This is a genomic window from Aureimonas flava (assembly GCF_003583935.1).
Classification (GTDB): domain Bacteria; phylum Pseudomonadota; class Alphaproteobacteria; order Rhizobiales; family Rhizobiaceae; genus Aureimonas; species Aureimonas flava.
In genome coordinates this window covers 275,334-331,827 of sequence record NZ_QYRN01000006.1, presented here as the reverse complement: position 1 = coordinate 331,827, position 56,494 = coordinate 275,334, and the positions used below count along the sequence as shown (strand labels likewise).

Here is a 56,494-nt window from a genome sequence, read left to right as displayed (position 1 = left end):
CCCCGCATCCGGCCAACGCACGCCCGACAGGTTGCCGAGCAGCCAGAACATGATGCCCCGCGCCTGGTCGGCGGTGGCGGACTTGGTGACCACGAACGAGGTCAGGGCGTTGAAGAGTTGGGAGCTGGCGATCCCGGCGAGGATGATCGCAGCAGGCCCCCTGCCCGCCAGGACGGCCAGACCCGACACGAGCGCGAAGGCGAGAAGCGCCCCGGCAAGCGCGCCGAGCGGCAGCGACAGGAGACCGCCGCCGAGCCCGAGGATCGCGACCGCCACCGCCCCCGACGAGGCGCCGGCCGAGATGCCGAGGAGATAGGGGTCGGCCAGCGGGTTGCGCAGGAGGGACTGGAGGACCGCCCCGGAGACGGCCAGCGCCGCGCCGCAGGCGGCCGCCACCACCGCCCGCGACAGGCGGTAGTTCCAGACGATGCCCTCGTCGATCGGGTCGAGGACGTGGCCGCCGTGCCAGAGGCGGTTGGCGATCGTCTTCACGACCGTGTCGAACGGGATGCGCGTCTCCCCCACCGCCGCCCCGAAAATCAGGGCGGCGAGGAGGAGTGCGAAGGCCGCGGAGGCGAATCCGGCGGCGCGCGCCGGGCGGGCGTCGGCACGGCTCACTTGGCGAGGCCGGCCTTCTCGAGGGCGTCGGCCAGCACTTCGATGCTGTAGACCGTGCGGATCGTCGGGTTCATCGCCTGCGCGTCCAACTCCACGACGCGCCCCTCCTTCACTGCGGGCATCAGGCTGGCGACGGGATCGGTGCGGAGGAACTCGAGCTTCACCGCGATGTCGTCGGCCGGGAAGCGGCGGCGGTCCATCTTGCCTGCGACGATCACCGTTGGGTTCGCGCGGGCGATCGTCTCCCAGCCGACCGTCGGCCACTCCTCCTGGCTGTCGATGACGTTCCGCACGCCGAGGAGGGACATGACATAGCCCGGCGCGCCGCTCTGCCCGGCGACGTAGGGATCGATGTCCACCTCGGCGGAGGAGAACCAGAACACGGCCGAAGTGCCCTCTTCGAGCCCGGCGATCTTCGCCTTGGCGGCGGCCTCGCGCGCCTTCAGGTCTCTCACCACCGCCGCGCCCCTGTCCTCGACGTCGAAGATGCGGGCGAGGTCCTCCACCTCCTGATAGACGAGGTCCATGGTGAAGCGGGCCGTGCGCGTGCCGTCGCCGCCGCCCGAGTTGTCCTTGCCCTTGCAGTCGGCGGGCGAGGTGTAGACGGGAATGCCGAGCTCTTCGAACTGCTCGGGTGTCGCGACGACGCCCTGCGGGCCGACCTGCCACTCGAACTGCGTGGTGACGAGGTCCGGCCGCTCGGCCACCACGCTCTCGAAGCTCGGATCGTTGTCGGCGAGGCGCTTCACCTTCGCGTTCGCCTCCTCGTAGCCCGGCAGAACCGGCCCGACCCAGAGCGCGGTCCCGGCGACCTTCTCCGACAGGCCGAGCAGGTAGAGGATCTCGGTGGTGGACTGGCCGATCGAGACCGCGCGCGCCGGCGCCTGCCGGAAGGTCAGCGTGCGGCCGCAGTTCTCGAGCTCCAGCGGGTACTGCGTCGGGGCGGCGAGGGCCGAGCCCGCGGAAAGGACGACGGCCAGGAGACCGAGGGCGGCCGGTCGGCGAAAGGATGTCATGGACGGGTTCCTGAAGGGGGCGGGCGCAGCTTCGCCATGCCGCGGCGTGCGGCTTGGTCGGCCCGATCGTTGGGATCGCGGCAGAGAGGTTGCGTCAGCGACGCGCGGACGCTCGCAGGCGGAAGCAGAAAGGGGGAGCATGGGCGCGAACGCGCCGAGGGTGAGCCGTCATGGGCATCCTTTCCGGGCATCCCCGCCCGAACGTCATGGACCTATCTTCGACGGCAGGTCTCCTGGCTCGCGGAGGAACGCGCCGATCATCTGCCTTCCCGCCTCGGCCCGAAGGCCCTCGCAGTGGCATGGCGCCGGGGCGACCCGGCGGCCCGCCGCACCCGTCCGAGGACCAGCGCGGGGATGATCGGCATCCGCTTACAGTTGCGGGGGCAGCCACGGTTTCGGCCCCGATTGGGTCGTCCTCACCGTGTTCCCTTTTAATTCCCCGGACTCGTCGCCGCGGGGAAACCGTCGCAGCCTGCTTACGCGGCGATCCCCTGCGGCGTCAACGACGGGCGCAGCCGTAGGTGGTCGGCACGGGTCCGCAAGCGCGACGCCGCCGTTGCCGTCACGCCGTCGTGATGGCAATGATGCGTCACGCGAATGGTGCGCGGCCCGGACGGAGGTTGGGAACGCGACGTCGGCGCCGAACCGACACCGCCACCGGGGACCTGCCGTCCACGCGATCGATTCCCTCGGGACGACCCGTCCCCCAAAGGAGCCCACCATGCGCAGAGCGTTTCCCCTTGCCCTTGCGGCCGCCCTCCTTCCGACCGTCGCCTTCGCCCATACCGGGGTCGGCGACACGGCCGGCTTCCTTCACGGGTTCGCGCATCCCATCGGCGGTCTCGACCACATCCTGGCGATGGTCGCGGTCGGCGTCTTCGCCTACGTCCTCGGCGGCCGCGCCCTGTGGCTCGTCCCGGCGGCCTTCGTCGGCATGATGGTGGTCGGCTTCGCGCTCGGCATCGCCGAGGTCGAGGTGCCGTTGGTCGAACTCGGCATCGCGCTCTCCAGCGTCGTGATCGGCGCCGCCGCCGCCCTCGGACGGCCGATGCCCGTCGGCGTCGCCATGGCGCTGGTCGGCGTGTTCGCCGTCTTCCACGGCCACGCGCACGGTGCCGAGATGCCCGAGACGGCCGGCGGCCTGACCTACGCGGCCGGGTTCATCGCGGCGACCGCGCTCCTGCATGCCGCAGGCATCGCGATGGCGTTCGGGGCCGCCTCGCTGATCGGCCGCACCGGTCGGCCCGTCGCCCGTGCCGCGGGCGCCGTGTTCGCGCTGGGCGGCGTCGGCGTGCTCGCGGGCTGGCTCTAGTCCGGGTTCGTTCCGCGGGGAGGCCGACGGGGCTGCGTGCGGAGGGCTCGGCGAGAGGTTCGGTCGTCCGACCGTGGTGCTGTTGCGCCAGCCTCCCGTCGAAAGCGGCATCGCCGGCATCGACGCCTGCAAGCGCCGGGGGGCGCCCGCCCTTCCTCGGCGCTCCTGTCCTGCTCGAACGTCGACCGCCTCATCCGCGGTCACGTTCATCGCTGCGTCACGGCCCGCCTTGCAGGGACGATGCTGGCGACGGCGCCCGGCACGACGACCGCGATCGCGCTCCGTCTCGCCCCGGACGCCGAGCCCGCCTCGTTCGCCGAGCCGCCGATGTTCCTCGTCCACCACTGGCGCCAGCGGACGGGCATGATCACCCATCACGCGCAAGTCGGTGACTGTCCCGGGCCCATGCCGTTTTCTTACGGCGGACCGTCCTAGCGGCCCCGCTGGAGGCTCAGCGCCATACCTGAAGGCGGCCCGCGACGCCGTCTCACGCCCGGACGATCCGGCCCGCCGGCCGTTCCATGATCAGGCGCCCCCTTCTCCAGGAGGCAATCGGTGCAGCGATCTCCCGCACGGCAGCGGCAGGGCTTGCAGCGTCGAGCAGGACGAAGTCGGCCGGGGCGCCGATCCGCAGGTCATGGGTTCGTCCCATCAGCCGTGCCGCATCCGCGGAAACCATCGCGAAGACCGCTTCCATCTCCTCGTCGCTGGCGAGTTGCGCCACGTTGGCATAAAGGTTCGCCATGCGGCTCAGCGAGGCGTCGCCGAACGGCGTGAACGGGTTCAGGACGTTGTTCGTGGCAATCGTCGCGGTGACGCCCATCCGGCGCAGGAGGTGGGCGGGTGCCAGCCCTCGCGGCACGAGGCGTCCGGCGTCGCGGCCGGTGAGGAACAGATCGGTCGCAGGCAGGACGGTCACGGCTATGCCGGCCGCCGCCAGTCGCCGCGCCACCGCTTCCACCGCCGCCGGCTCCATCGCCGAGAGCTTCGTCGCATGGCCGACCGAAACGCGACCGCCGAAGCGGCGCCGCTCCGTTTCCGCGACGATGAGGGGCAGCGCGGACCCTTCGGGATCGAGATCGAAATCGGCGTGGAAGTCGACCGGCGTGCCGAAGCGTTCCGCAAGGTCGAAGATGCGCCGGACATGCCCAGCGGGATCCGGATCGGTATAGGGGCAGCCGCCGACGAGATCGGCGCCGGCGGCGAGCGCCTGCGCCAGCAGTCGCTCCGTCTCCGGCTCCTGCGTCAGCCCTTCCTGCGCGAAGGCGCAGATCTCGATGTCGATCGCGAAGGCGTAGTCGAGCTTGATGCGCCGGATCGCGGCCAGCGAACGAAGGCCGGCGCGCGGGTCGACTTCGACGAACGTGCGCATGAGCATCGTCCCGTGCAGGATCGCCCGCTCCACCAGACGTGCGGCGCGGGCGTACACATCCGCCTCGGTGAAGGCCGCCTTCGCTCGTGCCGTTTCGCGGACGGCCTCCGCCAGCGTGCCCTCGCTGATGGCGCACCGGTCGAGGATGCAGGCTTTGTCGAGGTGGATATGGCAGTCGACGAACCCTGGAAACGCCAGCCGTCCCGCCGCGTCGCGTTCGGGCGCGGCGGCCACGAGGCCTGGGGCCATCGCCGCGATCCGCCCGTTCTCGACGCCGATATCCACGAGGTCGCCGCCCGTCGCGAGGCGGGCGTTGCGCAGCACGAAATCCATGCGGTTTACGTCTCCATGGTCAGACCGAGCGCGCAGCCGTCGCTGCGCGGATCGTGCGCGCCGGTGACGTAGCCCGCGTCGTCCACCGCGATCACCCCGGCTTGCCCTGCCAGCGGACTGAGATCGACCAGCGCGGACACTTCGTGGCCGCGCCGCGCGAGTTCCGCAAAGGTCGTCTCGCCGGCGGACGCCTCCAGCTTGAGAGCGTCGCGCGCGTCGGAGAAGGTGCGCCCGAGCAGGAAGCGCGGCGCAGCCAGCGCGGCTTGCGGATCGAGGCCGCGTTCGATCAGCCGGGCGAGCAGGACGGCAAGCGTCTGCGGCTGGCCGTCCGCGCCCTGCGTGCCGTAGACGAGCGCAGGCGCGCCGGCCCGCAGCGCGATGCCGGGGTTCAGGGTGTAGAACGGCCTTTTGCCGGGTTGCAGGCGGTTGGGGCCGGCGGCGCTGCGATCGAAGGCGGCCCCGCGGTTCTGCCAGAGGATCCCGGTGTCGCCGACGACGACGCCGCTTCCCCAGTCGTAGTAGAGGCTCTGAAGCAGCGCGACCGAGCGGCCCTTGCCGTCCACGACACCGATGAAGGCGGTATCGCCGGTGCGAACGACATGCGGCCAGGGCAGCGCCCGTTCAGCGTCGATGGCGGCCGCCTTCGCGCCGAGGCGTTCGGGGTCGAGCATGCGCTCCAGCGGCACCGCGGCGAAGTCCGGATCGGCGATCGCGCCACGGTCGAGAAAGGCCTGCTTCACCGCCTCGACGAGCACGTGCAGGAAGTCCGCACCGCGGTCGTCGACGGCAGCCAGCGGCGGCAGCCGGTCGAGAATGCCCATGATCGCCAGCGTCGTCGCCCCCTGCGTCGGTGGCGGCGGCGCCAGAAGTTCGACGCCGCGATACGCCATGCGAAGCGGCGTCGTCTCGCGTGTCCGCGTCGCCGCCAAGTCGGCGGCGCGAAGCGGCGAGCCAGCCTCCTCGAGCCCTCGGGCGATGCGCGCACAGAGCTCTCCCTCGTAGAACTCCCGCGCCCCCCTCAGGGCCACGGCGCGAAGGCTTGCGGCGATGCCCGGCTGGCAAAATGGGCGGGCATCCTTCCCGATGGCGAACAGCGCGTCGAAGCGCGGCCAGCCGCTTCGCTCGGAAGCACGGAAATCGAGCCAGAAGCGCTGCGAGCCGGACATCGGGAAACCGCCTTCGGCCAATTCGATCGCGTCCGCCAGCAGAGCGTCGAGCCCTCCAGACCCGCCCCAAACCCGACGGGACCAGTCGAGCGCCGTATCCCACGAATCCACGAGGCCGGCGCTCGTCAGCGCCGACAGGGGACCGCGCGTCGGGATCGGGTCGGCGTCCGGCAATTGCGCCGCGGCCTGCCCGATACCAAGCAGGCATGCCGCGTGACCCGCCCGGTCGGCGAGCATCCACACGCCGTCGCCACCGAGCCCGCAGAAATGCGGATAGGCGACGGCGAGCGCCGCACTGGCCGCAACGGCTGCCTCGATGGCGTTGCCGCCCCTCGCCAGGACGCGCAGGCCCGCTTCGCTCGCCAGTCGATGCGGCGTGGTCACCATCGCCCGGAATGGCGGAGATGCCGGCATGGGGGTTGCGGAAAGGTTCTCGGGCACGCTCACGACCTGCATGTCGACGGATACTCCATGCCACGTCCTTTCCCGTCTTCGAGGCGTGCGGGGCGGCCCAAGTTCGGTCTCCCGCCCGTCCGAACGCCCTGGCCATGCTCGTGATGGCCGCTTGCGGAAGTCCGGCATCGCCAAACGCTGCCGTTCCGCGAGCGCATGGTCGCGCATCGGACGAGGAATGTCTGCATGGGCAACAGTTCCCGTTTGCGGCTGCGCACGCCGCACGTGGTCGCCTCTACGCCTGAAACCCCAGCCAGGACCCGCGGACCGAGGCGGCGTCCGGGGCGTACGAATGCGTCCGAGATCATGCCGATGCGGCGTCGCGGTCGTACTGCGCCTGTTGCCGCTCGATCTCCTCCATATGCTCGAGTGTCCAGGCGTAGAGGGCGCCGAACGGGCCCTGGAGGGATCGGCCGAGCGCGGTGAGGGAATATTCCACGCCGGGCGGAGACGTCGACAGGATGCGGCGGGCGACCATCCCGTTGCGCTCCAGCTTGCGCAGGGTCTGGGTCAGCACCCTCTGCGTGATGCCGTCGAGCCGCCGCTTGATCGCGTTGAACCGGCGAGGCTCGGTCAGGACCTGCATCACCATCATCGACCATTTGTCGGCGATCTGGTCGAGGATCGCGCGGCTCGGGCAGTCGGCCCTGTAGACGGGGTCGTCGTTCATCTCGGTATCCTCGCGCATCCCAGGTATCAAACATATGCGTAATTGACACCTAGTATTCAATGAATACCTATCCCGGCATCCCCAGCCGAGGAGCTTTCCATGCCTGCCGAATCCCAGACGATCCGTGTCCGCAAGGATGGCGGGGTTGCCCGCGTCACGCTCGACAACCCGCCGGTGAACGTCATGTCCGTCTCGCTCATGACGGAGCTCCTCGCGTTCCTGGAGGAGGCACGGGCGGACGAGGGGCTGAAGGTCATCGTCTTCGAGAGCGCGAATCCCGATTTCTTCGTCGCCCATGTCGACATGACGTTGATCGACGCCCCGGATGCCTTCGACGCGTTGGCGGCGGATGCGCCCGAAGGCCTGAACGTCTTCCAAGCCTTTGCCGAGACCCTGCGTCGTCAGCCGCAGGTGACGATCGTCAAGCTCCGCGGGATCGCTCGCGGCGGCGGGGCCGAGTTCGTCGTCGCCGCGGACATGTGCTTCGCCGCGACGGATCGGGGCGCCCTCGGTCAGATCGAGGCGCTGATGGGCATCATCCCGGGCGGCGGGGCGACGCAATACCTCGCGGACCGCATACCCCGCAATCGAGCCCTCGAGATCGTGCTCGGCGCCGATCTGGTCGACGCCGAGACGGCGGCGGCCTGGGGTTGGATCAACCGTGCCCTGCCGGACGAGGCCCTGGACGGGTTCGTGGAGCGGATCGCCCGCAACATCGCGGGTCTGCCCGAGGGCGTCGTCGCGGCGGCCAAGGCGGCATTCCCGCCCACCGACCTGCGGCCCGGACTGGCGGTCGAGAACCGCGAATGGGCGGCTCTCTTCGCGCGGCCGGCGGCGAGCGACCTCATCCGTAGCGGACTGAGGGCCGGGGCGCAGACGCCCGAGGGAGAGAGAAACCTCGAAGCTCTCCTCCGGCAGATCGCGAGCATTTCAGGCTGACGGAGAAAGGGCGTCCCTTCGTGCGCTTCGTCGCCGCCTTGGCCGAGCGCTTTTGCTCGGAAACGGAACAGACCTCCAGCGAAGCGGTCGGAGCGAGCACCGACGACGATCCACGGCCTGCCGCACGACGCGCGCGTCCCCCCGCGGGCCTCCGCACGCGAGGAGGGCCGCGGGGTCAGTCCGGTTGTCCGGACGTCCCCAACATCCGGTCGAAGGCGCGTGCGACGTTCTCGAGCGTGTACGGCTTCTGGATGATCTGGCGGTCCCCGTGCTCCGACGGAAGACGCGCCTGTTCGCCGTATCCGGTCGCGAACAGGAAGGGGATGCCGAGTTCGAGCAGACGATCCGCGATCGGGAGACTGGTGCGGTCGCCGAGGTTGATGTCGAGCATGGCGACCGTCGGCCGATGGGCGTCGATGCTGTCGAGAGCGGCCTCGACGCTCGCCATGGGCGTCACCGAAGCGGCTCCGAGGCGCGACAGGATATCCTCGGCGTCGAGCGCGATGATGAGGCTGTCCTCCACCAGAAGGACATGGTGCCCGGCGAGCATCTTCGGGGGCGGTGCTGCCGGATGCCCCTTTGAGGGGCGCGGAAACTTGATCGCCGGGCCAGCGAACGACCGTGCCTCGGCGACGTGGCGCGCCGGGATGCGAAACGTCGCGACGATGCCCTCCGGCCTGTACTCGATGGTCGACCGCCCTCCGAGATCGTAGGGGACGGACCGGTCGATGATGGTGGACCCGAAACCCCGCCGGGTCGGCTGGCGGACTTCGGGACCGCCGCTCTCGACCCAGCGCAGCAGAAGGTCGCCGCCGATCTCGCGCTCCCAGGTGAAGCGGACCTTGCCGGTGGTCGAGAGGCTGCCGTACTTCGTCGAGTTGGTCACCAGCTCGTGGAGCACCAGCGCCATCGTCGAATAGGCCTGCGGGTTCAGGAGGATGGGCTCGCCCTGCGAGACGACGCGCTCGTGCTCGTCGACGAAGGCGCGCGCCTCCGCGTCCACCAGCGCCTGCAGCGGCGCGGGCCCCCAATGGTCGTCCGTGATCTGGTTGTGGGCGCGCGCGAGCGCATGGACGCGCCCGTCGACCACCCGGATGAACTCGGCCGCCGCCGGATCGTCGGGCTGCGACTGCCGGATCAGGCCACGGATCACGCCGAGGATGTTGCGGACGCGGTGGTTGAGCTCGGCGATCAGCAGTTCCTGCCGGGCGCTGGCCCGCTGGCGCTCGATCGAGGCCTCGTCGGCGAGGCGGAGCACGACCTCGATCAGCGTCGCGCGCAGCGTTTCGGCCACCCGCAGCTCCGGCTCGGTGAACGGCTTCGAACGCCCTTGGACGAGTTCCTTCCACTCCGCGAAACTCTCCCGAGGCGAGAGACGGGGACCGTTGGGACCGTATTCGACCGGCTTGTGGGGATCGCCTCCCCAACGCACGGAACGGACCAGTTCGCTTCGGAACAGAATCACGTAGTCGCGCGGCGCGCGGGAGATCGGGATGGCGAGCATGCCCGCCGCCTCCGACACGAACGTATCGGCGCCCTCCACGATCGCGCCGATGCGGTCGGTCGCGTACACGCGGCCGGACGCGGTGCCGTTGAGGGCGCGCACGATCCGGCGGAAGTCCTCCGGGCCGGGCGTCGTCCCGGAGGAGGCATGCTTGCCGTTGATCCAGACACCGACACCGTCGGCCTTGATCACGCTGGTCAGGATGTCGCCGAGCCAGTCCGGATCCCGCAGGAGCGTTTCGTCGGTCGCGACCGCGCTCAGAAGCTGGTCCGAAACATCGCGTGCCCGACGCTCGTACTCGACGAGCGCGAGACCCTCACGGCTTTCCAGCCGCATGGAGAACATCTGGGCGAAGAGTTCGGCCACGGACCGGCTCGAGACCGCCGGCCATTTGGGCGCGTAGTGATGGCAGGCGAACAGCCCCCAGAGCTTGCCGCCGACGATGATCGAGATCGACAAGGAGGCATCGACGCCCATGTTGCGCAGATACTCGAGGTGGATCGGCGAGACCGAGCGCAGGACCGAAAGCGAGAGGTCGAGCGGCTGGCCCCGCTCGTCGAGGCGCGGAACGATCGGCACAGTGTCGCCGCGCACGTTGGAGATGATGCGCAGGAGGTTCCGCTTGTAGAGGTCGCGTGCCTGGGCCGGGATGTCGGTTGCGGGGTAGCGCAGACCCATGAACTTGCCGATGCCGGCGCGGCAGCTCTCGGCGACCACCTCCCCCGAGCCGTCGCCAGAAAAGCGGTAGACCATGACACGATCGTAGCCGAGGAGCGCCCGGACCTGGCGCGCCCCCTCGCGGAAGAACGCGCTCATGTCCTCGCACTGGTCGAGGCGCGAGATCATCGAGCGCACCGTGCCGCCGATGTCGCCCGTCTCGTTGGCGGAAGGCTCGGCCTCCAGGACCAGTTGCCCGACGCTGACATGCAGCGCGACGTCGAACGGGTCGCCGCCTTCCACGAGCACGCAGCGCGCCATCCGCTCGACGGCGTTCGGCCCGCGCAGCACGGCCATCCGGTTTCTCAAGGCATGGACGGTGTCTCCGGGGACGAAATCCATGAACGGGCGACCGAGCATCGCGTCGGGCGCCAGCCCGAGAAACCGTTCGACATTCGCGGAGACACGCGCCACCATCCAGTCGGACGTCAGGGCCAGAAGGAAGCCCACCGGCTGGATCGAGCCGGGGACATGGATCGGCTCGCGGTCGCAGTTGCTGAGGTCGACGGTATCGGTCAGTTCGGACAAGGCGGGCCGGCTCTCGTTCTCGCTCGCACCGCGGACTGGCCGGGGCGCATGTTACGCAATGGTCGTCATTCCGAGGCGACGTTCCCGGCCATGCCGTCCCGATCTCCCTTGCATGCCGACGGAACTCGCGCGCCGACCCATGGGGACAGTCAGCATCCTTCCACGAGAAGACGACGCCATTCGTTCGTCGACGTTCGCAAGGACGTAGGAACCTGCCGTTCTCGCCTTGTGTTCACGGGTAACATAGCGCGGAGGGAACGTCTGAACACTTGTGCACATTAGAGCCCCGCAGCCGCGGCCGCAAAGGAGAATGGGAGGAGAGGCTTGGTTCCGACCGCCGACGATTTCGCCAGCAACCTTCTGCTGGGTACGCTCAACGACGACGACCGCAGGCGCCTCGCCCCGAACATGAAGGTGCTGGAGCTGAATGCCCATGACATCCTCCAGCAGGCCGGAGAGGACGTCGTCCACACCTGGTTCCCATGCGGCGGTGCCATGGCCGCCTTCTGCATCGGGATGAACGACGGCCATACCACCGTGGAGGTCGCCCTCGTCGGTTCCGAAGGCGCTGTCGGCGGCATCGTCTCAAACGGCCAAGTCCCCGCCTACGCCACGGCGCGCGTGCGCCACGGCGGTCGGTTCCTGCGCATCAAGACGACGGCGCTGGAACAGGCAAAGCTCGATTCCCTCGCCTTGCGCCACTGGTTCTCGCGTTACTCCGACTGCCTGCTTGCCCAGGTGTTCCAGACCTCCGCCTGCAACGCCACGCACACCATCGCCCAGCGAACCGCGAAGTGGCTGCTCGCGGCGATGAGCCGGACGCAGACCCACGAGTTGCGCATGACGCACGAGCAGTTGGCCGACGTGCTGGGCGTCGGACGGACCTTCGTCACAAGGGTCATCAAGCGCCTACGCGACGACGGGACGATCGAGACCCGCCGGGGCCTCTTCATCGTCAGGAACGAGGACGTCCTGCGTCAGACGGCGTGCGGCTGCACCACGGCGATCGAAGAGCATTTCGACACCGTGATGCACGGGGTCTATCCCCTTGACTGATGCCGCGTGCGTCAAAACGGGACGGATCCGACGCGGGCTTCGTGCGTGGCCGGCACGGCGGTTTGGACGTGCCGCGCGTGGAGACCGGCCGAGATGCGGCGATCAACGCCGGGAACCGTGCGCCCGCCTGTCGGGAGCGCGTCTGTCCGGGCAGGCCATGCGGACGACCGGCAACCGCCACGAACGGAAGCCCCTCGCCGCCAGGCGCATTCGCATCCGACGCCCTGCGCGATGGGGCTTTCATGACCCTGGGAAGGGCTGCTCGCATCGGGACGGAGCGACGGCGCGCTCCTTGCTCCCGCACTGTTTCCGGCCCGTCGCGGTGGTGGGGGCAGACGTACTGGCCGCCGCCGAACGGGTCGGCCGGGATGACGAAGCGCCCCCGGCAATTGCGGAACGTCAAACTGCCGAACGTCAGCCGTGCATCGCGCGCGACGATGTCGGACGCGCCGAAACCGACGACATCGACCGAGCCCGCGCGGCCGAACGATTGCGCGCCCATTCCGGGCTGGTCATCGTTTCGGCAGCAGTTCGCCCGACAGCCAGTCCAAATGCTCCTGGATACGACGATCGTCGCGTTGGCAGTAGGACCACTTGAGATGTCGCCGCACGGTGACGAACTTCGCCTGCCTCAGGATGTGGAGATGGCGGCTGGCCGTCGGCTGGGCGACACCCAGCGCCTCGGCGATGAGGGTCATGCACACGCCGACCTCGACCGGATCGGCCGACCGCTGATGCGCGAAATGCGTCTTCGGGTCGGCCAGGACCCGAAGTATCGCAAGCCGCGCCTCGCTCGCCAGCGCCTTGATCTGGGTTTCCCTGTCTTCGCTGCTTGTCATATGCTCATATAGCCAAGTGACAATGTGAACGAGGCAATGCTGGAACTCCCGAACACGTCGATCATCCATGGGAATGCCGTCCGCTGGGGCCGGATCGGCGACGGGCCGCCCTTGGTCGCCATTCACGGCACCCCCTTCTCCTCGCAGGTCTGGCGGCGGATCGCACCGATGCTCGCCGCCCATCGAACCGTCTACTACTTCGATCTGATCGGCTACGGACAATCCGAGATGCGGGAGGGGCAGGACGTCTCGCTGGCGGTGCAGAACAAGGCGTTGGCGGCCCTGCTCCGCGAATGGAACCTCGAACGCCCAGACATCCTCGCGCACGACTTCGGCGGCGCCACGGCCTTGCGGGCCTACTATCTCGACGGCCTGCGATACGCCTCGCTGACGATCTTCGACGCCGTCGCGCTCGCGCCCTGGGGCTCCCCCCTCGTGCAGCATGCGCGCCAACACGAGGCGGCTTTCGCCGGCATGCCGGACTATCTGCACGGAGCGATCCTCAGGGCCTATCTCCAGACGGCAGCACACGAGCCGTTGTCGGAAGAGGCACTGCACATCTACACCACGCCATGGCTGGGGCCGGTCGGCCAACCAGCCTTCTACCGCCAGATCGCGCAGATGGACCAGCGGTTCACCGACGAGGTGGAAGGGCTCTATGGGCGTATGGACTGCCCCGTCACGGTTCTCTGGGGGCAGCGGGACGAATGGATCCCGCCTGCGAAGGGAGAAGCGTTGGCAAACCGGATATCCGGAAAGCCCTGCATTCAGATCCCGAACGCCGGGCACCTCGTCCAGGAGGACCGACCGGAGGCGATCGTGGCCGCCGTGCTGAACCAGATCGCGAACTGCTGACGGAAGCGACGGGGCGACGGGGCGACGACCGATCGCGTCATCTGTCCGGCCCGACGACCGGTCTCCAGCCAAGGTGCCCGATCGGCCATGGGGGAGCGAAGACGCCGATCTCCGCCGAGCAGCCTTCGATCCGGGCCGGTTTCATCAATTCCCGACGACGCACCCAGCGGCTCGCGTCTTGTCTGTCGCGACGATGGTTTCCCGGTTCGTCCCACAGAGGCCGTGACGCCGGCCTGTTCGGGCTGGCGTCGGCCGTCCACCTCGTGCTCGATCGCCGGATCGAGGACGGATGGTGGCCGATCGCCCGGGTCGTCCGGATACCCGGACTCGACACTTGCCGCCGAGCCGCCATTCCGTCCGCGTAGCCCAAACCCGCTCGCCACCCCGCGCTGCGATGACCGCACTCGAGCCGAGCACTTCTTGCAGGGCTGAATGCACACCGTTCATTTGGTTCCAGCGAAGAGCAGGCGGTCGCCGCTTCTGCCGTCCACGAATCCGCAACGTCGATGGGCGGTGCGTCTCGCACGAGGACGCGAGCGGCTTCGTGAGGGCTTCGACATCTAACCATCCCGCGCGATCGCTTCGGCTGGATGCTCGACCTTCGCGTCGTCGAGGCGCACGCGCTCAGCGCGTCAACGATGGCTGCACCCGGGGATCACACGCTAACGCTTGAACATATGTTTTTCTAGTTGACATAAAGTTCAATCGGCGCAATTCATGGTCCGGTGCTCATCGAGCGCGAACCGCCGCGACAGACGGCTGGCCGCACGAAGCTCGTGGCGATGGGGAGGAACCATGGTTGAGATCGTCGATCACGCCGGCCGGCCGGTGAAGCACGGCCGCGCGCGGGTGAACGGCATCCGGATGCACTACGTCACGGCGGGCCAGGGCGAGCCGCTGCTCCTGATGCACGGCACGCCGAAGACCCATTACTACTGGGCCAAGCTCGTGCCGCTCCTCACGGAGCACTTCACGGTGGTGGCCCCCGACCTGCGCGGCTTCGGCTACACCGACAAGCCCCCGGTCGAGGAGGGCTACGACAGCCTGACCAACGCCAACGACATGGCGGAGCTGATGACGCAGCTCGGTCACGAGCGCTTCCACCTGCACGGCGAGGACCGGGGCGCCGAGTTCGCCTACGTGCTCGCCGCCACGCAGCGTGAGCGCGTGAGGACCCTGTCGTTCTGCGAGATGCTCCTGTCGGGCGAGGGGCTCGAGGAGTGGTCGAACTTCACGCCCGACAACATCTCCGCCCAGTATCGCCAGCAGGGTGTGTGGGTCTGGCACATCCCGTTCTTCTGGATCCCCCACCTGCCCGAGATGCTGATCCAGGGACGCGAGCGCGAGTTCTGGGAGTTCTGGATCAAGGCGGAGACCTGGAACCCGACCGCGATCTCGGACGAGGCGATCTCGGAGTGGATCGCCCGCCTGTCGGCGCCCGGCGGGCTGCGCGGCTGCCTCGAGACCTACCGCGCCGGCCTGAAGAACGGGCGCATCAATAAGGAGCTGAAGCAGCAGAAGCTGACGCTCCCGATCATGACGGTCGGCGCGCCCGAGTTCTTCGGGCCTTTGGTGCGCGACCAGATGCTGAAGGTCTCCGAGGGCGTCGAGCGCTCCGAGGTCTTCGAGGAATGCGGCCACAGCCTCGCGTGGGAGGCGGAGGAACGCCTCGCCACCATGCTGCGCGAGTTCATGCTGAACCGAGCCTGAGACGTTCGGCGCGCCGGGGAGGATACCGGCGCGCCCCCGACACCAAAACCTGATCTTCTGGGAGGAAATCCATGCGCATGTTCCAGCGCGCGGCCGTTGGCGCCGCCGTCCTGCTCCTGTCCGGCTCGGCGCTCGCCCCGGCCGCGTTCGCGGCCGACAACATCGCGGCCGACCTCGACCAGCCGCTCTGGTACCAGGCACCCAGCGAGAAGACGCTGGAACTCGCCAAGGTCGACGACCTGTCCTCCACCGTGGTCAGCGACGGCCAGCGCGGCGAGAAGGGCGTGCTCGGCTCCTCGATCCAGCTCACACCGGAGCAGATCGACAAGGTGAAGGCCGGCAACTTCAAGGTCGCCATCTCGCTCGGCTGGCTGGGCGACGACTGGGCGTCGGAGCAGTTGAACGGCCTGAAGGAGACCTTCGCCTCGCTCGGCATCGAGGTCGTGGCCGAGACCAACGCCAACTGGGACGACGCCAAGCAGATTTCCGACCTCGACTCGATCGCGGTCCTGAAGCCCGACCTCCTCGTCTCGATCCCGCTGAACGGCCAGACCACGGCGGCCGCCTACAAGCGCATCGCCGATGCCGGCACCAAGGTCGTCTTCATCGACCAGGCGGTCGACGGCATGGATCCGGGCAAGGACTACGTCTCGATCGTCTCGTCCGACAACCTGGCGCTCGGCATGTACATCGCCGACGAACTCGCCCGTGCCATCGGCGGCAAGGGCGACGTCGCGGCCATGTACTTCGCCAACGACTTCTACGTCACCAACCTGCGCTACGAGGGCTTCGTCGCCCGCCTGATGGCGAAATACCCCGACGTCAAGCTCGTCGCCGCCGCCGGCCACGACGACCCGAACAAGGGCCAGGAGGTGGCGCAGGCGCTGCTGGCCCGCTACCCGACGCTGAACGGCCTCTACGGCTCCTGGAGCATTCCGGCGATGGGCGCGGCGACCGCCGCCCAGATCGCCGGCCTGTCGCCGGAAAACTTCAAGATCGTCTGCGAGAACTTCGACCAGATCGTCGCAGCCAACATGGCGGGGAAGGGATTCATCGCCGGCATCTCCTCGCAGCGCCCCTACGACCAGGGGGCGGCCGAGGCCAAGGTCGGCGCGCTGGCGCTGATCGGCGAGAGCACGCCGCCCTACGTCGTGGTGCCGCCGCTGGCGGTCAACCGCGAGAACCTGCCGGCGTCCTACAAGACGATCTACCGCCACGACCTGCCGGCCGACATGTCGGCCGCCCTGTCCAACTGACGAGGGCGGGCGGAAGCGGTTCGAGCCGCTTCCGCCCCGCCGATCCCGCCGCCGTTCGCTGCGCATCGAGGAGCCAGAGGGCATGCAGGACGCGACCATCCTTGAGATGCGGGACATGGAGAAGTCGTTCAGCGGCGTCCCGGTCCTCAAGAAGGCCCATTTCGAGCTGCGCCGCGGCGAGATCCACGCCCTGATGGGCGGCAACGGCGCCGGCAAGTCGACGCTGATGAAGATCCTGACCGGCGTCTACGCGCGGGACGCCGGGATCCTGACGCTGGACGGGCGCACGCTCGATTTCCAGACGCCGCTGGAGGCGGAGGCGGCGGGCGTCGCCATGATCTTCCAGGAACTCAGCCTGGTGCCGACGCTGACCGTCGCGCAGAACATCTTCCTCCACCGCGAACCGCGCCGCGCCGGGGGCCTGCTCGACGACGGGGCCGCCCGGCGCCGCTCCGCCGAGATCCTGGCCGACCTCGGCGAGGACATCGATCCGCGCACGCCGGTCGAGCTCCTGTCCACCGGCGCGCGGCAGATGGTGGAGATTGCCAAGGCCCTGTCCAAGAACGCGCGCGTCCTGATCATGGACGAGCCGACCTCCTCCCTCTCCGAGACCGAGACGCAGTCGCTCTTCCGCATCGCCCGGCGCCTGAAGGATAGCGGTATTTCGATCGTCTACATCTCGCACCGGATGTCGGAGATCTTCACGATCTGCGACCGGGTGACGGTGATGCGCGACGGACAGACGGTGCTCACCGACGAATGCCGCAACGTCGGCATGGAAGGGCTGATCGAGGCGATGCTGGGCTCGGGCTCGGTGGCATCGCTCGCCTATCGCGAGCGCGCGCGAGACCCCGCCGCCCAACCGGTGCTCGAAGTCGATGGTCTCGACGTCGGCAACCGCGTGCGGGGCGCGAGCTTCTCGGTCGCGGCCGGCGAGATCGTCGGCCTCGCGGGCCTGATGGGCTCGGGGCGCACCGAAATCGCCGAGGCCATCTTCGGCGTGCGCGCGATCACGTCCGGCAGCGTCCGCGTCGACGGCAAGGCGGTGACCTCGACCGCCGAGGCCATGGCCGCCGGTGTCGCGCTGGTGCCCGAGGATCGGCGCCGTCAGGGTCTCGTGCTCGAACACACGGTCCACGACAACTTCATGCTGCCGAGCCTCGCACGCTTCGGGCGCGGCCTCTTCGTGCGCGACCGCGAGGCGGCGGGCGAAGGCGAGGCGGCGGTGCGCGACCTCAAGATCCGCACCGACGGGCTCGGCAAGGTCGTGCGCCTCCTGTCGGGCGGCAACCAGCAGAAGGTGGTGCTGGCGAAATGGCTCGCCCGCAACCCGCGCCTCCTGATCCTCGACGAGCCGACGGTGGGCGTCGACATCGGCGCCAAGGCCGACATCGTGGCGATCGTGCGCGCGATCGCCGACCGGGGCACGGCCGTCCTCGTCATCTCCTCGGAGTTCGAAGAACTTCTCGCCCTCAGCGACCGCCTCGTCGTGCTGCACGACGGCATGGTCGTCCGAACCATGGAACGCCGCGACATCGCATCGGAGGAGGTGCTGCACCATGCAGTCCAAGGCTAACGCATCGGCGGCACCGGCCGCATCCGTCAAGCCGGCGGTCACGCGCCCGCCCGTCCAGTGGAGCGACTTCGTCGTCTACTTCTTCTTCGCGGCCGTGATCCTGTTCTTCGCCGTGATGATCGGCGACAAGGGCTTCTTGACGACCGCCAACCTCTTCAACATCACCCGCACGACATCGATGATCGCGGTCATGGCGATCGCGATGACCTTCGTGATCGCGGCGGGCGAGCTGGACCTGTCGATCGGCTCCACCGCGGCGCTGTCGGCGCTCGTCGCGGCGCTGGTGATGCAGGCCGGTTTCGGCATCGTCGGCGGCGTGGCGGCGGCGATCCTGGCGGGCCTCGCGGTCGGCGCCGTCAACGGCTTCTTCGTCACCGTCGTCAACATCCCATCGTTCCTCGTCACGCTCGGCATGATGCAGTTCGTGCGCGGCCTCGACATGCGCCTCACCTATACCAAGCCCGTGCCGATCGCCGACACCGGCTTCACCGGCATCTTCGGTTCCGGCAACGTCGCGGGCGTTCCCTCGCTCTTCATCTGGTCGCTGGTCGCCGCGATCCTCGGCCACGTGGTCCTGCGCTACACCTCGTTCGGACGCCAGGTGCTGGCGACCGGCGGCAACCGCGTCGCGGCGCAGTATTCCGGCGTGCCCGTCAAGCGCATCAAGCTCTATTGCTTCCTGATCTCGGGCGCGGCCGGCGCGGTGGCGGGCATGCTCTATTCCGGCATGATGCAGACGGCGCGCTACAATTTCGGCACCGGCGCCGAGCTCGCGGCGATCGCGGCCGTGATCCTCGGCGGCACGTCGCTCTTCGGCGGCAAGGCGACGATCATCGGTACCTTCGTCGGCGCTCTCCTGATCGGCACGATCAACAACGGCCTCATCATCATGGGCCTCGACGTCAGCGAGCAGAACATGGTGGCAGGCGCCCTCATCGTCCTGGCCGTCGCATTCGGCCGAAAGCGCGCGTCCGCCTGACGCGGGCCGATCTCCATCGAAACACGCGTGCCCCGATGGCCTGCCGGCCCTTGGGGTCCCGACCGAGGCGGACGGCGCGGACGAGCGCCCGGTCGCGGCCGTTCCAAAGACGGGAGCGCTGCCCGCGCCGGGCCGAACGCCGTTTCCGGCAAATCTCCATCCTCTCGCCTGGCCGAACGCCCGGCAGTCCCTCAAGGCTGCCCGTTCGGCAGCTCCTCCCTCGGCAGCGCGCGGACGACCTCCAGGAAGAAGTCCGCCACCACGCGCACGCGCGCGGCGATGTTCCGGCTCGCGGGGAAGATCAGATAGATCGGATCGGCCTCGATCTCGAACTCGTTCAGGAACGCGACCAGACGCCCGGCCTGGAGATCGGCGTTGAACAGCCACCAGGTCGCCTGCGAAACGCCGAGACCGACCAGGGCGGCCTGACGCAGGACGTCGCCGCTGTCGGTCTGGAGGTTGCCCGAGACCCGGACGGCCAGCTCGTCGCCCTTCCCGTCGCGGAAGCGCCAGGTCGAGCCGAACCGCCCGACGATGCAGTTGTGCTCGCACAGCTCCGCCGGCGTTCGCGGCACGCCGTGTCGTTCGAGATAGGCGGGCGAGGCCACGGTCTTCTGCGGCCCGCGGATCAGGGTGCGGTGGACGAGGCGGGAATCGGCGAGGCGCCCGGAATGGATCGCGAGGTCGAAGCCGCCGTCGATCGGATTGGCGGTCTGATCCTTGAAGCGGACGTCGAGCTTGATCTCGGGGTAGCGCTCGAAGAACTGGGACACGAGGGGCAGCAGCGAACGCCGGCCGAAGGCGGGCGGCAACGCCAGCCGCACGGTACCCGCCGGCCTGCTGTTCGCGTCGCGCACGGCCAGTTGCGCGTTCTCGAAATCGGCCAGCAGCTTGACGCCGTCGGCATAGTAGCGCGCGCCGGCGTCCGTCAGGTGCAAATGCCGTGTCGAGCGATGGAAGAGTTCGACACCCAGTCCCGTCTCGATCCGACGAATCGCCTTGGTCGCGCTGGAGACCGAAACGCCGAGAACCTCGGCCGCAGCCGTGAAACTCTCCAGTTCCGCCACGCGGACGAAGGCTTCGATGTCGTGTAAGCGATCGGCGGGCATGTAGTCGCCTCTGCCTCCATAATACTCCCGACGCCCCACGAGAAGCATCCGTTTCCGCTTCTGCATAGATACTGTGCAGATTACCGCCATCCAATGTCCGGTGCGCGCGGGGGTGCAACAAGCATACCATCCGGGACCGTTCCATGCGCTCGGCCGCGGAAATAGAGATTTTCGTTTGGACACCTTATCACGCCGTTCGTTCTGGCGTCCCCTGACCCCGTTCAACTCCTGCGACCTTGGCCCCAACCGTCATGCGAACCGTCATCTCCAACACTCTCTGCCTTCGAGGCGGGCAGGCCTCCGCGCCGGAGCGGTTGACGATGGTGTTCGAGAAGGGCCAGATCGCAGCCCTTCTGCCGGCGGACGCCGTGGTGCCGGACCAGGCGGACGAGCGCATCGACGGCCGTCGGCTTCTTGCGGTTCCGGGCTTCGTCAACGCCCACACCCACTCGCCCTACAATCTCGTTCGCGGCTCGGCGCCCATGCTGCCCCTCGAGCTCTGGTCGCTTCATGCGTCGGCGGGCAGCGAGCGGCGCACGGCGCGGGAGGTGGAAGTCTCCGCGCTGCTGGGCGCGGTGGAGATGCTGAGGACGGGGACGACCACCGTCCTCGATCACATCCGCATCGCTCCCGACATCGAGGGCGACCTTCTCGACGCGACGGCCGAGGCCTATCGGCATGCCGGCATGCGCGCGGTGATCGCGCCGGTCGTGGCCGACAAGCCGCTCCTGGAGACCCTGCCGCTCGATTCCGCCGACTTCGGCGGCGAGGAGGTCGCCGGCTACGCCGCGCGCCCGACGCTTCCGGCCAGACGTCAGGTGGAGATCGTGGAGGCCTTCGCCGCGCGCTGGCGCGACGACCCTCTCGTCTCCGTCGGCATCGGACCGTCGGGCCCCCAGCGCTGCACGCCCGAGCTGCTGGTCATGGCGGAGGACTTCGCCCGGCGCCACGAGACGATCGCCCACATGCATGTGCTGGAGACCCGAGCCCAGGCCGAGATGGGGCGTCGGCTGCATCCCGGCGGCATGCTGGCCTATCTCGACGACCTGGGCGTCCTGAGTTCGCGCAGCAACCTCGTCCATGCGAACTGGCTGGCGAAGGGCGACGTGGAACGCATCGCGCAGAGAGACGCGGCCGTGATCCACAATCCGGTCTCCAACGTGCGCCTCGCAAGCGGCCGATGCCCCCTGCCCCGGCTCCTGCGGTCGGGCATACGGGTCGGCCTGGGCACCGACGGCGCCTGCTGCAACGACAGCGGCAACATGCTGGAAACGCTCAAGTGGGCCGCGATCCTCCACAACGACGAGGCGGAGGATCCGGCGCGCTGGATCCAGCCCGGAACGGCCTTGCGCCTCGCCTGCGAGGGGGGCGCCGACGCCATCGGGCTCGGCAAGGTCGCGGGACGCCTCGATGCGGGCATGGCGGCCGACGTCTGCCTCCTCGATCTCGATACCACCGCCTTCGTGCCGCTGAGCGATCCCGTCCGCCAGCTCGTCCTGTCGGAAACCGGGGGAGCGGTACGTCATGTCTTCGTGGACGGCCGCGCTGTCCTGCGCGACGGTCGATGCACGAGCGTCGACGAGCCTTCCCTGTTCGCCGAGGCACAGGAGCTCTCCGACCGCAGGCGCCGGGACAACCAGGACGTCTACGCGGCGGCCTCGCGCCTCGACGGACCGATCCGCCGCATGCGCCGACGTCTTCTTTCCTCATGCGAGATCGCCGCGTGACCCTCGACTGGACCCGCCGCCCGCAACGCTTCTTCCAGCACCTCCTGCGCGAGCAGGATGCCGTGGGTCTGGACCCAGCCGATCTGGTGGCCGAGGCGCAGTCGGTGGGCGCCACCGCGACCATCGCCATGGGCGGCGGCTTCTCGGCCTGGTATCCCACCCGGCGCCGCTCCCAGACGATCAACCCCTTCATGCAAGGGGACTTCCTCGGCAACTATCTCGACGCCTCGGCGCGGGCCGGCCTTCGCACCTTCGTGCGCATGGACATCAGCAAGGCCCGCAGCGCCGTCGCGGAGCACGAGGACTGGTACGTGCACGATGCGGCGGGCGAGCTCGTCGAGGTCTGGGCGATGCCGATGATCTGCGCCACCGGCCCGCTCTGGCAGGAAGAGAACTTCGAGATCGTGCGCGAGATCCTGTCCGGCTATCGTCCCGACGGCTTCTTCTACAACTATTTCCACATCGCGCGCTGCTGGTGCGAGCGATGCCGCCGCCTGGTGCGCGAGGCGACCGGCGAGGACGTTCCCCCCAAAGGCCTGCGCAGCCCCGCCTACGAGACATGGCGGCAGCGCACGCTGGCGGACTACACGCACCGCCTGCAACGCTTCATCCGCGCCCATCGGCCGGAGGCGGCGCTGGTGCCCTACCACCACCTGCGGGACGGCTGGGACGCCCGCGCCATGGCGGCCGCGTCCGACATCGTCGGCGTCCAGATCTCCAACCCCGTGATCCCCAACCCCGTGGATCCGCAGCCGGTCTGGAGCCACTGGACGACCGAGGAGGCCCTGTTCGCGAGGGCCCTGAAGCCGGACGTTCCGCCCCTCCTGATCCAGACCACGTCGCAGTTTTTCGCCAGCCGTCAGACCGCCATGCCGAGCGATCGGCTCGTGCGGAACATGGCGGAGGCGATCGCCCATCGCGCCGTGCCGGCCGCAGCGGCCAACGGACGGCTTCGCAGCGGCGACGCGCGCTTCGTCGGGGCGCTGGAAGGTTTCGGCGCTTACCAGTCTCGTCATGCCGGTTGGTACGAGGGGCTGGAATCCGTCGCGCGGATCGCGGTGGTCCGCTCGCCCGAGAGCGTGGCCTGGGGGCCGGACGCGGCGCGCCTGTCCGACCGGGGCCCCGCAATGGGCCATGTCGCCGAGTTCCGCGGTGTCGTGCAGATGCTGTCGGCGGCCCGGCGCCCGTTCGACGTCCTCGCCGCCGGCGGGCTGTGCGCGCGGGAGCTGGAACGCTACGACCTCGTGATACTGCCCGCCGTATCCTGCCTCGGCGACGCGGACGTCGCCGCCCTCGACGCCTTTGCCGCACAGCGCGGCAAGACGCTCCTGGCAACGGCCGACACGGGCGGATGCGACGCCTGGGGCAGGCCGCGCGCGCACCCCGTGCTGACGGCGCTCGGCGCCCTTCCCGGACAGCCGCGCGACGCCGACGGCGCCTATCTCAGCCTTCGTCGCGACGACCTCCGCGCGGCGATCGGCGGCGTGGAGCTGCTCGGCGTCGCCGGCGACTTCTGGACGCCCGACACGCCCGCCGATGGCGACATGCGGCTGATCGGCCCCTTCGCCAACAACGCGCCCGAGTTCACCGTCGTGCCGAGCGAAGGGCGCGAACCGGGGTTGCTCGAGGGCACGGTCGGCCTCGGCCACCACGCCTGGATCACGTGGCGGATCGGAGGGCTCTTCGCGCGATACGGCAGCCCGGACCATGCCGCCGTGTTCGAGGCCCTCGTCGCGCGGTGCTGCGGGCCGTCCCCGATCGGAGGTTCGGCACCGGCCACGGTGGACTTCGCCCTGCAGAGCCACCGCGACGGCTGGCTGCTGCATCTCCTGAACGGCGCCGCGCCGGCTCTGGCGCCCCACACGCGAACCTCTTCGCTGGCGGGCTTCCAAATCCGCGTGCGCTGCGCCGCGACGCAGGTGGTCCGCCTCGACGCGGACGACGCGCCGGCCGCCTGGCGCGAAGGCGACGAGCTGGTCATCGAGATCGCGAAGCTCGACACCTTCGCCGCGATGGCGCTCATCCCAGACCCCACCGCCCGGCTTCCCAACGCCGCTGGCGCCCCCGCCGAAGAAAGGTGACCGCATGTTCCGTTTGACGAGGACCGGCCTCGCTTCCCTATCGATCGGCCTTGCCGCCTGCCTATCGGGCCCCGCGACGGCGGCGCCGAAGGACACGATCGTCGTGGCCCAGCCCGCCGACGCCTACACGCTGGATCCGGCCAAGCACTCGGCCTTTCCGACCGCGAACATCCTGTTCCAGATCTACGACGCGCTCGTCACCATCGACGAGAAGGGGGAGTTCAGGCCCGCGCTCGCGACGTCCTGGGAGAACCCGGACCCGCTGACCTGGCGCCTGCATCTGCGCGAGGGCGTGCGCTTCCACAACGGAGAGCCCTTCGACGCTCAGGCCGTGAAGTTCTCGTTCGACCGCGCGCTCGATCCGGCGTTCAAGGCCCCCTACCTCTCGCGGATCGCGCAGATCAAGTCGGTCGAGGTCGTCGACGACCACACGGTCGACTTCAAGACCGAGAAGCCGTTCCCCACGATGCTCTTCTCGCTCTACGAAGCCTCCTTCGCGGCCTTGATCGTGCCGCCGAAGTACGTCGCGGAGAACGGTCCCGATATCCTCGCGAGCCGGCCCGTCGGCACCGGTCCCTACAAGTTCGTCGAATGGCGCAAGGACGACCGCTTGGTCCTGGAGGCCAATCCGGACTACTGGGGCGGCGCGCCCGCGATCCGGCATGCGATCTTCCGGCCGATCAAGGAACTGCGCACGCGCATCGCCGAGCTGTCGTCGGGCGGGGTCGACATCGCGGTCGACGTTCCGCCCGAGGACATTCCCTCGGTCGAGCGCAACGGCGGCAAGATCGAGAACATCGCCAGCGACTTCCTCTACTTCCTGGCCTTCGACACGACGCGCGAGGGGCCGTTGCAGAACAAGCTCGTGCGTCAGGCGATCAACTACGCCGTGGACGTCGACGCGATCCAAGAGGCGCTCCTGAACGGGCTGGGGGAGCGGATCGCGCTGACCCTTCCCGCCAGCTCCGCCTTCTACGATCCCGCCTGGGAGGCCTATCCCTACGATCCGGGCAAGGCCAGGCAGCTGCTCGCCGAGGCGGGCTACCCCGACGGCTTCACCGTCAAGCTGATGTCGCGCCAGGGCCGGTTCCTGAAGGATGCCGAGATCATCGCCGCGACGCAGGGCTTCCTGGCCGATGTCGGCATCACGGCGCAGATCGAGTATCTCGAACCCGGCGTCTGGGCCCAGGTGTCGGAGCAGAAGGGCCGCGAGGGCATCACCTTCCCGGGCTGGAGCGGGCGCGATCCCGATCTCGTCTGGTACCCGCTCCTGCACTCGGGCCAGTACCAGAGCTACTACGGCAATCCCGAGCTCGACCGCCTGCTGGAGGCGGGCCGCTCCACGCTCGACCCGGCGCAGCGCCGTTCGGCCTACGAGGCGGCCGCCGCGATCATCAAGGAAGAGGCACCCCACCTGCCGATGATCCAACCCCCGCTCATCTACGCGCTCGACCGCACGCTCGACTGGCACCCGAGGACGGACAGCATGATCGACCTGCGCAAGGCGCATTTCGAGTAGCCGCCGCGAGCGCCGGGCAAGGCGCGCCCGCCTTGCCCGGCGAAAGACGAGAGATCGCCATGATCGCCTACATCCTATCCCGACTGGTCTACGCCGCCGCGGTCCTGCTGGGCGTATCGGTGGCCGTCTTCCTGCTCGTGCGGCTCGGCGGCGATCCGTCGGCCCTCTACCTTCCGCCCGAGACCTCGCTCGAGGAGATCGCGCGCTTCCGCACGCAGATGGGCTTCGACCGCCCGCTGCCGGTCCAGTATCTCGAGTTCCTCGCCAAGGCGCTCCAGGGCGATTTCGGGCGCTCCCTGCGCTACGACCAGCCCGCCATGCAGCTCGTCCTGGACCGCATGCCCGCGACGCTCGAGCTGAGCGCGTCGGCTCTGGCGCTGTCGCTTCTGGTCTCGCTGCCGCTCGCCATCGCGGCGGCCGTCTACCGCGGCTCGCTCCTGGACCGCGTCGGTCTCCTGGTCTCGCTGGTGGGCCAGAGTTTCCCGACCTTCTGGCTCGCGATCATGCTGATCCTGATCTTCTCCGAACATCTGCAATGGCTGCCGCCCTCGGGCCGGGACGGATGGCAGAACCTGGTCATGCCATCGATCGCCCTTGCGGCCTATTCCACGGCGATCATCACGCGGCTCCTGCGCTCCTCGATGATCGAGGTGCTGCAGTCCGACTATATCCGCACGGCTCGCGGCAAGGGGGTGCCGGAAAACGGAGTGGTCTTCGGCCATGCCCTGCGCAACGCCGCGATCCCGACCCTGACCGTGATCGGCCTCCAGGTCGGCGCTCTGCTCGGCGGCGCGGTGATCACCGAGGAGATCTTCGCCTACCCGGGCATCGGGCGTCTGGCCATACAGGCGATCTCCAACCGGGACTTCACCGTGGTCCAGGCCTTCGTCCTTCTGATGGCGTCGCTGATCGTCTCGATCAACCTCCTGGTCGACGCGACCTACGGGTTGCTCGACCCGCGCCTTCGGAAGGGGTGAGCCATGGGGATCTTCCTTCGCCGCTTCTTCCGCTCCCGGCTGGCGGGCCTCGGCCTCGCGATCGTCGCGGTGGTCGTCCTGGCGGCGATCGCCGGGCCGTGGATCGTTCCCTTCGATCCCGAGGCCCAGAGCATCCTGCAACGGCTGAAGCCGCCGATGTGGGAGGGGCGCGGCGGCCTCCATCTCCTGGGGACCGAGGCGCTCGGCCGCGACGTCTTCAGCCGCCTCGTCGTCGGCGCGCGCGTCTCGGTCCTGGTCGGCGTCGCATCCGTCGCCGTCTCCGCCACGGTCGGCATCGCGCTCGGGCTGGTGGCCGGCTACGACGACCGCCGCTCCGGCCGCGTCATCATGGCCTTCACCGACATCCAGCTCGCGATCCCCTTCCTGGTGCTCGCGCTGGCGGTGGTGGCGGTTCTCGGGCCGAGCCTGTGGAACCTGATCCTGGTCCTCGGGCTCACCAACTGGGTGCAATACGTTCGCGTGGTGCGGGCCGAATGCCTCATCCTGAAGCAGCGGGAATACGTGCAGGCCGCACGCTCGCTGGGTGCCTCGACGCCGTACATCCTCGTGCGGCATCTCCTGCCCAACATCATGTCCTCCGTGATCGTGATCTCGAGCCTGCTCGTGGCGAAGATGATCCTGTTCGAATCCTCGTTGAGCTTCCTCGGCCTCGGCGTTCCGCCGACGACGCCGACCTGGGGAACGATGATCGCCGACGGCCGGAACTACATCGGCAATGCGTGGTGGGTGGCCGCGTTTCCCGGCATCGCGATCTTCGTCACCGTGGTGGGCATCAATCTCGTGGGCGATCGCCTGCGCGACCTCCTGGATCCGCGTCTCGCGCAGGTGGAGAACTGACCGTGGACACGATGCCCGATGCGTCCCGTCGGATCCTCGAGATCCGCGACCTCAAGACCTATTTCGGCCGAGGCGCCAACGAGGTGCGATCCGTCGACGGCGTCAGCCTTCACGTCGATGCGGGCGAAACGCTCGGCGTGGTCGGCGAGAGCGGTTGCGGCAAGAGCGTCACGTCCCTGTCCGTCATGCGCTTGGTGCCCTCGCCCGGCCGCTACGCCCATGGCGAGATCCTGTTCGAGGGCCGGGACATCCTGGGGCTCGGCGCCGCCGAGATGCGCCGCCTGCGCGGCGATCGGCTGTCCATGATCTTCCAGGAGCCGATGACCTCGCTGAACCCCGTCCGCACGGTCGGCGACCAGATCGCCGAGGCGTTCCGCCTCCATCGCGGCCTGTCGCGAAAGGAAGCGGCGGCCAGGGCCGTGGACATGCTCCGGCAGGTCGGCATTCCCGCGCCCGAACGGCGCGCCGACGAGTTCCCCCACCAGCTCTCGGGCGGCATGCGCCAGCGCGTGATGATCGCCATCGCCCTCTCGTGCCATCCCCGCCTCCTGATCGCCGACGAGCCGACCACCGCTCTCGACGTCACCATCCAGGCGCAGATCCTCGACCTCCTGCGGAAGCTCAAGGCCGAGCTCGGCATGGCGATCATGCTGATCACGCACGATCTGGGCGTCGTCGCCGAGATGTGCGACCGCGTCGTCGTGATGTATGCCGGGCGCGTGGTGGAGGAGGCGCGCGTCACGGATCTCTTCGACGCACCCGCCCATCCCTACACCGAGGGGCTTCTCGCCTCGATCCCGAAGCTCGACGAGGCGGTCGACGAACTCTTCGCCATCGAAGGCCAGGTGCCGAGCCCCACCGAGCGTCCGCCCGGCTGCCCGTTCGAGCCGCGCTGCCGATACGCCTTCGACCGGTGTCGGCGCGAGACCCCCGAGCTTCGGGAGCTGGACGGCGGGCGACGCGCGGCCTGCTTCCTGGCCGCCGACCGCCTCGCCCGACCGGGAGCCTTCTCATGACCGACGCCCCCCTTCTGGAGATCCGCGATCTCGTCAAGCACTACCCGGTCAAAGGTCGGGGCTTCCTGCGGCGAGCCCGCGAGCGGGTTCACGCGGTGGAAGGCGTCAGCGTCCCGCTGTGCGCCGGACGGACGCTCGGCCTCGTGGGCGAGAGCGGCTGCGGAAAGTCCACGCTCGGCCGCCTCGTCGTCGGCCTCGAGGAGCCGACCGCCGGCGCGATCGCCTTCGAGGGCCGGACCATGGCCGAAATCGACGGCGCAAGCCTGCGTCGCCTGCGCCGCCAGATCCAGATCATCTTCCAGGACCCCTACGCGTCCCTCAACCCGCGCATGACCGTGCGGGAGATCCTCGGGGAGCCCTTTCGCATCCACGGCGTCGCGGGAGCGAAGGAGAAGGTTCCCGCGCTCCTGGAAGCGGTGGGGCTCCCGGCCGCCCACGCGGGCCGCTTTCCCCACGAGTTCTCCGGCGGCCAGCGCCAGCGCATCGGCATCGCCCGCGCCCTGGCGCTGCGGCCCAAGCTCATCGTCTGCGACGAGCCCGTCTCGGCGCTCGACGTCTCGATCCAGGCACAGATGCTGAACCTCCTCAAACGCCTCCAGCGCGAGATGGGCCTGTCCTATCTCTTCATCGCCCACGGGCTTGCGGCGGTGAAGCACATCTCCGACGAGATCGGGGTCATGTATCTCGGCCAGCTCGTCGAGATCGCGCCGAAGGAGCGTCTCTTCGCGGCGCCCGCCCATCCCTATACGCAGGCTCTGATCTCCGCGATCCCGCGGCCCGACCCGCGTGCGCGCAGCACGCGCATCGTCCTGGAGGGCGACGTCCCCTCCCCGATCGATCCCCCGACCGGCTGCCGCTTCCACACGCGCTGCCCGCGCATGGCGGAGGTCGGCCCCCGCTGCCGCGAGGAGGCCCCCCGTTCCGTCGAGCTGTCGCCCGGACACCGCGTCTCCTGCCATCTGTTCGACCGAGCCGCCCCATGACCCGCTTCGACCCTCTCCTGGTCGGGTTTCCCGGCCGCACGTCCCGCGGCTATCTCGGCTGGAGTTCCGTGATCCTCCTGTCGAGCGAGGGCCGGCACGCCCTGTTCGACACCGGTGGTCCGGGCGACCGCCCGGGCCTGCTCGCGGCGCTGGCGGAAAGAAACCTCACGCCCGCGCAGATCGACAGGGTGATCCTCAGCCACCTGCATTTCGACCACGTCGCCAACGTCGAATGCTTTCCGGATGCCGAGGTCGTCGTCCATGCCGACGAGATCGCGTATTTCGAGCGCGAGAAGCACCGCGACCCGGCCGTGCCGCGCTACCTCGTGGAGGGGCTGCTCGCCCATGCGCGCCTTCGCGTGGTCGAAGGCGAGTTCGAGCCCCTGCCGGGCGTCACCTTCTTCCCCACCCCCGGCCATACCGGCGGACATGCCTCGCTGCGGATGGTGCAGGACGGCGTTCGCGTCGTGCTCGCCCAGGACGCTCTCAAGCATCGCGGCGATGCGGTGTCGGGGCGCGCGCCCGGCAGCTTCAACGAGGCCGCCTCGGCCCGCAGCATCGCTCGCATCCTCGAACTGGCGGACATCGTCCTGCCGGGTCACGACGCCCCGCTGACGATCCGCGACGGACGCGTGGTCGAGGCCGGCGCCTTGGCCGAGACGGTGACCGTGAACCTCGATGGTCGCGCGATCGCGCTGGAGGTCGCCCGATGAGCCTTCTCCTTCACAACGCCTTCGTCCACACCGGCGAGGCGGCGTTCGCGAACGGGGCGATCCTGATCGAGGACGGGCGCGTCGCGTGGAGCGGCGCACTCGCCGACCTGCCGCCCGACCGGACCGCGGCGACGCGCCGCGACCTCGGCGGGCGCGTCGTCATACCGGGTCTCGTGAACGCGCATACCCATGGCGGCCTGTCGGCATGCCGTTGCGCCTGCGACGACGGCGACCTGTTCCAGTGGGCGGCGGCGCTCCGGTCCCAGACCTCGCACCTGACGATCGAGGACAATCGACAGGGCTGCCGCCTCGCGGTGGCGGAGATGCTGCGCAACGGGATCACCACCGCCTGCGACTGCACGCGCTACGGCGCGGGCGTCTTCGCCGAGGTCGCCAGCGAGATGGGCCTGCGGTCCCTGTCCGGTGCGCTGGCCAACTCGCCCGAACTGCGGCCGGCCGGTCGTCCCAACTGGCCGCTGGCGCTCGACGAAACGGACGAGGCCATGGCCCGGCACGGGGCGGACGGTCTCGCCCGCTTCTATCTCGGCGCGCATTCCCCCTACAGTTGCACGCCCGACCTCCTGATCGAGGTCAAGTCCGCGGCCCGCGAACGCGGCCTGCCCTTCGTCATCCATGCCTCCGAGAACCGGGCGGAGACGCGGATCACCCTGGAGCGCTACGGCGCGACGCCGATCCGCCACCTCCACCGGCTGGGCCTGCTCGACCGATCGACCGTCCTCGCCCATTGCGTCTGGGTGGACGAGGAGGAGATCGACATCCTGGCCGAGACGGGCGCGGCGGTCGTCCACAACCCCGCCTCCAACGCCAAGCTCGCAAGCGGCATCGCGCCCGTGTCGGCGTTGCGCCGCGCGGGCGTCCCGGTGGGCCTCGGCACGGACAGCGTCGTCTCCAACAACCGGCTCGACCTGTTCCAAGAGATGAAGCTGGCCGTGCTCCTGCAGCGCGTCTCCAGCCTCGACGGGTTTGCGATGAACGCCGCGGACGCCTTCCGGATGGCGACGAGCGAAGGCGCGCGCACCCTCGGCATGGAGCGGGAGACCGGCCGCCTCCTGCCCGGCATGGCCGCCGATCTCGTGGTCCTGGAGATCGACCACCCCGAAGGACTGACGCCCGAACGCGTCGTCTCGGATCTCGTCTACCGCATCACCCCCCGCGAGGTCCGCGACGTCATGGTGGCGGGCCGCTTCGTGGTGGAGCACGGCGCTCTCACGCTCGCGGACGACCGCGAGACCCGCCCATCCCCCCGCCGCGGCACCTCCCACCCAACAGGAACAATCGCATGACCCAAGCGCCCATCGGCCTCATCACCAGCGCCGCATCCGAGCGTCTTCTGGAGAACCGGAAAGAGGAGCAGGTCAAGACGCCCTTCGGAACCGCCACGGTCCTTCTCGGCACGATCGCCCAGCGCTCCGCCGCCGTGATCCTGCGCTACGGGCCCAACCTCACGGTTCCCAGCCACAAGATCGACTATCGCTCCAACATCTGGGCGCTGCGCGAGCTGGGCGTCGAGTCGATCATCTCGCAGAACGCCATCGGCTCGGTCAATCCGGCGATCCGGCCGGGCGACATCGTGATCTCCGACGACTTCCTGGACCGCACCCGTGCGCGCCCCCAATCGCTCTTCGACGGAAGCGACTGCTGGGTCCGGGTGGATTTCACCGATCCGTTCTGCCCCCGCCTGCGGGCCGACCTGATCGCGGCCGCCAAGGCCCACAGCGAACGGGTGATCGAGCGTGGCGTCTTCGTGTGCACGGAGGGTCCGCGCTTCGAGACCCCGGCCGAGATCCGAGCCTTCCAACGCGAGGGCGGCGACATCGTCGGCACGCCGATGGTGCCGGAAGTGGTGTTCGCCCGCGAGGCCGAGATGTGCTTCGCCTCGATCGCGCCGGTCATCAACTTCGGAGCCGGCATGGCTCCCGCGGTGGTGCATTTCGGTCCCGGCTCGATGAACGACACCTACTATCGCGGCGGCCTGCACGATCTCATCGAGCGCACGCTGATCGCCGCGATCGGGAGCGTCTCGCCGGACCGCACCTGCAACTGCGGCAATGCCCTGGCCGGCGGCTTCCACGGCACGCCGCCCGAGTGGTCCCGGAAGCACATCAGCCTGTTCCGCTAGGCTCCCGGCCTGGGGATCGACGCCTCGCGGGTCGGTCCGTCACGCGCCCGAACACCGGCGCGATACGGCTGCGCGGTCCCACGCGCCGCCGACCGCGAGCCCCCGGCCGTCCCGGGGAATGGCGAGACCTCAGGATCGCGCGTCCTCGACGATCATCGCCGCGCCCTTCTCGGCCACCATCATGGTCGGCGCGTTGATGTTGCCCGCCGTGATGTTGGGGAAGATCGACGCATCCACCACCCGCAATCCCTCCACGCCGTGGACGCGCAGGCGCGCATCCACGGCGGAGCGCGCCGGGTCGGGTCCCATCGCGGCGCTGCCGCAGGGATGGTAGATGGAGCCCGAGTTGTGGCGGAAGTAGTCGAGGAGTTCCTCGTCGCTCCGGGCCGAGCGCGAAGGCTCCAGTTCCTCGGCGGTGATCGCGCGCAGCGCCGGGGCCTCCATGATGCGACGCACGAGACGCCCCCCTTCCACCACCTCCTCCCGGTCGTGCTCCGTCGACAGGTAGTTCGGGCGGATCGCCGGCGCCGCCGCGGGGTCGGGGGACTGGGCCGACACCTCGCCCCGGCTCGTCGGCCGGCACGGGTTGAAGCACAGGAGGAAACCCGGATAGGGCTCGGGAGCGAGTCCCGCCTTCGGATCGTCCGGAATGCGGTAGGACAAGGGATTGAAGTAGAGCTGGAGGTTCGCGCGCGTGCGATCCGGACGGCCCCGGAAGAAGCCGCCGGCCTGGTTGACGCTCATGGCGAAGGGGCCGCGCCGCGTAAGGAGCCATTGCAATGCGAGCCGCGCCTGCCCCGCCGGATACGCGAAGGCGGCGTTGAGCGTCGGCACGCGCGAGCGGTAGTAGAAGCTGGCGCAGACATGGTCCTGGAGGTTGCGCCCGACGGCGGGAAGGTGCCGGCGGGTTTCCACGCCGATGGCGCCGAGATGCGCCCCGTCGCCGATGCCGGACAGTTGCAGGAGCTTGGGGCTCGCGAAGGCGCCGGCGCAGAGAACCACCTCGCGACGCGCCGCGAAGGACACGGCCCGTCCCCCCTGCCGCGCCTCGACGCCGGCAATGCGCCCGTCCCGCCAGACGAGACGGTCGACCTCGACGCCGTGAAGCAGCTTGAGGTTCGGGCGGCGGCGGGCGGGATGCAGATATTCGCGCGAGGAGGACGAGCGCAGGCCGGACCGCGTGTTGACGTCGTAGACGCCGGCGCCCTCGATCCGCTCGCCGTTGAAGTCCTCGTTCTCGGGCAGTTGCGTCTCGCGGCAGCCGGCGAGGAAGGCCTTCGAGATGGAATGGATGCCGGGCCGCATCGGCGTCACCCGGATCGGCCCGTCGCCTCCGTGCCAAGGGCCCTCGCCGGTCTCGTGCGTCTCCAGCTTGCGGAAGGCGGGCAGGACGTCCTCGTAGGCCCAGCCCGGATTGCCGGCCGCGCGCCAGTCGTCGAAGTCCTCGCGCGCGCCACGCACGAAGATCATCGCGTTGATCGAGCCCGAGCCGCCCTGCACCTTGCCGCGCGGTTGGTAGATGCGCCGGCCGCCGAGTTCGGCCTCCGGCTCCGTGCTGTACATCCAGTTGACCGCCGGGTCGTAGTAGCTTCGGGCGTAGCCTACCGGGATTTTGAACCAGAACGAACGGTCCGGTCCGCCCGCCTCCAGAAGCAGGACGCTGTGCCGCCCCGATTCCGACAGGCGGGCGGCGACGATCGAGCCGGCCGAGCCGGCGCCCACCACGACGAAGTCGAACGCTTCCACGCCGCTCACCCGCGTGCCGGGGCGAACTGCTTCACGTCCGCCGGCTCGGCCGCCATCTGCAGATGCAGGCGGTCGCCCTCGTAGGGCGAGTGGCGGGCGACGACATCGAGGTCGAGCTCGATCCCGAGGCCCGGCTCGCGCGAGGGGACGATGTACCCGTCCTCGACGGCGAGCTTGCGCTTCAGGATCTCGGCATGGAAGCCCGAGAAGTCGCCGATCGCCTCGTGGATCAGGAAGTTCGGCGTGGCGGCGGCGAGCTGGATCGACGCGGCGGCGCCCACCGGCCCGTTGTAGAGATGGGGCGCCACCTCCGCGTAGTGCGCCTCGGCCATCGCGGCGATCTTCTTGGCTTCGAGGAGGCCGCCGACGCGCGCGACGTTCATCTGGAGGATGGAGGCCGCCTTGTGTTCCAGGACGCGGGCGAACTCGTACTTGGTGGTCAGGCGCTCGCCGGTGGAGATCGGGATCGAGGTCGCGCGCGCCACCTCCGCCATGGCCGCTTCCTGGCCCGGCGGAACGGGTTCCTCGAACCACAGGGGGTCGTAACGCTCCAGGCGCCTGGCGAGACGGATCGCGGACGAGGGCACCATCTGTCCGTGCGTTCCGAAGAGGAGGTCGGCGGACGATCCGACAGCCTCGCGCACGCGCCGGCAGAAGGTCTCGCAGCGGTCCATGACGCCGAGCGAGAGATGGTGACCGGAATACTGGGTGTAGGGGCCGGCCGGGTCGAACTTCACCGCCGTGAAGCCCTGGCGCACCATCTCGGCCGCGCATTCGGCGGCGAGGTCCGGATCGTTGAAGTCGAATTCGCCCGCCGCATTCTTCGGGTAGAGATAGGTGTAGGCGCGCAGTCGCTCGTGGACGAGGCCGCCGAGCAGCGCATGGACCGGCTGTCCCGCCGCCTTGCCGACGATATCCCAGCAGGCGATCTCGAGCCCGGAGACGATGCCCATCATCGTCGGGTCGGGCCGCTGCGTGAAGCCTGAGGAATAGGCGGCACGCCAGAACCGCTCGACGCGGTGCGGATCGTGGCCGAGGAGATGGCGCTCGAAGACGTCCCGCACGAGCGGCACCAGCGCGCGCGGGTGGAACGCCGTCGCATAGATCTCGCCGACCCCCTCGATCCCGCAATCCGTGCGCAGGCGCACGAAGATCCAGTACATGCCGCCGACATGGGGCGGCGGGACGGCGACGACGTGGATGTCGAGATCGGCGATCTTCATGGACGGGCCCTCCGGGACCAGGACTGCGGGCAGGCGGGTGGGGCTCAGTGCTTCAGGATCACGAGCCGGGTCTGCGTGAACTCCAGCATGCCGTGCTTGCCGTCGTCGCCGCCGAGGCCGGAGCGCTTCCAGCCGGCATGGAAGCCCTGGTAGGGATCGGCCGGCAAGCGGTTGACGTAGAGCTCGCCCGCCTCGACGGCGTCGGCGAAGCGCATCACGGTGCGGTAGTTCTCGGTGAAGAGCACCGAAGACAGGCCGTACTGGTGGTCGTTGGAAAGGCGCAGCGCCTCCTCCGCGTCGCGGTAGGGCAGCACGGCGAGCACGGGGCCGAACACCTCCTCGCGCACGATCTCCATGTCCTGGCGGCAGGCCGACAGAAGGGTCGGCGGGTAGAACCAGCCGGGGCCCTCGGGGATCGTGCCGCCCGCCTCCAGCACGGCGCCGGCCTCGACGGCGCGCCGCACCATGGCGTGGACGTCCCCGCGGGCCCGTTCGCTCTGGAGCGGCCCCATGCGCGAGGCGTCGGCGGCCCGATCGCCGAAGGCGCGGGCGAGAAAGCCCTCGCGCAGCCGGGCCAGGAGCGCGTCGTGGACGCTCTCGTGGACGTAGAGCCTCTCGGGACCGGTGCAGATCTGGCCGCAATGGGTGGTCTTGGCCGCCACCACGAGGCGGGCGACCTCGTCGAGGTCGGCGTCGGGCTCCACCACGACGGGCGTCTTGCCGCCGAGCTCCAGCGAGGACTTGGCGATGTTCTCCTTGGCGTATTCGAGAACGGCGCGCCCGGCGCCGAGGCTGCCGGTGAGCGTGACCATGCCGACATGGGGATGGGTGCAGACGGCGCGCGCCCCCTCGTGGGTCGTCGCGAGGATGTTGACGAGCCCCTCCGGCAGCGCGGCTCGGGCGACCAGCCGGGCGATCGCCAGCGCGGAACAGGGGGTCGAGTTGCTCGGGCGCACGACCACCGCGTTGCCCGCGATCAGCGCCGGTGCGATCTTTCGCACGAGCGTGTAGACCGGATAGTTGAAGGGGATCAGGCAGGCGACGACGCCGATCGGCTCGCGCTTCAGCATCAGCGTTTCGTCCGGCGCGTCGCTCGGGATCACCTCGCCCTCGATGCGCCGGGCCCATTCGGCATGGTAGCGCATCAGTTCGGCGCCGTAGATCGCCTCGCCGCGCGCATCCTCCAGGCTCTTGCCGCTTTCGGCCGCCAGCCATGCGCCGATCTCCGCCGCCTCGGCCGCGATCGCGTCGGCGAGCCGCCGCAACGCGTCGCCGCGCTCGATCGCGGGGCGGCGTCGCCAGTCAGCCTGCGCCCGCCGTGCGGCGTCCACGGCCTCGATCGCCTCGGCGGGGCCGGCCAGCGGGACGCGGGCGACCGCCCGGCCCGTCGCCGGCGACACGACGTCGAGGCCGCCCGCCTCGGTCTCGCCGAGGAAACGGCCGGCCACGAGATTGCGGAGTTCGGACATGCGGATCGGCCCTCGGCTCGCCCCATCGGCGCCGTGCGAGTTAGGATCGGGGATCGCCGAGGGGCAAACGACTTCTGGTCGGGCCGAGCATTCCCGGGAGGAATGCTTCAGGCGCGCTCGACCTCGCCGAGCAGCCATTGCCGGAACAGCGCGACCTTCGGCGGATCGCCTTCGCCGCGATGGGTGACGAACCAGTAGGACTCGTGCCCCTCCGCCGCGACGGAGCCGAGCTGCACGAGCTCGCCGCGCGCGAGTTCCCGCGCCACCATTCCCCGGTCGACCACGGCAGCGCCGAGCCCCTGGCAGGCGGCCTCCACGGACAGGTCGAGTAGGTCGAACTCCAGTCCGCCGGCATCCGGGAGGTCCGGGAGGCCGGCGGCGTCCAGCCAGCGCGCCCAGGTCAGGTAGCGGCGGTCGGCATCGGCGAGGACATGGATCAGCGTGAAGCGCCGGAGGTCCGGCGGATCGCCCGCCCGCTCCGCCAGCGCCGGGGCGCAGACCGCGATGTGGCGCTCGGTCATCAGGCGCTGCGACTGGACGTCGGGCCATTCGCCGTCGCCGAAGCGGATCGCGCAATCGAGGAGGCCGCTGTCGGCGAGCGAGTCCGACAGTTGCGTCGTCACGCTGAGGTCGATCTCGGGATGGGCCTCGCGAAAGGCGCCGAGGCGCGGCATCAGCCAGCGCTTGGCCAGGGTCGGCGGAACGTTGACGCGCAGCCGCGCCGGGTCGGTGCGTTCGCGGATCGCCCGCACCGCGGTCTCGACCTCGTGCAGGGCGCGGCCGAGGGCCCGCAGCAGGCGCGCGCCCGAGGCGGTCAGCTCCAGTCGATGGTGGCGGCGGATCAGGAGCGGCTCGCCGAGTTCGTCCTCAAGGCGGCGCACCTGCCGGCTCACCGCGCTCTGGGTCAGGTTCAGCCGTTCGGCGGCGCGCGTGAAGGAGCCGCTGCGGCCGACCTCCTCGAACACCTTCAGCGAACTCAGCGCGGGCAGCCTGCGCATGGAATGGGCTCCGCATGTCGTTGGAAGCGGTCCGGGTCTCGCACAGGCGGGAGCGGCTTGGAAGCCGCCGCTTCGTCCATGCCTTTTTGAGATAGCGGCATCGAATTTGGGAATTTGCGTTTCCGCCGGTGCGACGACACCCTCCCCGCATCGAACACCCGGCGCGCTCGAAAGCGCCGGCAAGGAACCGGCAGGACAGGTTCCGGACCATCATCGGGGGTGGAACAGTGGACAGCATCCGCTTCGGCCGGACGGGCCTCAAGACGTCGCAGCTCTGCCTCGGCACGATGGGCATCGGCTCATCGAAATGGAAGGGCTGGGTCCTCGACGAGGATCGCTCGCGCCCGATCCTCCGAAAGGCGCTGGACGTCGGCGTCACCTTCTTCGACATGGCCGACTGGTACTCCACCGGTCTCAACGAGGAGGTCGTCGGCCGCGCGCTCCTGTCGATGACCGAGCGCGACCGTCTGGTGCTCGCCACCAAGGCCTTCTATGCGATGAGCGACGATCCCAACGACCAGGGCCTGTCGCGCAAGCACCTCATGCGCTCGATCGACCGCTCGCTGAAGCGCCTCGGCACCGACCATGTCGACCTCTACATCGTCCACGCCTTCGATCCGCAGACCCCGATCGAAGAGACGATGGAGGCGCTCCACGACATCGTGCGCGCCGGCAAGGCCCGCTACATCGGCGCATCCACCATGTATGCCTGGCAGTTCGCCAAGATGAACCACGTGGCCGAGAAGAACGGCTGGACGCGCTTCGTCAACATGCAGTGCCAGTACTCCCTCCTCTACCGCGAGGAGGAGCGCGAGATGATGCCCTACTGCCAGGACGAGGGGATCGCCGTGACGACCTTCTCGCCACTGGCGCGCGGATATCTCGCAGGCGGCGGCTCGCAGGCGCGCGTCGCCCACGACATGTTCCTCGACTGGTTCGGCGACGAGATCGACCGCGAGATCGCCCGGCGCGTCGCCGAGGTGGCCCGCGCCCACGGCAAGACCTCCTCGCAGATCGCGCAGGCCTGGGTGATGAACACCGGCAACGTCACCGTGCCGATCATCGGCGCCGACCAGCCGGAGCATGTCGAGGCCGTGCTCGACGCGACGACGATCCGGCTCGATCCCACCGAGATGGCCTATCTCGACGAGCCGTACCGCCCGCGGGACATGATCAACGACTACAACGCGGTCCGGCGCCCCCGCGCCCTCTCCGTGCCCGCCGCCCCGCTCTCCGCCGTCGCCTGACGCCCCAACGACCAGGACACCGTACCATGCTCTTCATCGGCGAAGGCTTCGAGGGCTCCGGCCCCAACGCGGCGCACATCAACCTCTACATCGGCCCGAAGAGCGGCCCGATCAGCGGCGCGCTCGCCACCGCCGCGGCGAGCCCCGGGCCCGGCCACCTGCCGTTCCAGGCGATCCTCAAGCCCAACCTGCCGGCCAAGCCCGTGACGCTCTTCATCGCCAAGGCGGTGCTCCAGCCGGGCCGGCACGAGACGATGACCTGGGGCCCCGCGCAGGCGGGGGTGGCGGCGGGCATCACCCGTGCCCTGATCGAGGGCGTGCTGCCGGCCGAGGCTGAGGACGACTGGCTGAGCATCGCGGCCGTCTGGGTGAACCCGGAGGCCGACGACGCCGACGAGGTCTACCGCAACAACCGCGAGGCGACGTTCGTCGCCGCCAGCCGCGCCCTGCAGAAGGGCTGGCCGACGCGAGACGACCTCGCCGAAGGGCTGCGGACCGTCGGCAATCCGTTCTTCACGCCGAAGGCGTCGTGATGGACACGCTCTGGCAGCACGAGGCCTTCATCGGCGGCGCGTGGCGGGGCGCCGGAGACCTGCGACGCTTCCCCGTGCTCGACCCGGCGACGGGCGAGACGATCGCCGAAGTGGCCGACTGCGGCGAGGCCGAGGCGGAGGCCGCGATCGCAGAGGCCGCGATCGCCTACGAGAGCTGGCGCGGCACCACGGCGCTGGAGCGCTCGCGTGTCCTGCGCCGCTGGCACGACCTGATGATGGAGCGGCAGGAGGAACTCGCCCGCCTCCTGACGTCCGAGCAGGGCAAGCCGCTGGCCGAGGCGCGCGGCGAGGTCGCCTATGCGGCATCGTTCCTGTCGTGGTTCGCCGAGGAAGCGCGGCGCGCCTACGGCCAGGTCGTGCCCGCGCACCGGGCCGACGCGGAGGTCGTGGTCCTGAAGGAGCCCGTCGGGGTCGTGGCCGCCGTCACGCCGTGGAACTTCCCCCTTGCGATGATCACGCGCAAGGTCGGCCCGGCGCTCGCCGCCGGCTGCACCATCGTCGTCAAACCGGCCGAGGACACACCGCTGTCGGCGCTGGCGCTCGCGCGCCTCGGCGAAGCGGCCGGCGTTCCCGCCGGCGTCGTCAGCATCGTGACGACGCGCGACGCGCCGAGCGTCGTCGGCGCGCTGATGCGCTCGCCGACGGTCCGCAAGCTGTCCTTCACCGGCTCCACGGCGACCGGCAAGCTCCTGATGCGCCAGAGCGCGGAGACCGTGAAGCGTCTGAGCCTGGAACTCGGCGGCAACGCACCGCTGATCGTCTTCGCCGACGCTGACCTCGACGTCGCGGTGCGCGGCACGCTGGCGTCGAAATTCCGCAACACCGGGCAGACCTGCGTCTGCGCCAACCGCATCCTCGTGGAGGACGCGATCTACGACCGCTACGCCGAGGCGCTGGCCGAGGCCGTGCGCCGGCTGAAGGTCGCGCCGGGAACCGTCGAAGGCGCCGCGCAGGGGCCGCTCATCAACCGCGCCGGCTTCGCCAAGGTCGAGCGCCACGTCGCCGATGCGCGCGCCAAGGGCGGGCGGATCCTCGCGGGCGGCCAGCCCGACGCGCAAGGCGGCCTGTTCTTCCAGCCGACGGTGATCGCCGACGCGACGCCCGAGATGGCGCTGGCCGACGAGGAGACGTTCGGCCCGGTCGCCGCGCTCTTCCGCTTCCAGACCGAAGACGAGGCGATCCGCCTCGCCAACGCGACGGAAACGGGCCTCTCGGCCTACTTCTTCACCCGCGACCTCGCCCGCGCCTGGCGCGTCGCGCGCCGGCTCGAGGCGGGCATGGTCGGCATCAACGAGGGCGTGATCTCGACCGAGGTCGCGCCGTTCGGCGGGGTCAAGCAGTCGGGGCTCGGGCGCGAGGGCGCCGCGCAAGGCCTGGAAGAGTATCTGGAGACCAAGTACGTGTTGTTCGGAGGCCTCGCCGCATGACGAAAGCCCCATTCCCCTCAAGGTTCGGAGGCTTCCGCTGATGGATCGCCGCCGTCTGCCGCTCAACGCCCTGCGCGCCTTCGAGGCCGTGGCGCATCACGGCTCCTTCACGGCGGCGGCTACGGCCCTCAACATCTCGCAGAGCGCCCTGTCGCGCCACGTCATCGGGCTGGAGGAGCTGATCGGCCACAAGCTCTTCGAGCGCCGCCGCAACGCGCTGACGCTCACCGAGAGCGGCGAGACGCTGCTGGGCGGCGTGATGAAGGCCTTCGAGCGGCTGGAGCAGACGCTGGACGTCGTCTGCGCGCCCAACGGGACGACGCGCTCGCGGCGGCTGCGCGTGCATCTGCCGCCGAGCTTCGCGATGAAGCTCGCCGTGCCGCTGCTCAACGACTTCCGCCAGAGCTTCCCGGACGTCGTCCTGGAGATCTCGACGCCCTACGGCGGTCCGGCCACGGACGTCGAGGTCGCCGTGGTCTATTCGCGCCCCGTTGTGGACGACGCGGTGACCGACCTCCTGTGGGAGGAGCGGCCGACGATCCTGTGCCATCCCGCCGTCGGCGCGCAGGCGGCGGAACGCCCGCTCGCCGCCTTCGTGGCCGAGAACGAGGTCGTCCACGTGCGGATCGTGGATCACGGCGCGCACCATTCCTGGCTCGAGTTCGCCCGCCAGAACGGGTTCGCCCCGTCGACCGTGCAACGCGGCCTGTCCTTCGACAGCGCTTCGCTGGCGGTGGAATACGTGCTGTCGGGCCAGGGCCTCGTGGTCGCCGACCCGGTTCTGTTCGCCGGCGAGATCGCGAGCGGGGCGCTCGCCGCGCCCGTCGCCGCCAGCCACTACGAGGGTTTCGGCTACTATCTCAAGATCGATGCCGAGGGCCTCGCGGATCCGCTGATATCGGCCTTCCGGTCCTGGTTGATCCAACGATTCAAGACGGCCGAGCCGAAAGGGCGCGGGGCGCGGGAGGCGCCATCGCTCGCCCTGGTCCGCAACGCGGGCTGAAGCTCGGAACGTCAGGCAAAACACGAGAGGGAGCAGCAGCATGACGAATTCCAAGACCGGGACTCTCCAGACCCTGAGCGGGCGCCCCGTCCATCCGGACGTGCCGCACCTGTGCCGGGAGTTCGGCCGCGGCCAGCTCGACCGCCGCTCCTTCCTGCGCACGCTCGCCTGGCTCGGCGTCACCGCCGCGTCCGCCAGCGCGTTCGCCGGCGCCCTGCCCGGACCGGCGAGCGCCCAGGATGCGGCCGCCCAGCCCAAGCCCGGCGGGGAGCTGCGCTTCGGCTGCGCGATCCAGGAGATCACCGACCCGGCCGTGTCGAACTGGATCGAGGCGTCCAACCTCTACCGCAACAGCCTCGAATTCCTGACCTATGTCGACGCCGACAACATCACCCATCCCTATCTCGCCAAGAGCTGGACGCCCTCGGACGATCTCAAGGTCTGGGACATCGAGCTCGACGAGCGGGCCAAATGGTCGAACGGCGACGCCTTCACGCCCGAGGACGTGATCTTCAACGTCGAGCGCTGGATCGCGCCCGACTCCCAGTCCTCGAACAAGACCGCCTTCGCGGCCGTCGAGAAGGTCGAGAAGACGGGCGACCACGCGCTGCGCATCACCCTGTCGCGCGGCGTCGTCTCGCTGGCCGAGCAGCTCTATGCCTACACCTGCCCTATGCTGCATCGCGACTTCGTCAAGTCGGGCGGCGACTGGCCGAAGAACCCGATCGGCACCGGGCCCTACGCGCTCACGGGCTACGAGGTGGGCCGGCAGGCCGTGTTCGAGAAGCGCGCCGACTACTGGGGCACGCCCGCCCTCCTCGACAAGCTGCACTACATCGACGTCGGCACGGACATCACCACGCAGATCGCCGCGCTGGCCGGCGGGCAGATCGACGTGATCTACCGCGCCGCCATCACCGACACCGACCTCATCAAGCGCCTTCCCAACGTCACCCTGCTATCGGCCGACCCGGCGCAGACTCTGGTGATGCGCATGCAGGTCGACCAGAAGCCGTTCGACGACATCCGGGTGCGCCGCGCGGTCCAGCTCGCGGCCGACAACGCGCAGATGCTGCAGGTGGCCTATCGCGGCGAGGGAACGGTCGCCGACAACTTCCATGTCGCGCCGACCCAGCCCGACTACTTCGCGCTCCCCCCCATGGGCCGCGACGTCGCGCAGGCCAAGGCGCTTCTCGCCGAGGCCGGCCATCCCGACGGCATCGACCTCGAGCTGACGCTCGGCAACACCCAGGGCAAGTGGGAGCAGGACACCGCGCAGGTCCTCCAGCAGAACCTCGCCGAGGCCGGCATCCGCCTCCAGCTCAACGTCCTTCCGGCCTCGCAGTACTGGCCGGTCTGGAACAAGGTGCCCTTCGGCCTGACCTATTGGGCGCACCGTCCGCTGGGCGTGATGACGCTCGACCTCGCCTATCGTTCGGGCGGGGCGTGGAACGAGACGAACTTCGCCAGTCCCGAATTCGACGCCGCGCTGGACAAGGCGATGGCGATCGTCGATCCGAAGGAACGCGCCGTGGCCATGCAGGACGTGGAGCAGATCCTGCGGGATGCGGCGGTGATGGTGCAGCCCTACTGGCCGAAGCGTTTCTCGGCCTGCTCGAACCGGGTGAAGAACTTCCCGCTTCATCCGTCGGACTACTTCCGCATGGACGGCGTCTGGCTCGCCTGAGCCGGGCATCGAGCGGGGGCCCGGACCCATGGGCCCCCATCCCGTTCCTCGTGCGAAGGACCGCTCCGTCGTGACCATCGCCTATTTTCTCGCGCGCAAGCTCGGCCTGGCGGCGGCCACGATGCTGGCCGTCTCGTTCCTGGTCTTCCTGGCCCTCGAAGTGAATGTCAACGACGTCGCCGTGAAGGTGCTCGGCCAGTTCTCGACGGCCGACCAGCGTGCCGCCTGGCTCCTTGCGAACGGCTACCGCGACCCGTTCCTCCTGCGCTACGCGCGCTGGCTGGGCGACTTCGTGACCGGCGACTGGGGCGTCTCGACCTACTACCGCGCGCCGATCGCCGATCTGATCGCCGACCGTCTCCGGGCATCGGCGATCCTGGCGGGGGGCGCGCTCCTCGTGATCGTGCCGGTCTCGCTTGTCCTGGGCGTTCTGGCGGGCATGCGCGTCGGCTCGCCAACCGATCGCGCCGTGTCGGTCTTCTCCGTGCTCACCACCTCGATCCCCGACTTCGCCTCGGCCGTGTTCCTGTCGGCGATCTTCGTGTTCTGGCTCGGCTGGCTGCCGGGTGCGAGCACCATGCTCACCGGCCTCGACCTGCGCGAACTCGTCCTGCCGGTGGTCGTGCTGTCGCTCTACTTCACCGGCTACGTCGTGCGCATCACCCGCGCCTCGATGGCCGAGGTCATGGCCGCGCCTTACGTGCGCACGGCGCGCCTCAAGGGCGCCTCGCGCCTGCGCATCGTCTGGCGGCACGCGCTGCGCAACGCCCTGATCGCGCCGGTGACGGTGATCCTCCTCCATATCAGCTGGCTTCTGTCGGGCGTGATCGTGGTGGAGGTGTTCTTCGCCTACAAGGGCTTCGGGACCCTTCTCTACGAGGCGGCGCTCAACAGCGACGTCTACCTCATCGAGGCCTGCGCGATGGTCAGCGTCGCGGCCGTCGTCCTCACGCAAATCCTGTCGGACATCGCCTACACATGGATCAATCCCCGGATCTCGTTCTCCGTGGCGACCGCGCGGGCCGAGGCATGAGCGCCGCGTTCCGCGCGGCGGTCGGCCCCTATCTGCGCAACCCGGCGGTGGTGTTCGGCGGCCTCGTGTCGCTCGGCTGGCTGCTCGTCGCCGCGCTCGCCCCGCTGATCGCCCCCTTCGACCCGTTGCAGACCCTCCTGCCGCTCGCCTCGCCGCTCTCCGCCAACCCGCTGGGCGGCGGCACGTTCTGGCTCGGCACCGACCTTCTGGGACGTGACGTCCTGTCCCGTCTGATCTACGGCGCGCGCACGGTGGTGATCTACGCGACGCTCGCGACCCTCGTCGCCTATCTCGTCGGCATCGCCGGGGGGCTTCTCGCCGGCTACCGCCGGGGCCGGGTCGACCAGGTTCTGTCCTTCGTCGCCAACGTCGTCCTCTCCTTTCCGGTGCTCGTCCTCTACATCGTGATCATCGTCGTGATCGGGCCGTCCGCTGCCAACATTGTGCTCGCCGTCACCTTCGGCAGCGCGCCGGTGATCTTCCGTCTGGTGCGCGCGCTCACCATCGACGTCGCCAGCCGCGACTTCGTGGCCGCCGCGCGCACGCAGGGCGAGAGCGACTGGCGCATCATGCTCCTGGACATCCTGCCCAACGCCTCGGGTCCGATCGCGGTGGATGCGTGCCTGCGCCTCGGCTACACCGCGATCACGCTCGGCACGCTCGGCTTCCTCGGCCTCGGCCTGCCGCCGCCGACGCCGGACTGGGGCACGATGGTCAACGAGGGCCGCGCCATGGCGCTCGCCTTTCCGACGCTCGTGATCTTCCCCTGCATCGCGATCTCCTCGCTGATGCTCGGCCTCAGCCTTCTGGCGGACGGCCTGAAGGAGGTCGCCGAAGCCCAAGCGAGGCGCTCGTGAGCCACACCCCGATCCTCTCCGTCGAGGGACTGACCGTCTCGCTGCCCAAGGGCGCGGACCGGCCGCACGCGGTCTCGAACGTCTCGTTCGAGCTGCGGCCGCGCGAGATCCTGTGCGTCGTCGGCGAATCGGGCTCGGGAAAGTCGGTCCTGTCGGCGGCCCTCATGGGCGCCGTTCCGGAGGGTTTGCGCGTCGCCGCGGGCCGCATCCGCCTGGGGCAAACCGACGTCGCCAGGCTCACGGAACGCCAGCTTCGGGCGATCCGCGGGCGCGACATCGCCATGATCTTCCAGGAGCCGATGGCCTCGCTCAACCCCGCCATCCCCGCCGGGCGGCAGGTGGAGGAGGTGTTCGAGCTCCATTCCGACCTCTCGCCTCGCGAGCGGCGAGAGCGCGTGCGCGGCCTCATGGAGGCGATGCACCTGCCCGACCCCGATCGCATCATGGCCGCATACCCGCACCAGCTTTCGGGCGGCCAGTGCCAGCGCATCGTGATCGCCATGGCGCTGGCGATGAGCCCGCGCGTGCTGATCGCCGACGAGCCCACCACCGCGCTCGACGTCACCACGCAGGCCCAGGTCCTCAAGCTCGTGCGCGAGCTGCGCGACGACCACGGGCACGGCATCCTCTTCATCACCCACGACTTCGGCGTCGTCGCCGACATCGCGGACCGCATCGCCGTGATGAAGAACGGCGAGATCGTCGAGATCGGCGAGGCGGACCAGGTGCTGAGGACCCCTTCGCATCCCTACACGCGCGGCCTGATCGCCGCGGTGCCGAGCCTCACGCCCCACAGCCGGGCGCCGCTCCCCGCCGCCGAGCCCGCGCTCGCGGTGCGCGACCTCGAGCATCGCTTCGGCAACGTCACGGCGCTGCGCGACATCCGGTTCGAGCTGCCGCGCGGTCGCGTCCTGTCGATCGTCGGCGAGTCGGGCTCGGGAAAGTCGACGCTGGCCAAGGCCGCGATCCGCCTCATCGAACCCCATGCCGGGCGCGTCGAGGTGGTCGGGACCGACATGCTCTCCCTGTCGCAGAGCCAGCTCGCGCGCCATCGACGCGCCATCCAGATGATCTTCCAGGATCCGTTCGGCTCGCTCAATCCGCGTCGGCCCGTCGGAGACATGATCGCGCGCGCCGCCATGCTCGCGGGAGCCACCAGGGCCGAGGCGCGCGCCCGCGCCGAGGAACTTCTCGAACTCGTCGGCCTCCAGCGCAGCGCCTACGGGCGCCGTCCGTCCGCCTTCTCGGGCGGCCAGCGCCAGCGCATCGGCATCGCGCGGGCGCTCGCGATGCGGCCCGACGTCCTGATCGCGGACGAGAGCGTCTCGGCGCTCGACGTCTCGGTCCAGGCGCAGGTTCTCGAACTCCTGCGCGACCTTCAGGAGCGGTTGGACCTCGCGATCCTCTTCATCACGCACGACCTGCGCGTCGCGGCCCAGATCAGCGACGAGATCGTGGTGATGCGCAAGGGCGAGATCATCGAGCGGGGTCCCGCCTCGCGCGTCCTGACCGCGCCGGAGCATCCCTACACGCAGGCGCTGATCGCGGCGGCGCCCGGCCGCGGGGCCTTTTGAGCGCCACCGCGGCAAACCTCGCCGAAGCCCTCCGAGGGCTGGCGGCGCTCCACGCCGCCGCCGCCCCGTTCCTCGCGCACTGGCCGGCCGGCGACGCGGGCGCCGCCGCGCCATCGCCGGAAGCAGTGCCGGGCCTGCCGGTCCTGGCGTTCCTTCCCGCGCTCGAGCGGTCGGGCATCCCGGCGGCCGACGCGGTGCTGGATCTCGCCCGCGCCCTCGCGCGCCGCCTCGTCTGGCGCCAGACCTATGCCGAGCCGCAGGTCGACCGCCGTTTCCTCGATCGCTACGGCTGGACCGAACTCGTCGGCCGGAGAGGTCTCCTGACGAGCGAAAGCCTTGCGGCCGGTCTTCTGATGCTGGGGCCCGACACGGCCTATCCCCCGCACCGGCATGCCGCCGAAGAGATCTACATTCCCGTTTCCGGCCGAGCGCGATGGCTTAAGGGCGCAAGCTGGAGCGTCCGCGCGCCGGGCACGCTCATCCACCACCCGCCCCATGTCGTCCACGCCACCCGGACCCGGGCCGAGCCCTTGCTCGCCCTCTATCTCTGGCGCGGCGAGGACCTCGCCACGCCCGCTCGTCTCTGCTGACGCGAACCGCCGCTCCGCCCGCCCGAAGAGAAGCCGGTGTCGCGACAAGGTGCGGGCGAGCGCCGCGCAGTCCCGGCCGTGACCAACAGGGCTCGCGACGGAGGCGGAACGCCTTCGACAGCACGTGAGGCCACGCGCCGATGCGGAGGCCGAAAGCTCATCGATCGCCCGTGATACCGTTTGGTGATCCCAGTAGGATTCGAACCTACGACCCCCAGATTAGGAAGCAGATGCGGGCCGTTGTTTTTGCTGATGAATTTCGCAAAACGGTTCACCGCAGCGCCTAAGCCGATCAATGGCTTGCGCCGCATTTGCAAAGGGATTTCGGACGGCTCTGCCCTCTATGCTGGAGGTGCAGCATGAGCGCGCCTCTGCGCGTCCTTGATCTGTTCAGCGGCATCGGCGGTTTTAGCCTCGGGCTGGAGCGCGCCGGGTGCCAAACTGCTGCCTTCTGCGAGATCGACGAGTTCCCCCGATCCATCCTTACCAAGCGCTGGCCCGAGGTGCCCTGCCATGACGACGTTCGAACCCTATCGGCAAACGAACTTGTTCCCCACGGCGGCGCCGACATCGGCCTCGTCTGCGGCGGGTTCCCTTGCCAGGACATCAGCAACGCTGGACGACGCGCCGGGCTCGACGGAGCCAAAAGCGGGCTCTGGAGCGAAATGCGACGCCTCATCGAAGAGTGCGCCCCCGAGCACGTTATCATCGAGAACTCGTCGCACGGTCGACGGCATTGGCTCCCGGCAGTCATATCCGACCTCGGCGCCCTCGGTTTCGAAGCCATTGCGATGGAGATCAGCGCCCACGATCTCGGCTTCCCCCATGAGCGACGGCGAACATGGGTTCTTGCCGACACCTGTGGCGGACGACTGCGGGCATCGCACGAAGCCATATGCGCAAGGCGGGCGAGCTCTGAGTTTCGTCCTCGGTGGCCCAGCCAGCCCGGAGTATCTGGAGTGGCTGATGGGCTTCCCCGAGGGGTGGACCGACCCCGACGCCGCGCTCTCGGCAACGCCGTCGTCCCGCTGATCCCGCAGGTGATTGGCGAGGCCATCCAGCAAGCGAGGGCCGCCGCATGATCCCCTTCCCCCTATCCGTCCCCTGCGGCTGGTCTTGGCGAGATGAACAAGAGGTGGAGAGATGAGCGAGGCACCCCGCGTCAGACCCCGCTACGAATGGCGCACGGCCGACCATCACGACGAATGCTGGTGCATCGATCTTCTGACGGGCCAGGAGGTCTATCGCTACGACATGGGCGACCCTGCTGAATACAGCCCATCGCATGGAGCGCTTACGCCCGAAGATGCCCTCTATGAGCGCGGACTGGACCCGTACGAGGTGATGCCCACTCCCTCAGAGATTGGCTGGAGACAGAGACAGGGAGGGAGCGAATGAGCCCCGAACGCATCCAACTGAAGCGCACGAAGGGCTGGAGGATGCCGCCCGGGACGGTGAAGGTGACGCGCCCGGGGAAGTGGGGCAACCCGTTCCGCGTCGGAAACATGGACCGGCGCCGCTACATTCCATTCGACGCGCACGGCGCTGTCGAGCGGTTTGTCGACAAGCTGGTGCGCGGCCAGCTCGAGATAACGGAAGCTGACGTTCGGCGCGAACTAGCAGGGAAGAACCTAGCATGCTGGTGCAAGCCCGGGGAGCCCTGCCACGCCGACATTCTTCTCCAGATTGCCAACCCGGATCTCCCCCGCCCTCATCCCCAGGAGGACAAGCCATGACGGTGAAGCTGACGCGAGAAATGCGTGACGCGCTTCAAGAGATCGCAACAGGCGAAGCCAAAGCCAATCAGGGTGCCTTGGTGTCTGGATATCTTCGCATGAAGCTGAAGCGCGACGGATTGGCAGAGGCTAGGGGGCTGAAACGCCAATGGCAGATCACTCCTGCCGGACAAGCCGCCCTCCTCTCCCCCGAGGCTCCCGCCTCCAGCAAGGAAGAAGGTGAATGAGCGAGGAACCGCAATGGACGCTTCACAGGGGCGGGCGTCGGCCAGTTGATGCGTACGTCGAGTGCAAATGCCGTGACGGATCAATCGTCTCTGGCCGTTCGAAAGGCATGAACTGGCGGTGGGATCGTCAATCACCCGGCTTAGACATACTCGCCTATCGGGTTATCGCGGAGGCTCCCGCCTAACCCCTTGCCCTCCCCGTTTCCCATGTGTTCTCTGGGCACATGGGCCACAATCCAGACGGCAGCATTACGGTCTCGAAGCTCGGCGACTACGCCGAGTTCGGCTACACCCTTTCCGCCACATGCGAGGGATTTGGTTGCAGCCGCCGGCCGCTTGCCGTCACGCTTGAAGACCTCATCCGCATCTTCGGCCCCGACTGGCCTTTCGTCGAGCGGAAACCGCGGATCAAGTGCCAGGTCTGCGGGAGCAACCGCATCAGTTGGATCATCGGCATGAGCGGCAGAGAAGATCGCAAGACCCTGGGGCACAGCCATACGCCATGACCGACGACAACCCCTGGCGCACCTTCCTGGCCCGTAGATCGCACGGCGTTCGCGGCCCGCATATCCCGACCGTCATCTCGGATGAACAGCGTCAGGAAGCCTGGGAGCGGGCCGTGGAGAACATCGAGCTCGAGATGCGGCGCATGGCTAACCCAGCCCCGCAAACCGACGCAGCGCCGGCGAACGCCCCGACGCATCCTTCCGACGACGCCACGCCAGTTCCTCGTTCACCAGGATCGTAAACTCGCGCGCCCGGAGATCCTGCTCCAGTGGAAAGAGCCGCTGCATCGGGTTGCAGGCGAAGCGCAGCGTGCCCTTGTAGACGGCCTTGCCGGGGGCAGCCGCCATCGGCACGGGCACCCGGATCGTGAACTTCTGCCGACCCTTCTCGACAACCCGCTCCGAGCGCGAGATCGGCCATTCGACCTGCATCTCGTCGATGATGTACCGAAACGCGACGATCTCGCAGCGGGAAGCCCACACGACGTCATAGTCGATCTGGAGAAAGTCACCCTGCCGGACGTCTCGACTGAGTACCTCGGAAACGCTGGACGCGACCGGTTCTCGATCGACGATTAGCCAGTAGGCCGGGGGCAGCATCAGCGCGCAGACGATCGCGGCAACCGTGTTCGGGAAGGTGAAGAAGCGGCGGATGCGCATCATTGCTGCATCGCCTTGAGAAGTTCGCGCATCACCAGGAGGCCGCCCGACATCGCGGTCAGCCAGACGGCGATGGTCTTGAGCGTCGCGAGTACCAGCGCCCAGGAGCGCCTCGCCTGCACCATCTGCGCCAGGTCCGGTTCCATTCGGATCAGGCTCTCGACCTTCTCCCTGTCGTCCTCGTCCAGCCATTGCACGGCTCCGGGGTTGGGTGGGTAGAACGGATCGCCCCGTCCGACCTGCGGAACGTTCGAGCCGTCGTGGATCATGCGCCCGCCCTGCCGGCGCGGCGGATCGCCTTCGTTCGTCACCGGCGTGCCTTTCAGGGGGTGTCTCGTGTCAGGCGCCGGCGTTGCGCGGCGCGTACCAGGCCGTGATGCGGGCGCCGATCGCCGCAACGGCCGCGGTGAGCAGGATCACCGTCTCCGGGTCAGACGCCACGTCCTGCGGGATCCATCCGAACTTCGCAGCCAGGAGCAGGAGCGGGGCGACAACTATGGGGCCGAGCGCCGCGCCATTGGCTTTCGAGTTGGGGCCACCGGTCGGAACCGATGCAGCTTCGTCCAGCGCCGGCCCGCCGTTGTGCCCGATCGGCGCCACCGGATCGGGCCGAGCGGTCGGCACCGGAACGGGCATGACGATCTCCGCTCCGCCGTACCCGGCCGCCACCAGCGCCGCGTCGAACGTCTTGGCGTAGCCCGCGATCAGGTCGGCCCGATCCGTGCCGTTGACCACGCGCCGAGCGGCGGTGAACTCGAGCCGGCCATTGCCGATGTAGTCGCCCAGCTTCTTGCCGGTGAAGGTGCCGAGCATCATGCCCTCGACGCAGATGCGCGCGGCAATCGCCGGCTGCTCGGCCAGGTCCGGGTTGCCCACGAGATCGAGCCCGAGCCGCTGTGACCAGTCCGTGTAGTTCCGCCGGCCCGTGACCTGTACGAACCCGCGCCCTTTGTACCGCTTCCCGTCGCCGGGCTGCGTGTTGCCGAGGTCCTTGCGCCCCTCGTAGGCCGCGCCGGACGCATACTCCTCCAGCGTGCGGAAGCGGTCGGCCTCGTGGTACGCCGTCCCGAGGATGTAGGCGAGCTTCTGGCGGTCGCCGTCGCCATACTCGGTGAAGGCCGTCAGCAGCGCCGAGCAGCCCGTCACGACCGGCTGCGACAAGGTCCCGCCGAACGGGCGCTGGCGAATGGCCGAGAAGAAGGCCGCGTGGTCCATGGGATGATCCTTTCGGGCAAAGAAAAAGGCCGCCTCAGTGGGCGGCCTTCTGTGTGAGGGTGCGATCCGTGTTAGCGGTCGGGATCAGGCGTCCTGCCTGCCGCTGCGCGCTCTGCCGAGTGCAGCGCGATATCAAGACTGAGTACAACGGGCTCCAACCCAAGCATCATGGCTTCCCGTTGCGCACGAATGATCGAGCGGATGATACGTTTGCTCGCATCTGGAACTTGTACGCCACACATACTTTTCTCCGCCTGCCGTCAACAACGCAGAATTGTATCTGTATCTCCGATAAGTCGATTCAAAATCGGAGAAAGGCGCATATTGCCGCAGATTTACCCTTATCACGCAGGTGTTTGCGGATTGTACTTTGTCGTTACGTTTCGTCAGACCGGGCAGCTCGCGGCGCCGTCGCGCGCCCACCACTGCGCCTTGGTGAGGACGTCGAGCGAGCCAGCGTCCCGCCGCGACACGACGGCGTCCAGGAACGTCTTGAACGTGGAGAGCGGCGTGTCGAGGGTCTGGCGGCCGTTCTCCTTGACTGCGTGGAGGTAGAACTCGATGTTCTCTCGGCGGGCAATCGCTGCGTCGAGACGGGCAACGGCTTGGTCCGCAAGCTGCTCCGGCGTTAGGCTCCCGGTTGTCCCGTTCGACATCGAGTAGGCAGGCATCAGGAAGTCCCGCCCGGCGATGCCGAAGCGCGAGTGGAACGTGTCGAAGTTGGTGGTGCGCCCGGTGCGGAACGTCCCGTCCGCCCGGATCGCGTCCTGGAGCTTGTCCAGGAAGAACGGCCCGCTGTCGTCCCAGACGGCGAGCGTCGTGAGCGCCGCCGTCAGCGCGTTGGTCAGCGTAATCTGGGTGGCGCTGTCCACGGAGGCGATCCGGGTGCCGGCGGGCACGCCGAAGCCCGACACCGCCATGCCCGCCGCCAGCCCGGCCGTGTCGGTGAGCCCGGTGAGCACCGACGAGCCGCTGGTTCCCGTCGCCGCGCCGCCCTTGTAGACGCGGTGGTCGGGGATCGAGTTCGGGCTGTTCGCCACGTAGGCGTCCGTGTGGCCGTTGGGGTAGCAGAAATGGCGAGGGTCGGACCCCGGCACCATCTCCATGATGCGCGTGCGGCCCGATTTCAGCAGCGCGATGGTCTCGGCGGGGTTCGCCTTGCCGGTCACCATGCTGCTGTCGCCCGGCGTGCCGTCCGCCTGGATGTCCATGCCCTGCGCCTGGTAGGCCTTCACCGCATCCCAGGTCAGGATGCTGGACGACGAGCGATTGTCGATGACCTCCGAAGGGATGTAGAGGGTGGCGCCGATCGAGCGGGCTGCCATCTCGGCTACGGCGTCATCGATGTTGAGGCCGTCATCGAAGCCGAGGATCAGGGTCGGGCGACATCCCGCTTTCGCCATCAGTGCGTCATAGCGTGTGCGCTGGACGTGCGGCGCACTCGTGGAAGACGAGCGGTCGAATGACACCTTCCATGAGGCGGCCGGGTCCTTCGCCTGGAGATAGGCGAGCTGGTCCGGCCGGACGCTGTTCCAGACCTTGCCCTTGTGCGCGTTCAGAAACTGCGCACCGCTCAACTGCCCACCGACAGCCGGCGTGCCCGTGGTCTGGTCCACGCGGATCGACCCCTCGCCGCCCAGGGACGCGTAGGGGTTCAGCTCCTCCCGCAGCCATGCAAGGGTGCCGAGCCCGGCGAGGTTGCCGACGCCTGCGATCCCGGTCAGGGCGCCGAGCGTGCGCATCAGGCGGTTGCCGGAGCCCTGGCCGGTCGCCACCACCGATCCGGTGCCCTGCACCTTGTCGGCCGTATCCACCGCGAGCGCCGGATTGCCCGCCGTGGACACCGAGAGGCTCGCCACGCTGTCGAAGCTCTCCAGCACGATCGGGGCCGCGAGCACCACGGCGTAGGGCGCGGCGACCTTCGCCGTGCCGGCGTCCGTGCCGGCCATCACGAGGCGGAAGCCGACGTCGTCGGCGGTGGCGACGTAGGTCCGGGCGGTCGCGCCCTCGATCGCGGTGCGCGTCTTCGGGCTCGCCAGCGTCTCACGATACCACTGTGGCGACGACCAGGCCGGGCCGGTGTAGGTCTGCCCCACCGAGCCGTCGGCGGTCTTGGTGACGAGGCCGAGGACGACGGGAATGGCCCCGGTGACGGTCAGATTGATCGCGAAAGCCCGCCCCAGGCTCGTTGTCAACGTGGCTGCGATCGTACCGGCGGCCGAGGCGCTCAGACCAACGAGCAGGTTCCTGCGTGTGCCGTCCAGCGCCAGCCTCCCGTCGTTCGGCGTGATGGAGGTGATGGTCTCGTTCTGCGCCAGGCCGGTGATGGCAGCTACCAGCGTTCCCGCGGGCGCGCCAGCGGTGAAGGATGCCGTCAGGGGGCCGAGGATGCCACCCCCGCCCGGCGCGACGATACCGGCGCCGATGTAGGCTGGAATGCCCCCCAAGGCGGGGCGGATGGACTTGGGGAGGTTCAGGGGCATAGCTGTCCTCGATATCGGGATGGCTTCGGAGGCGAGTTAGGCGGCGATCCAGGCGACCCGGTCATTCTCCGAACACAGGAGATCGAGATCGGTGTTCGCGGCCAAGAAACGACGCGGCCCGTTGGTCGCATCCGGTGCGGATCCAACAGCGATCCACGCGTCCTGTGAGCAACGCAGGCTGACGATCGCCGAACCGGACGAGACCTCGACAGGCGGAGCGACGATGGTGCTGGTGCCCGCCGACGCGAGGGTCTGCGAGGACACAGGCTTGCGAGCGAGCGCCGCGGCGCGAGCGCTCAGAGGGCCGGCAAACCCGGCGTAGCCGAAGGCGACATGGAGACCAGAGAGGGCCATGGAGATGCTCCTATTAGAAAGGCGCCTCGCGGGCGCCCTGGCAGTGGATCGGATTGTGGGTTCGGCCCGTCAGGACCAGCGGTAGAACGCGACGGCAGAGACCATCGCCAGTCGGCGCGCGGCGGACACGCCGTCAGCCTTCAGCGCCTCGTTGAAGGCTCCGGCCGCCGTGACGCGGTCGAAGCCCCGGCGCAGCAGCTCGTCATGGAGCGCGGCCGCCTTCAGGTATCGTGGATCGCGCGGCGAGAAGGCCCATCGCAGCGACCACGGGATCGAGACGTCGAAGACCGTCCCGTCCTCGACATGCTCCCAATGGCCGGAGCCCTTGTGCCCGAGTTCCCAGCTCGTGCGCCCGTGCTGGCGGTAGAAGATGCCGTCCAGCCGCTCGAAGACGATCGGGGCGTCGGTGTAGGCGCTCACCTAACCGCTCTGCCCGGTGAATACGAACCAGGCGAGCGCCAAATGCGGCGGCGTTGGAAGGTCGATCGGTATGCCGCCGCCGACCTCGCCCGTCTCTGCTCCGCCAGCAGCGATCGAGACGGTTGGCGGCTTCGTCACGTCTCCGACGCCGATACCTGTCAGGAGGGCCTTCTGTGGCTGTGTGGCGGACGCCGTAACCTTCTCGGTCGCATGGCGATGCGCCGGCAGATGATCGGCCGTCAGCGTCAGGGTGGACGATCCGCCTTTCTCCCCGACATTCAACCTGCCGCCAGCTCCCATCAGGAGCCGATCGCGCACGTCCGGCAACACCGCCTCGTCTCCTGGCAGCTTCAGCTTGGTGAAGAAATACGGATAGGCCGCCCGCCGGATCGTTCGTCCGTCCAAGAGCAGCCAGCCGTCATGGTCGCCCGCTTGTAGGCCGGGCTTGCAGTCTCCGGGCTGCGCTATGCGCTTATATCGCTCGCCCGTCATGACTTACTCCCAAAGCGCGTCGGCCGTGACGTCGGCGATCCTCTCGCCTGCAGCTACGCGATCCTTGATCCCCTTCGCCACGAAGATCAGCCGCTGCTTGTGCAGCATGGCGGCGTAGCCCATGGCGATCATCGCGTCGGCGTCAAGCTGCAGCAGGGAGTTGTCGGCCGTGATCCAGGCGAAGATTTCCGCGCCCTTGTCCGTATCTAGCCGCTTCTGCCAACTGAGTTCGCCGGGCTCAGCACCGAGAAGCTTGGCGTCCTGTGCGGCCGACTTGGCCCCGGCGATGTTCTCGCGGTCTTCCTGCCGGCTTTGAATCGTCTTGCCCATGAATGGGAAACCGATCTCGATGCGGCGCACCTTTTCCGCCTCGACTTCGTCGGCAGTCGGTGGCGATGGCTCTAGGACGGGCGGCCGGTCGACCATGACCCACTTCTCGGCACTCGCATCCCAAGCGGCCGTCTGCGTGTCGGTGTCATCCGGCTTCTTCGGCGCCTTGACGAACCCGAGCATGGCTAAATCCGCCGTCCCGTAGGGCGCGGTATAGGCGTTGTTGTCGAGGTCGTAGGCAACGGGCGGAAGAGCCGCAGGGGCGCCGCGATTCCGGCGGTATAGATCGGTCATAGGAAGCTCACAAAATCGATTAGTGCGAGGCCTTCGCCGCCTTCAGCTCCGCCGCCAGTATTCGTCAAGCTTCCGTTGCCACCGTTCCCGGGGGTAACGGGTTGGGTCGCAACGGCCCTATTCGCTGCAAATTCAATCTGCGAGCCGGATACCCCGACGCCTGGAGACGACCCGCCAATACGGTTTCCAGTTTCAGCAGCAACACCGGATCGATTCTCTTGAAAACCGGTGGCAGCGGCAGGGGTTGCGTTTGACGCAATGACCCCACCCTGTGCACGAAGAACCGCACCACTAGGCAACGTGAATGTTACGTCCCCACCGGGAAGACCGGGGCGATTCGAGCTCGG

The 56,494-nt window shown here is 69.0% G+C and carries 53 protein-coding genes and 1 riboswitch (2 of these 54 only partly in view); of the genes, 32 read left to right on the top strand and 21 right to left on the bottom strand.

Features of this window, described 5'->3' with window-relative positions; all coding sequences use genetic code 11:
* Both D3218_RS13405 and D3218_RS13400 read right to left on the bottom strand, forming a co-directional pair.
* On the bottom strand, nt 1–618 hold the 5' portion of the coding sequence (locus D3218_RS13405) for a FecCD family ABC transporter permease (RefSeq protein WP_119540581.1). Its footprint begins 426 nt before the window's first position; 618 of the gene's 1,044 nt are visible here — the first part of the coding sequence; its start codon is at nt 616–618; the stop codon falls past the left edge of the window.
* Nucleotides 615–1,634, bottom strand: a complete 1,020-nt coding sequence (locus tag D3218_RS13400; protein WP_119540580.1) for an ABC transporter substrate-binding protein — start codon at nt 1,632–1,634, stop codon at nt 615–617. Before D3218_RS13400 ends, D3218_RS13405 begins: the two co-directional genes overlap by 4 nt.
* Nucleotides 1,635–1,840: 206 nt before the next feature.
* Nucleotides 1,841–2,116: riboswitch (cobalamin riboswitch) on the bottom strand.
* A gap of 239 nt (nt 2,117–2,355) precedes the next feature.
* On the opposite strand from D3218_RS13400, the gene D3218_RS13395 reads away from it, so the two are divergent.
* Nucleotides 2,356–2,946 (top strand): HupE/UreJ family protein, encoded by a 591-nt coding sequence (locus D3218_RS13395; protein WP_119540579.1) that lies wholly within the window; start codon nt 2,356–2,358, stop codon nt 2,944–2,946.
* Between the two features lie 487 nt (nt 2,947–3,433).
* Here D3218_RS13395 and D3218_RS13385 read toward each other — a convergent pair whose 3' ends face one another.
* The 3 genes from D3218_RS13385 to D3218_RS13375 form a co-directional block, all read right to left on the bottom strand.
* Nucleotides 3,434–4,651: an amidohydrolase family protein gene (locus D3218_RS13385; RefSeq protein WP_119540577.1), complete on the bottom strand. Its 1,218-nt coding sequence runs from the start codon at nt 4,649–4,651 to the stop codon at nt 3,434–3,436.
* Between the two features lie 5 nt (nt 4,652–4,656).
* On the bottom strand, nt 4,657–6,204 hold the full coding sequence (locus tag D3218_RS13380; protein WP_119540632.1) for a gamma-glutamyltransferase family protein: 1,548 nt from the start codon (nt 6,202–6,204) through the stop codon (nt 4,657–4,659).
* 370 nt (nt 6,205–6,574) lie between these two features.
* Complete coding sequence (locus D3218_RS13375) at nt 6,575–6,940, bottom strand: winged helix-turn-helix transcriptional regulator (RefSeq protein WP_119540631.1); 366 nt, start codon at nt 6,938–6,940, stop codon at nt 6,575–6,577.
* 99 nt (nt 6,941–7,039) lie between these two features.
* On the opposite strand from D3218_RS13375, the gene D3218_RS13370 reads away from it, so the two are divergent.
* The gene (locus tag D3218_RS13370) at nt 7,040–7,879 is read left to right on the top strand and encodes an enoyl-CoA hydratase/isomerase family protein (protein ID WP_119540576.1); all 840 of its coding nucleotides are present in this window, start codon (nt 7,040–7,042) and stop codon (nt 7,877–7,879) included.
* 175 nt (nt 7,880–8,054) lie between these two features.
* Here D3218_RS13370 and D3218_RS13365 read toward each other — a convergent pair whose 3' ends face one another.
* Entirely contained in the window at nt 8,055–10,628 is a 2,574-nt protein-coding gene (locus D3218_RS13365) for an HWE histidine kinase domain-containing protein (RefSeq protein ID WP_119540575.1), read from the bottom strand.
* Between the two features lie 324 nt (nt 10,629–10,952).
* Between D3218_RS13365 and D3218_RS13360 the strand changes: the two genes are divergently transcribed.
* Nucleotides 10,953–11,684, top strand: coding sequence for a Crp/Fnr family transcriptional regulator (locus D3218_RS13360; protein WP_119540574.1), 732 nt, complete (start codon nt 10,953–10,955; stop codon nt 11,682–11,684).
* A gap of 512 nt (nt 11,685–12,196) precedes the next feature.
* On the opposite strand, the gene D3218_RS13355 is transcribed toward D3218_RS13360, so the two are convergent.
* Nucleotides 12,197–12,523 carry an ArsR/SmtB family transcription factor gene (locus D3218_RS13355; protein WP_119540573.1) on the bottom strand — a complete coding sequence of 109 codons (327 nt, stop codon included), beginning with the start codon at nt 12,521–12,523 and terminating at the stop codon, nt 12,197–12,199.
* 36 nt (nt 12,524–12,559) lie between these two features.
* On the opposite strand from D3218_RS13355, the gene D3218_RS13350 reads away from it, so the two are divergent.
* The 5 genes from D3218_RS13350 (at nt 12,560) to D3218_RS13330 (ending at nt 18,899) form a co-directional block, all read left to right on the top strand.
* Nucleotides 12,560–13,378, top strand: a complete 819-nt coding sequence (locus tag D3218_RS13350) for an alpha/beta fold hydrolase (protein ID WP_119540572.1) — start codon at nt 12,560–12,562, stop codon at nt 13,376–13,378.
* A gap of 795 nt (nt 13,379–14,173) precedes the next feature.
* Nucleotides 14,174–15,088 (top strand): alpha/beta fold hydrolase, encoded by a 915-nt coding sequence (locus D3218_RS13345; protein WP_119540571.1) that lies wholly within the window; start codon nt 14,174–14,176, stop codon nt 15,086–15,088.
* 71 nt (nt 15,089–15,159) lie between these two features.
* Nucleotides 15,160–16,344 carry a substrate-binding domain-containing protein gene (locus tag D3218_RS13340; protein WP_119540570.1) on the top strand — a complete coding sequence of 395 codons (1,185 nt, stop codon included), beginning with the start codon at nt 15,160–15,162 and terminating at the stop codon, nt 16,342–16,344.
* 82 nt (nt 16,345–16,426) lie between these two features.
* On the top strand, nt 16,427–17,920 hold the full coding sequence (locus tag D3218_RS13335; protein ID WP_119540569.1) for a sugar ABC transporter ATP-binding protein: 1,494 nt from the start codon (nt 16,427–16,429) through the stop codon (nt 17,918–17,920).
* A complete protein-coding gene (locus tag D3218_RS13330; protein WP_119540568.1) occupies nt 17,904–18,899 on the top strand; it encodes an ABC transporter permease in 996 nt (331 codons plus the stop codon). The genes D3218_RS13335 and D3218_RS13330 overlap by 17 nt, the downstream gene beginning before the upstream one ends.
* Nucleotides 18,900–19,090: 191 nt before the next feature.
* Here D3218_RS13330 and D3218_RS13325 read toward each other — a convergent pair whose 3' ends face one another.
* Nucleotides 19,091–20,008 carry a LysR family transcriptional regulator gene (locus tag D3218_RS13325; RefSeq protein ID WP_119540567.1) on the bottom strand — a complete coding sequence of 306 codons (918 nt, stop codon included), beginning with the start codon at nt 20,006–20,008 and terminating at the stop codon, nt 19,091–19,093.
* 320 nt (nt 20,009–20,328) lie between these two features.
* Here D3218_RS13325 and D3218_RS13320 point away from each other — a divergent pair, with 320 nt between their 5' ends.
* Genes D3218_RS13320 through D3218_RS13275 form a run of 10 tightly spaced genes read left to right on the top strand, consistent with a single transcriptional unit; the run spans nt 20,329 to nt 32,022 of the window.
* Nucleotides 20,329–21,735: an amidohydrolase family protein gene (locus D3218_RS13320; RefSeq protein WP_168990518.1), complete on the top strand. Its 1,407-nt coding sequence runs from the start codon at nt 20,329–20,331 to the stop codon at nt 21,733–21,735.
* Nucleotides 21,732–23,816, top strand: coding sequence for an alpha-amylase family protein (locus D3218_RS13315; protein WP_168990517.1), 2,085 nt, complete (start codon nt 21,732–21,734; stop codon nt 23,814–23,816). Before D3218_RS13320 ends, D3218_RS13315 begins: the two co-directional genes overlap by 4 nt.
* A 4-nt stretch (nt 23,817–23,820) precedes the next feature.
* Nucleotides 23,821–25,335 (top strand): ABC transporter substrate-binding protein, encoded by a 1,515-nt coding sequence (locus D3218_RS13310; protein ID WP_119540564.1) that lies wholly within the window; start codon nt 23,821–23,823, stop codon nt 25,333–25,335.
* Between the two features lie 59 nt (nt 25,336–25,394).
* Nucleotides 25,395–26,312, top strand: coding sequence for an ABC transporter permease (locus tag D3218_RS13305; RefSeq protein WP_119540563.1), 918 nt, complete (start codon nt 25,395–25,397; stop codon nt 26,310–26,312).
* Between the two features lie 3 nt (nt 26,313–26,315).
* Nucleotides 26,316–27,170: an ABC transporter permease gene (locus D3218_RS13300; protein WP_119540562.1), complete on the top strand. Its 855-nt coding sequence runs from the start codon at nt 26,316–26,318 to the stop codon at nt 27,168–27,170.
* Nucleotides 27,171–27,181: 11 nt separating this feature from the next.
* Entirely contained in the window at nt 27,182–28,186 is a 1,005-nt protein-coding gene (locus D3218_RS13295) for an ABC transporter ATP-binding protein (RefSeq protein ID WP_119540630.1), read from the top strand.
* Entirely contained in the window at nt 28,183–29,169 is a 987-nt protein-coding gene (locus D3218_RS13290; protein ID WP_119540561.1) for an ABC transporter ATP-binding protein, read from the top strand. Before D3218_RS13295 ends, D3218_RS13290 begins: the two co-directional genes overlap by 4 nt.
* Nucleotides 29,166–29,882, top strand: a complete 717-nt coding sequence (locus D3218_RS13285; protein WP_119540560.1) for an MBL fold metallo-hydrolase — start codon at nt 29,166–29,168, stop codon at nt 29,880–29,882. The genes D3218_RS13290 and D3218_RS13285 overlap by 4 nt, the downstream gene beginning before the upstream one ends.
* Nucleotides 29,879–31,186 carry an amidohydrolase family protein gene (locus D3218_RS13280; protein WP_119540559.1) on the top strand — a complete coding sequence of 436 codons (1,308 nt, stop codon included), beginning with the start codon at nt 29,879–29,881 and terminating at the stop codon, nt 31,184–31,186. The genes D3218_RS13285 and D3218_RS13280 overlap by 4 nt, the downstream gene beginning before the upstream one ends.
* Nucleotides 31,183–32,022, top strand: coding sequence for an MTAP family purine nucleoside phosphorylase (locus D3218_RS13275; RefSeq protein WP_119540558.1), 840 nt, complete (start codon nt 31,183–31,185; stop codon nt 32,020–32,022). Before D3218_RS13280 ends, D3218_RS13275 begins: the two co-directional genes overlap by 4 nt.
* A 129-nt stretch (nt 32,023–32,151) precedes the next feature.
* On the opposite strand, the gene D3218_RS13270 is transcribed toward D3218_RS13275, so the two are convergent.
* From D3218_RS13270 to D3218_RS13255, 4 genes are all read right to left on the bottom strand, one after another.
* Entirely contained in the window at nt 32,152–33,768 is a 1,617-nt protein-coding gene (locus D3218_RS13270) for a GMC family oxidoreductase (protein ID WP_119540629.1), read from the bottom strand.
* A 5-nt stretch (nt 33,769–33,773) separates the two neighbouring features.
* On the bottom strand, nt 33,774–34,991 hold the full coding sequence (locus tag D3218_RS13265; protein ID WP_119540557.1) for a mandelate racemase/muconate lactonizing enzyme family protein: 1,218 nt from the start codon (nt 34,989–34,991) through the stop codon (nt 33,774–33,776).
* A 44-nt stretch (nt 34,992–35,035) separates the two neighbouring features.
* Nucleotides 35,036–36,460, bottom strand: coding sequence for an aldehyde dehydrogenase family protein (locus tag D3218_RS13260; protein ID WP_119540556.1), 1,425 nt, complete (start codon nt 36,458–36,460; stop codon nt 35,036–35,038).
* A 107-nt stretch (nt 36,461–36,567) separates the two neighbouring features.
* Complete coding sequence (locus tag D3218_RS13255) at nt 36,568–37,458, bottom strand: LysR substrate-binding domain-containing protein (protein WP_210209677.1); 891 nt, start codon at nt 37,456–37,458, stop codon at nt 36,568–36,570.
* 227 nt (nt 37,459–37,685) lie between these two features.
* Here D3218_RS13255 and D3218_RS13250 point away from each other — a divergent pair, with 227 nt between their 5' ends.
* The 14 genes from D3218_RS13250 (at nt 37,686) to D3218_RS19535 (ending at nt 49,899) form a co-directional block, all read left to right on the top strand.
* Nucleotides 37,686–38,705, top strand: a complete 1,020-nt coding sequence (locus D3218_RS13250) for an aldo/keto reductase (RefSeq protein WP_119540555.1) — start codon at nt 37,686–37,688, stop codon at nt 38,703–38,705.
* A gap of 26 nt (nt 38,706–38,731) precedes the next feature.
* Nucleotides 38,732–39,238: a formaldehyde-activating enzyme gene (gene fae, locus D3218_RS13245; RefSeq protein WP_119540554.1), complete on the top strand. Its 507-nt coding sequence runs from the start codon at nt 38,732–38,734 to the stop codon at nt 39,236–39,238.
* On the top strand, nt 39,238–40,686 hold the full coding sequence (locus D3218_RS13240) for an NAD-dependent succinate-semialdehyde dehydrogenase (protein ID WP_119540553.1): 1,449 nt from the start codon (nt 39,238–39,240) through the stop codon (nt 40,684–40,686). The genes fae and D3218_RS13240 overlap by 1 nt, the downstream gene beginning before the upstream one ends.
* 40 nt (nt 40,687–40,726) lie before the next feature.
* Nucleotides 40,727–41,689, top strand: a complete 963-nt coding sequence (locus D3218_RS13235) for a LysR family transcriptional regulator (protein ID WP_119540552.1) — start codon at nt 40,727–40,729, stop codon at nt 41,687–41,689.
* Between the two features lie 40 nt (nt 41,690–41,729).
* Nucleotides 41,730–43,376 (top strand): ABC transporter substrate-binding protein, encoded by a 1,647-nt coding sequence (locus D3218_RS13230; RefSeq protein WP_119540551.1) that lies wholly within the window; start codon nt 41,730–41,732, stop codon nt 43,374–43,376.
* A gap of 70 nt (nt 43,377–43,446) precedes the next feature.
* Nucleotides 43,447–44,409 carry an ABC transporter permease gene (locus D3218_RS13225; protein WP_210209676.1) on the top strand — a complete coding sequence of 321 codons (963 nt, stop codon included), beginning with the start codon at nt 43,447–43,449 and terminating at the stop codon, nt 44,407–44,409.
* The gene (locus tag D3218_RS13220) at nt 44,406–45,266 is read left to right on the top strand and encodes an ABC transporter permease (RefSeq protein ID WP_119540550.1); all 861 of its coding nucleotides are present in this window, start codon (nt 44,406–44,408) and stop codon (nt 45,264–45,266) included. Before D3218_RS13225 ends, D3218_RS13220 begins: the two co-directional genes overlap by 4 nt.
* Nucleotides 45,263–46,840 (top strand): dipeptide ABC transporter ATP-binding protein, encoded by a 1,578-nt coding sequence (locus D3218_RS13215; RefSeq protein ID WP_119540549.1) that lies wholly within the window; start codon nt 45,263–45,265, stop codon nt 46,838–46,840. Before D3218_RS13220 ends, D3218_RS13215 begins: the two co-directional genes overlap by 4 nt.
* On the top strand, nt 46,837–47,430 hold the full coding sequence (locus D3218_RS13210; protein WP_119540548.1) for a dimethylsulfonioproprionate lyase family protein: 594 nt from the start codon (nt 46,837–46,839) through the stop codon (nt 47,428–47,430). Before D3218_RS13215 ends, D3218_RS13210 begins: the two co-directional genes overlap by 4 nt.
* Nucleotides 47,431–47,789: 359 nt before the next feature.
* Complete coding sequence (locus D3218_RS13205; protein WP_119540547.1) at nt 47,790–48,512, top strand: DNA cytosine methyltransferase; 723 nt, start codon at nt 47,790–47,792, stop codon at nt 48,510–48,512.
* A gap of 61 nt (nt 48,513–48,573) precedes the next feature.
* Nucleotides 48,574–48,828 (top strand): hypothetical protein, encoded by a 255-nt coding sequence (locus D3218_RS19545; protein ID WP_136625101.1) that lies wholly within the window; start codon nt 48,574–48,576, stop codon nt 48,826–48,828.
* Complete coding sequence (locus tag D3218_RS13200; protein WP_119540546.1) at nt 48,825–49,166, top strand: DUF4326 domain-containing protein; 342 nt, start codon at nt 48,825–48,827, stop codon at nt 49,164–49,166. The genes D3218_RS19545 and D3218_RS13200 overlap by 4 nt, the downstream gene beginning before the upstream one ends.
* On the top strand, nt 49,163–49,393 hold the full coding sequence (locus D3218_RS19540; RefSeq protein ID WP_136625100.1) for a hypothetical protein: 231 nt from the start codon (nt 49,163–49,165) through the stop codon (nt 49,391–49,393). The genes D3218_RS13200 and D3218_RS19540 overlap by 4 nt, the downstream gene beginning before the upstream one ends.
* 224 nt (nt 49,394–49,617) lie before the next feature.
* Nucleotides 49,618–49,899 (top strand): hypothetical protein, encoded by a 282-nt coding sequence (locus tag D3218_RS19535; RefSeq protein ID WP_136625099.1) that lies wholly within the window; start codon nt 49,618–49,620, stop codon nt 49,897–49,899.
* A 147-nt stretch (nt 49,900–50,046) separates the two neighbouring features.
* Here the strand turns inward: D3218_RS19535 and D3218_RS13195 are convergent, their stop codons facing one another.
* The 9 genes from D3218_RS13195 to D3218_RS20400 all read right to left on the bottom strand — a co-directional run.
* Nucleotides 50,047–50,562 (bottom strand): hypothetical protein, encoded by a 516-nt coding sequence (locus tag D3218_RS13195; RefSeq protein ID WP_119540545.1) that lies wholly within the window; start codon nt 50,560–50,562, stop codon nt 50,047–50,049.
* Nucleotides 50,559–50,870 (bottom strand): hypothetical protein, encoded by a 312-nt coding sequence (locus D3218_RS13190; protein ID WP_119540544.1) that lies wholly within the window; start codon nt 50,868–50,870, stop codon nt 50,559–50,561. The genes D3218_RS13195 and D3218_RS13190 overlap by 4 nt, the downstream gene beginning before the upstream one ends.
* Nucleotides 50,871–50,898: 28 nt before the next feature.
* On the bottom strand, nt 50,899–51,774 hold the full coding sequence (locus tag D3218_RS13185; RefSeq protein ID WP_119540543.1) for a glycoside hydrolase family 19 protein: 876 nt from the start codon (nt 51,772–51,774) through the stop codon (nt 50,899–50,901).
* A gap of 386 nt (nt 51,775–52,160) precedes the next feature.
* Complete coding sequence (locus D3218_RS13180; RefSeq protein WP_119540542.1) at nt 52,161–54,257, bottom strand: polysaccharide deacetylase family protein; 2,097 nt, start codon at nt 54,255–54,257, stop codon at nt 52,161–52,163.
* Nucleotides 54,258–54,293: 36 nt separating this feature from the next.
* Nucleotides 54,294–54,611 (bottom strand): hypothetical protein, encoded by a 318-nt coding sequence (locus D3218_RS13175; RefSeq protein ID WP_119540541.1) that lies wholly within the window; start codon nt 54,609–54,611, stop codon nt 54,294–54,296.
* A gap of 69 nt (nt 54,612–54,680) precedes the next feature.
* Nucleotides 54,681–55,031, bottom strand: a complete 351-nt coding sequence (locus tag D3218_RS13170) for a DUF1353 domain-containing protein (protein ID WP_119540540.1) — start codon at nt 55,029–55,031, stop codon at nt 54,681–54,683.
* Nucleotides 55,032–55,523 (bottom strand): hypothetical protein, encoded by a 492-nt coding sequence (locus tag D3218_RS13165; RefSeq protein WP_119540539.1) that lies wholly within the window; start codon nt 55,521–55,523, stop codon nt 55,032–55,034.
* A 3-nt stretch (nt 55,524–55,526) separates the two neighbouring features.
* Nucleotides 55,527–56,147, bottom strand: a complete 621-nt coding sequence (locus D3218_RS13160; protein WP_119540538.1) for a DUF4376 domain-containing protein — start codon at nt 56,145–56,147, stop codon at nt 55,527–55,529.
* Nucleotides 56,144–56,494, bottom strand: the 3' portion of a protein-coding gene (locus D3218_RS20400; RefSeq protein ID WP_483458056.1) for a glycine-rich domain-containing protein. It continues 306 nt past the right edge of the window; 351 of the gene's 657 nt are visible here — the last part of the coding sequence; the start codon falls outside the window, past its right edge; the stop codon is at nt 56,144–56,146. The genes D3218_RS13160 and D3218_RS20400 overlap by 4 nt, the downstream gene beginning before the upstream one ends.

Bases quoted from the DNA above. Each gene is read 5' to 3' on its own strand.
- D3218_RS13200 (WP_119540546.1), top strand. From the start codon at position 48,825: ATGAGCCCCGAACGCATCCAACTGAAGCGCACGAAGGGCTGGAGGATG.
- D3218_RS13230 (WP_119540551.1), top strand. From the start codon at position 41,730: ATGACGAATTCCAAGACCGGGACTCTCCAGACCCTGAGCGGGCGCCCC.
- D3218_RS13370 (WP_119540576.1), top strand. From the start codon at position 7,040: ATGCCTGCCGAATCCCAGACGATCCGTGTCCGCAAGGATGGCGGGGTT.
- D3218_RS13165 (WP_119540539.1), bottom strand. From the start codon at position 55,523: ATGACGGGCGAGCGATATAAGCGCATAGCGCAGCCCGGAGACTGCAAG.
- D3218_RS13220 (WP_119540550.1), top strand. From the start codon at position 44,406: ATGAGCGCCGCGTTCCGCGCGGCGGTCGGCCCCTATCTGCGCAACCCG.
- D3218_RS13235 (WP_119540552.1), top strand. From the start codon at position 40,727: ATGGATCGCCGCCGTCTGCCGCTCAACGCCCTGCGCGCCTTCGAGGCC.
- D3218_RS13380 (WP_119540632.1), bottom strand. From the start codon at position 6,204: ATGGTGACCACGCCGCATCGACTGGCGAGCGAAGCGGGCCTGCGCGTC.
- D3218_RS19540 (WP_136625100.1), top strand. From the start codon at position 49,163: ATGACGGTGAAGCTGACGCGAGAAATGCGTGACGCGCTTCAAGAGATC.
- D3218_RS19545 (WP_136625101.1), top strand. From the start codon at position 48,574: ATGAGCGAGGCACCCCGCGTCAGACCCCGCTACGAATGGCGCACGGCC.
- D3218_RS13195 (WP_119540545.1), bottom strand. From the start codon at position 50,562: ATGATGCGCATCCGCCGCTTCTTCACCTTCCCGAACACGGTTGCCGCG.
- D3218_RS13335 (WP_119540569.1), top strand. From the start codon at position 16,427: ATGCAGGACGCGACCATCCTTGAGATGCGGGACATGGAGAAGTCGTTC.
- D3218_RS13395 (WP_119540579.1), top strand. From the start codon at position 2,356: ATGCGCAGAGCGTTTCCCCTTGCCCTTGCGGCCGCCCTCCTTCCGACC.
- D3218_RS13185 (WP_119540543.1), bottom strand. From the start codon at position 51,774: ATGGACCACGCGGCCTTCTTCTCGGCCATTCGCCAGCGCCCGTTCGGC.
- D3218_RS13240 (WP_119540553.1), top strand. From the start codon at position 39,238: ATGGACACGCTCTGGCAGCACGAGGCCTTCATCGGCGGCGCGTGGCGG.
- D3218_RS13160 (WP_119540538.1), bottom strand. From the start codon at position 56,147: ATGACCGATCTATACCGCCGGAATCGCGGCGCCCCTGCGGCTCTTCCG.
- D3218_RS13340 (WP_119540570.1), top strand. From the start codon at position 15,160: ATGCGCATGTTCCAGCGCGCGGCCGTTGGCGCCGCCGTCCTGCTCCTG.
- D3218_RS13255 (WP_210209677.1), bottom strand. From the start codon at position 37,458: ATGCGCAGGCTGCCCGCGCTGAGTTCGCTGAAGGTGTTCGAGGAGGTC.
- D3218_RS13345 (WP_119540571.1), top strand. From the start codon at position 14,174: ATGGTTGAGATCGTCGATCACGCCGGCCGGCCGGTGAAGCACGGCCGC.
- D3218_RS13275 (WP_119540558.1), top strand. From the start codon at position 31,183: ATGACCCAAGCGCCCATCGGCCTCATCACCAGCGCCGCATCCGAGCGT.
- D3218_RS13310 (WP_119540564.1), top strand. From the start codon at position 23,821: ATGTTCCGTTTGACGAGGACCGGCCTCGCTTCCCTATCGATCGGCCTT.
- D3218_RS13400 (WP_119540580.1), bottom strand. From the start codon at position 1,634: ATGACATCCTTTCGCCGACCGGCCGCCCTCGGTCTCCTGGCCGTCGTC.
- D3218_RS13260 (WP_119540556.1), bottom strand. From the start codon at position 36,460: ATGTCCGAACTCCGCAATCTCGTGGCCGGCCGTTTCCTCGGCGAGACC.
- D3218_RS13385 (WP_119540577.1), bottom strand. From the start codon at position 4,651: ATGGATTTCGTGCTGCGCAACGCCCGCCTCGCGACGGGCGGCGACCTC.
- fae (WP_119540554.1), top strand. From the start codon at position 38,732: ATGCTCTTCATCGGCGAAGGCTTCGAGGGCTCCGGCCCCAACGCGGCG.
- D3218_RS13205 (WP_119540547.1), top strand. From the start codon at position 47,790: ATGAGCGCGCCTCTGCGCGTCCTTGATCTGTTCAGCGGCATCGGCGGT.
- D3218_RS13290 (WP_119540561.1), top strand. From the start codon at position 28,183: ATGACCGACGCCCCCCTTCTGGAGATCCGCGATCTCGTCAAGCACTAC.
- D3218_RS13180 (WP_119540542.1), bottom strand. From the start codon at position 54,257: ATGCCCCTGAACCTCCCCAAGTCCATCCGCCCCGCCTTGGGGGGCATT.
- D3218_RS13175 (WP_119540541.1), bottom strand. From the start codon at position 54,611: ATGGCCCTCTCTGGTCTCCATGTCGCCTTCGGCTACGCCGGGTTTGCC.
- D3218_RS13280 (WP_119540559.1), top strand. From the start codon at position 29,879: ATGAGCCTTCTCCTTCACAACGCCTTCGTCCACACCGGCGAGGCGGCG.
- D3218_RS13325 (WP_119540567.1), bottom strand. From the start codon at position 20,008: ATGCCCGCCGATCGCTTACACGACATCGAAGCCTTCGTCCGCGTGGCG.
- D3218_RS13265 (WP_119540557.1), bottom strand. From the start codon at position 34,991: ATGAAGATCGCCGATCTCGACATCCACGTCGTCGCCGTCCCGCCGCCC.
- D3218_RS13330 (WP_119540568.1), top strand. From the start codon at position 17,904: ATGCAGTCCAAGGCTAACGCATCGGCGGCACCGGCCGCATCCGTCAAG.
- D3218_RS13285 (WP_119540560.1), top strand. From the start codon at position 29,166: ATGACCCGCTTCGACCCTCTCCTGGTCGGGTTTCCCGGCCGCACGTCC.
- D3218_RS13375 (WP_119540631.1), bottom strand. From the start codon at position 6,940: ATGAACGACGACCCCGTCTACAGGGCCGACTGCCCGAGCCGCGCGATC.
- D3218_RS13355 (WP_119540573.1), bottom strand. From the start codon at position 12,523: ATGACAAGCAGCGAAGACAGGGAAACCCAGATCAAGGCGCTGGCGAGC.
- D3218_RS19535 (WP_136625099.1), top strand. From the start codon at position 49,618: ATGGGCCACAATCCAGACGGCAGCATTACGGTCTCGAAGCTCGGCGAC.
- D3218_RS13305 (WP_119540563.1), top strand. From the start codon at position 25,395: ATGATCGCCTACATCCTATCCCGACTGGTCTACGCCGCCGCGGTCCTG.
- D3218_RS13350 (WP_119540572.1), top strand. From the start codon at position 12,560: ATGCTGGAACTCCCGAACACGTCGATCATCCATGGGAATGCCGTCCGC.
- D3218_RS13295 (WP_119540630.1), top strand. From the start codon at position 27,182: ATGCCCGATGCGTCCCGTCGGATCCTCGAGATCCGCGACCTCAAGACC.
- D3218_RS13320 (WP_168990518.1), top strand. From the start codon at position 20,329: ATGGTGTTCGAGAAGGGCCAGATCGCAGCCCTTCTGCCGGCGGACGCC.
- D3218_RS13300 (WP_119540562.1), top strand. From the start codon at position 26,316: ATGGGGATCTTCCTTCGCCGCTTCTTCCGCTCCCGGCTGGCGGGCCTC.